At 52.7% G+C, this 43,056-nt stretch carries 40 protein-coding genes; 22 read left to right on the forward strand and 18 right to left on the reverse strand.

Annotation, left to right across the window (positions count from 1 at the left end; all coding sequences use genetic code 11):
* The 3 genes from B3F49_RS07740 to B3F49_RS07750 form a co-directional block, all read right to left on the reverse strand.
* On the reverse strand, nt 1-749 hold a 749-nt coding region (locus tag B3F49_RS07740), incomplete at its 3' end, for an aminoacetone oxidase family FAD-binding enzyme (protein WP_293910205.1).
* 121 nt (nt 750-870) lie between these two features.
* Nucleotides 871-1,875: an NAD-dependent epimerase gene (locus B3F49_RS07745; protein WP_293910207.1), complete on the reverse strand. Its 1,005-nt coding sequence runs from the start codon at nt 1,873-1,875 to the stop codon at nt 871-873.
* Nucleotides 1,876-1,983: 108 nt separating this feature from the next.
* On the reverse strand, nt 1,984-3,270 hold the full coding sequence (locus tag B3F49_RS07750; RefSeq protein ID WP_293890961.1) for an NCS2 family permease: 1,287 nt from the start codon (nt 3,268-3,270) through the stop codon (nt 1,984-1,986).
* Between the two features lie 276 nt (nt 3,271-3,546).
* On the opposite strand from B3F49_RS07750, the gene ade reads away from it, so the two are divergent.
* Nucleotides 3,547-5,292 carry an adenine deaminase gene (gene ade, locus B3F49_RS07755; RefSeq protein ID WP_293910209.1) on the forward strand — a complete coding sequence of 582 codons (1,746 nt, stop codon included), beginning with the start codon at nt 3,547-3,549 and terminating at the stop codon, nt 5,290-5,292.
* Here ade and B3F49_RS07760 read toward each other — a convergent pair.
* Genes B3F49_RS07760 through B3F49_RS07770 form a run of 3 tightly spaced genes read right to left on the reverse strand, consistent with a single transcriptional unit; the run spans nt 5,282 to nt 8,150 of the window.
* Nucleotides 5,282-6,037, reverse strand: a complete 756-nt coding sequence (locus B3F49_RS07760) for an ABC transporter ATP-binding protein (protein WP_293890955.1) — start codon at nt 6,035-6,037, stop codon at nt 5,282-5,284. The genes ade and B3F49_RS07760 overlap by 11 nt on opposite strands.
* A complete protein-coding gene (locus B3F49_RS07765) occupies nt 6,034-7,050 on the reverse strand; it encodes a FecCD family ABC transporter permease (RefSeq protein WP_293890952.1) in 1,017 nt (338 codons plus the stop codon). Before B3F49_RS07765 ends, B3F49_RS07760 begins: the two co-directional genes overlap by 4 nt.
* On the reverse strand, nt 7,047-8,150 hold the full coding sequence (locus tag B3F49_RS07770) for an ABC transporter substrate-binding protein (protein WP_293910211.1): 1,104 nt from the start codon (nt 8,148-8,150) through the stop codon (nt 7,047-7,049). Before B3F49_RS07770 ends, B3F49_RS07765 begins: the two co-directional genes overlap by 4 nt.
* A gap of 152 nt (nt 8,151-8,302) precedes the next feature.
* Between B3F49_RS07770 and B3F49_RS07775 the strand changes: the two genes are divergently transcribed.
* Genes B3F49_RS07775 through B3F49_RS07795 form a run of 5 tightly spaced genes read left to right on the forward strand, consistent with a single transcriptional unit; the run spans nt 8,303 to nt 13,012 of the window.
* On the forward strand, nt 8,303-9,631 hold the full coding sequence (locus tag B3F49_RS07775) for a glutamate-5-semialdehyde dehydrogenase (protein ID WP_293910213.1): 1,329 nt from the start codon (nt 8,303-8,305) through the stop codon (nt 9,629-9,631).
* Nucleotides 9,628-10,752: a glutamate 5-kinase gene (gene proB / locus B3F49_RS07780; protein ID WP_293910215.1), complete on the forward strand. Its 1,125-nt coding sequence runs from the start codon at nt 9,628-9,630 to the stop codon at nt 10,750-10,752. The genes B3F49_RS07775 and proB overlap by 4 nt, the downstream gene beginning before the upstream one ends.
* Nucleotides 10,742-11,662: a hypothetical protein gene (locus B3F49_RS07785; protein ID WP_293910217.1), complete on the forward strand. Its 921-nt coding sequence runs from the start codon at nt 10,742-10,744 to the stop codon at nt 11,660-11,662. The genes proB and B3F49_RS07785 overlap by 11 nt, the downstream gene beginning before the upstream one ends.
* Nucleotides 11,659-12,402: an N-acetylmuramoyl-L-alanine amidase family protein gene (locus B3F49_RS07790; protein WP_293890937.1), complete on the forward strand. Its 744-nt coding sequence runs from the start codon at nt 11,659-11,661 to the stop codon at nt 12,400-12,402. Before B3F49_RS07785 ends, B3F49_RS07790 begins: the two co-directional genes overlap by 4 nt.
* A gap of 13 nt (nt 12,403-12,415) precedes the next feature.
* The gene (locus B3F49_RS07795; RefSeq protein ID WP_293910219.1) at nt 12,416-13,012 is read left to right on the forward strand and encodes a GyrI-like domain-containing protein; all 597 of its coding nucleotides are present in this window, start codon (nt 12,416-12,418) and stop codon (nt 13,010-13,012) included.
* Between the two features lies 1 nt (nt 13,013).
* Here B3F49_RS07795 and B3F49_RS07800 read toward each other — a convergent pair whose 3' ends face one another.
* From B3F49_RS07800 to B3F49_RS07815, 4 genes are read right to left on the reverse strand one after another with little or no spacing between them, the layout of a single operon-like run.
* Entirely contained in the window at nt 13,014-14,465 is a 1,452-nt protein-coding gene (locus B3F49_RS07800) for a nicotinate phosphoribosyltransferase (protein ID WP_293910221.1), read from the reverse strand.
* A gap of 12 nt (nt 14,466-14,477) precedes the next feature.
* Nucleotides 14,478-15,758 (reverse strand): serine--tRNA ligase, encoded by a 1,281-nt coding sequence (gene serS / locus B3F49_RS07805; RefSeq protein WP_293910223.1) that lies wholly within the window; start codon nt 15,756-15,758, stop codon nt 14,478-14,480.
* Nucleotides 15,759-15,768: 10 nt separating this feature from the next.
* A complete protein-coding gene (gene proC / locus B3F49_RS07810; RefSeq protein WP_293890639.1) occupies nt 15,769-16,584 on the reverse strand; it encodes a pyrroline-5-carboxylate reductase in 816 nt (271 codons plus the stop codon).
* Nucleotides 16,585-16,586: 2 nt separating this feature from the next.
* Complete coding sequence (locus B3F49_RS07815; protein WP_293910225.1) at nt 16,587-17,087, reverse strand: tRNA (cytidine(34)-2'-O)-methyltransferase; 501 nt, start codon at nt 17,085-17,087, stop codon at nt 16,587-16,589.
* A gap of 134 nt (nt 17,088-17,221) precedes the next feature.
* Between B3F49_RS07815 and B3F49_RS07820 the strand changes: the two genes are divergently transcribed.
* Entirely contained in the window at nt 17,222-18,046 is an 825-nt protein-coding gene (locus B3F49_RS07820) for an undecaprenyl-diphosphate phosphatase (RefSeq protein ID WP_293910227.1), read from the forward strand.
* Nucleotide 18,047: 1 nt separating this feature from the next.
* Nucleotides 18,048-19,196: an MFS transporter gene (locus tag B3F49_RS07825; RefSeq protein WP_293910229.1), complete on the forward strand. Its 1,149-nt coding sequence runs from the start codon at nt 18,048-18,050 to the stop codon at nt 19,194-19,196.
* Between the two features lie 251 nt (nt 19,197-19,447).
* On the opposite strand, the gene dinB is transcribed toward B3F49_RS07825, so the two are convergent.
* From dinB to B3F49_RS07840, 3 genes are read right to left on the reverse strand one after another with little or no spacing between them, the layout of a single operon-like run.
* Nucleotides 19,448-20,644 carry a DNA polymerase IV gene (dinB, locus tag B3F49_RS07830; RefSeq protein ID WP_293910231.1) on the reverse strand — a complete coding sequence of 399 codons (1,197 nt, stop codon included), beginning with the start codon at nt 20,642-20,644 and terminating at the stop codon, nt 19,448-19,450.
* A 5-nt stretch (nt 20,645-20,649) separates the two neighbouring features.
* Entirely contained in the window at nt 20,650-21,732 is a 1,083-nt protein-coding gene (locus B3F49_RS07835; protein WP_293910233.1) for a D-alanine--D-alanine ligase, read from the reverse strand.
* Nucleotides 21,729-23,210, reverse strand: coding sequence for a Mur ligase family protein (locus B3F49_RS07840; RefSeq protein WP_293890621.1), 1,482 nt, complete (start codon nt 23,208-23,210; stop codon nt 21,729-21,731). Before B3F49_RS07840 ends, B3F49_RS07835 begins: the two co-directional genes overlap by 4 nt.
* A 93-nt stretch (nt 23,211-23,303) precedes the next feature.
* Between B3F49_RS07840 and B3F49_RS07845 the strand changes: the two genes are divergently transcribed.
* The 8 genes from B3F49_RS07845 to miaA all read left to right on the forward strand — a co-directional run bounded on the left by B3F49_RS07845 (nt 23,304) and on the right by miaA (nt 29,233).
* On the forward strand, nt 23,304-24,380 hold the full coding sequence (locus tag B3F49_RS07845; RefSeq protein WP_293910235.1) for a hypothetical protein: 1,077 nt from the start codon (nt 23,304-23,306) through the stop codon (nt 24,378-24,380).
* A 79-nt stretch (nt 24,381-24,459) separates the two neighbouring features.
* On the forward strand, nt 24,460-24,636 hold the full coding sequence (locus B3F49_RS07850) for a hypothetical protein (protein ID WP_293890615.1): 177 nt from the start codon (nt 24,460-24,462) through the stop codon (nt 24,634-24,636).
* Between the two features lie 69 nt (nt 24,637-24,705).
* A complete protein-coding gene (locus B3F49_RS07855; protein ID WP_293910237.1) occupies nt 24,706-26,166 on the forward strand; it encodes a glutamate ligase domain-containing protein in 1,461 nt (486 codons plus the stop codon).
* On the forward strand, nt 26,163-27,032 hold the full coding sequence (locus B3F49_RS07860) for a YicC/YloC family endoribonuclease (protein ID WP_293890609.1): 870 nt from the start codon (nt 26,163-26,165) through the stop codon (nt 27,030-27,032). Before B3F49_RS07855 ends, B3F49_RS07860 begins: the two co-directional genes overlap by 4 nt.
* 11 nt (nt 27,033-27,043) lie before the next feature.
* Entirely contained in the window at nt 27,044-27,568 is a 525-nt protein-coding gene (gene cmk / locus B3F49_RS07865) for a (d)CMP kinase (RefSeq protein WP_293890606.1), read from the forward strand.
* On the forward strand, nt 27,555-28,025 hold the full coding sequence (locus tag B3F49_RS07870) for a hypothetical protein (protein ID WP_293910239.1): 471 nt from the start codon (nt 27,555-27,557) through the stop codon (nt 28,023-28,025). Before cmk ends, B3F49_RS07870 begins: the two co-directional genes overlap by 14 nt.
* Before the next feature lie 79 nt (nt 28,026-28,104).
* Nucleotides 28,105-28,308, forward strand: a complete 204-nt coding sequence (locus B3F49_RS07875; RefSeq protein WP_244771257.1) for a hypothetical protein — start codon at nt 28,105-28,107, stop codon at nt 28,306-28,308.
* Nucleotides 28,274-29,233 (forward strand): tRNA (adenosine(37)-N6)-dimethylallyltransferase MiaA, encoded by a 960-nt coding sequence (gene miaA, locus B3F49_RS07880; protein ID WP_293910241.1) that lies wholly within the window; start codon nt 28,274-28,276, stop codon nt 29,231-29,233. Before B3F49_RS07875 ends, miaA begins: the two co-directional genes overlap by 35 nt.
* Here miaA and B3F49_RS07885 read toward each other — a convergent pair.
* The 4 genes from B3F49_RS07885 to B3F49_RS07900 are packed head-to-tail and all read right to left on the reverse strand — an operon-like array spanning nt 29,193 to nt 34,277.
* On the reverse strand, nt 29,193-30,668 hold the full coding sequence (locus B3F49_RS07885) for a hypothetical protein (RefSeq protein ID WP_293890591.1): 1,476 nt from the start codon (nt 30,666-30,668) through the stop codon (nt 29,193-29,195). The two genes, miaA and B3F49_RS07885, sit on opposite strands and share 41 nt — an antisense overlap.
* Complete coding sequence (amrB, locus tag B3F49_RS07890) at nt 30,655-31,509, reverse strand: AmmeMemoRadiSam system protein B (protein ID WP_293910243.1); 855 nt, start codon at nt 31,507-31,509, stop codon at nt 30,655-30,657. Before amrB ends, B3F49_RS07885 begins: the two co-directional genes overlap by 14 nt.
* Nucleotides 31,496-32,929 (reverse strand): NFACT family protein, encoded by a 1,434-nt coding sequence (locus tag B3F49_RS07895; RefSeq protein ID WP_293890584.1) that lies wholly within the window; start codon nt 32,927-32,929, stop codon nt 31,496-31,498. Before B3F49_RS07895 ends, amrB begins: the two co-directional genes overlap by 14 nt.
* Nucleotides 32,910-34,277: a bifunctional folylpolyglutamate synthase/dihydrofolate synthase gene (locus tag B3F49_RS07900; RefSeq protein ID WP_293910245.1), complete on the reverse strand. Its 1,368-nt coding sequence runs from the start codon at nt 34,275-34,277 to the stop codon at nt 32,910-32,912. The genes B3F49_RS07895 and B3F49_RS07900 overlap by 20 nt, the downstream gene beginning before the upstream one ends.
* Before the next feature lie 328 nt (nt 34,278-34,605).
* Here B3F49_RS07900 and B3F49_RS07905 point away from each other — a divergent pair, with 328 nt between their 5' ends.
* Nucleotides 34,606-36,345 (forward strand): AMP-dependent synthetase/ligase, encoded by a 1,740-nt coding sequence (locus B3F49_RS07905; RefSeq protein ID WP_293910247.1) that lies wholly within the window; start codon nt 34,606-34,608, stop codon nt 36,343-36,345.
* A 14-nt stretch (nt 36,346-36,359) separates the two neighbouring features.
* Nucleotides 36,360-36,665 (forward strand): YhbY family RNA-binding protein, encoded by a 306-nt coding sequence (locus B3F49_RS07910; protein WP_293890577.1) that lies wholly within the window; start codon nt 36,360-36,362, stop codon nt 36,663-36,665.
* Nucleotides 36,666-36,835: 170 nt separating this feature from the next.
* Here the strand turns inward: B3F49_RS07910 and B3F49_RS07915 are convergent, their stop codons facing one another.
* A complete protein-coding gene (locus B3F49_RS07915; protein WP_293910249.1) occupies nt 36,836-38,311 on the reverse strand; it encodes a beta-N-acetylhexosaminidase in 1,476 nt (491 codons plus the stop codon).
* A gap of 182 nt (nt 38,312-38,493) precedes the next feature.
* Between B3F49_RS07915 and B3F49_RS07920 the strand changes: the two genes are divergently transcribed.
* The 4 genes from B3F49_RS07920 (at nt 38,494) to B3F49_RS07935 (ending at nt 42,978) form a co-directional block, all read left to right on the forward strand.
* On the forward strand, nt 38,494-39,702 hold the full coding sequence (locus B3F49_RS07920; RefSeq protein ID WP_293890573.1) for an ROK family transcriptional regulator: 1,209 nt from the start codon (nt 38,494-38,496) through the stop codon (nt 39,700-39,702).
* Nucleotides 39,695-40,603 (forward strand): carbohydrate ABC transporter permease, encoded by a 909-nt coding sequence (locus B3F49_RS07925; protein ID WP_293890571.1) that lies wholly within the window; start codon nt 39,695-39,697, stop codon nt 40,601-40,603. The genes B3F49_RS07920 and B3F49_RS07925 overlap by 8 nt, the downstream gene beginning before the upstream one ends.
* Nucleotides 40,604-40,606: 3 nt before the next feature.
* Nucleotides 40,607-41,458: a carbohydrate ABC transporter permease gene (locus B3F49_RS07930; protein WP_293890569.1), complete on the forward strand. Its 852-nt coding sequence runs from the start codon at nt 40,607-40,609 to the stop codon at nt 41,456-41,458.
* Nucleotides 41,459-41,619: 161 nt separating this feature from the next.
* Nucleotides 41,620-42,978, forward strand: coding sequence for an ABC transporter substrate-binding protein (locus B3F49_RS07935; protein WP_293910251.1), 1,359 nt, complete (start codon nt 41,620-41,622; stop codon nt 42,976-42,978).
* The last annotated feature ends 78 nt before the right edge of the window (nt 42,979-43,056 follow it).

Raw genomic sequence — 43,056 nt, forward strand, 5'->3', positions numbered from 1 at the left:
CTGACGAGCCGGGAGCTGCTGAGAATCGCCGGTCCGGAGAGACCGTCATGCGTGAATAGGACATCGCCTCGTCTCTGCTCGTACGCAGCATTTTCGCCGCTGTGGTAGAAGGATACGAAGGCATCGCGTACAGCGTTTCCTGCCAGATGCCTGAAGGGATGGTCGGTGATGCTGATCGCAGTCAGGCCTGGTTTCAAAGGCACAATGCTGTGTCCGAGTGCTTTGGCCAATTCATAGCCGCTTCCATCGCTGCCGGTTCTCGGGTAACTCATGCCGCCGGTGGCAAGAATGAGGTTTCTTGTCTCATACGCTGCGTTCGCTGTTGCAATCAGAAACCCTTGCTCCAAGGGTGTGATGGATGTGATGTGTGCATTGGTAATGATTTGCACCTTGGAGAGCCGAATCAGAAAAGAGCGTACATCGCGGGCGTCCAGGCTCTTGGGAAACACCTTGCCGTCCTCGCGGACGAGAAGAGGCAGTCCTTGTTGTTCAAACCAATCGTACAGGTTTTTGGTGGTGAAGTTCTGCAGTGCCGGCAACAGGAAGTTGCGTTGCTGCTTGCTGCCAAAATGGGTGAGAAAAGAGTCGGTAGGCAGGGTGTTGGTGAGATTGCACTGACCGCTGCCGGTTATCAGCAGTTTTCTGCCCACTTCGGGACAATGGTCGAGTACCAAGCCGTTGTGTGTCTTGAGGTTCGCGGCAGCAAAGAGACCGGCTGCTCCACCTCCAATGATGATGACATCGTACATATGAACAGTTTAGCAGAGTCGCTCTCTTGTGTCTTGGTCACTGTGGTGGTATGCAGCAAACTATGAAAAGAATGTTGCTGTTTTTCTTTTCTTGAGTGTAGTCCTTTTCTGGGGTGCTGTATCAGAGCTGGTAGTAGCTCTTGAACCAATTCACGAACGATGCAAGCCCTTGTTCAAGAGGAGTATCCGGCTTGAAATCGAAATCCTCCATGAGGTCGGAGACATCGGCATAGGTTTGGTACACATCCCCGCTTTGCATGGGCAGGTATTCCTTGACGGCTTCCCTGCCCAGGCAGGACTCGAGAATCTCAATGAACGTATTCAACCTGACCGGTTTGTTGTTGCCGATATTGTACACTTTGTAGCGGTCTTTCGCCTCATTTTCCTCGGGAGGATTGGGGATGATTCGCTCGATGGCGGTGATGATGTCATCGACATAGGTGAAATCACGCCACATGTCCCCGTGATTGAAGACCTTGATGCTCTTGCCTTCCATGATTCGTTTGGCAAAGGAGAAGTAGGCCATGTCAGGTCTTCCAAAGGGACCGTAGACGGTGAAGAAGCGCAGCCCCGTGGAAGGAATCCGGTAGAGATGCGTATAGGCGTGGGCCATCAGCTCATTCGATTTTTTCGTCGCTGCATAGAGGCTCACCGGATGGTCCACCTTGTCTTTGGTCGAGTAGGGAATCTTGCTGTTAAGTCCATATACCGAGGAGGAGGAGGCATAGACAAGGTGCTTGACCTGAGAGTGGCGGCAGGCCTCCAAAATGTTGAGAAAACCAACCAGGTTCGACTGGAGGTATGCATAGGGATTGTCGATGCTGTACCTTACTCCAGCCTGTGCCGCCAGATTGATGACATAATCGATAGTGTGCGTCGCAAAGATGTCGTCGAGCGCCTTCTTGTCGGCAAGATCTGCCTTGTAAAAGTAGAAGTTGTCGCAGGCAAGCAGCCTCAACCGCTCCTCTTTGAGACTCACTTCATAGTAGTCGTTCAGATTGTCAAGGCCGATGACCGAACAGCCTCGGTCCAATAACCTGCGGGTCAGGTGAAACCCGATGAAACCGGCTGCTCCGGTGACCAGGTATGTCTTGCTTGTATCGAGAGAAAAAAGGTTGGTACGCATCCATTGCTCCTTGGCCTTGTTATTGTAGCGTAGAAGATTCGCGATGGGTAGATGCAAAAGTAAGGACCTCCCATGCAGGAGGTCCGATAAGAACAGAGCTAAAAGCTTTTAGAGAGCGCCAAAGACAATCTTGAGCACGAACAAGCCAAATACAACCCAAGTCATCTTGGATATCTCGCCGGTCTTCTTGGTCAATAGCTTGAGCAGCACGTAGGAGACGATACCGAACATGATACCATCGGCGATGCTGTAGGCAACGATCATGAAAATCATGGTGAGGAAGGCGGGGATTGCTTCGGTCATCTCGCTCCATTCGATATCCTTGACCGGGCTCATCATCATGACACCGACGATGATCAAAGCAGGAGCGGTGGCAGCACTGGGAATCGAGCCGAACAACGGTTCGAGGAACAGCGAGAGAGCAAACAGAATTGCCACAACCAGTGCGGTAAGACCGGTGCGGCCGCCCTCGACGACGCCGGCTGAAGACTCTACGAATGTTGTTACCGTGGAAGTGCCAAGCATAGCACCAACGGTTGTTCCGACTGCGTCTGCAAACAAGGCTTCCTTGCAGTTGGGAATCGAGCCGTCTTTCTGGATCATGTCAGCCTTGGTTGCGCAGCCGATCAGGGTTCCAACGGTGTCGAACATGTCAACAAAGAGGAAGGTGAACATGATGACGACAAAGTCGATGCTCAGGATGTTGGAGAATTCAAAGGGGAAGAAGTAGGGGGCGGGAGGTACAAAAGAACCGCCGGCGTACTTGGTGATTCCAAAAGGAATGCCGATAATCGTGGTGATGATGATACCGATCAAGAGAGCGCCGTTTACCTTGTAGGCGAGCAGGACGCCGGTGATCAGAAGACCGATCATGGCAAGACCGGGGGCTCCCTTGAACCAGTCGGCATTGAGGGAAACCAAGGTGGCGCCGTCAACGATGATACCTGCATTCTGCATGCCGATGAAGGCGATGAAGAGGCCGATACCAACACCGATTGCTCTCTTCAGGTTTGCAGGGATGCTGTTGACGATGGCTTCGCGGATGTTTGCTGCAGTAAGAATCAGGAAGATGATACCTTCCACGAATACTGCGGTAAGCGCGAACTGCCAGCTGTATCCCATGCCCAACACGACGGTATAGGCGAGGAAGGCGTTCAGTCCCATGCCTGGGGCGAGGGCGAACGGCAGGTTGGCCAAAAGGGCCATGACCAAGGTGGCAATTGCAGAGGCAATGGCGGTTGCTGCAAATACCTTTGAGAAATCCATTCCGGCGTCGGAAAGGATGCCAGGGTTGACGGCAAGAATGTAAGCCATGGTGAGGAACGTGGTAATCCCTGCCATAACTTCAGTCTTGACGGTCGTTTTTCGTTCCTTGAGCTTGAAAAACTTTTCCATCGATGCACTCCTTGCAGATGTTTTGAATATGAACATTCTATCCCAAATGCTGCATCTCGTACAGAAAAATCGTCGGATTTGTTATTTAACCCAATTTACCAGTGCATTGTCAGCAATGTGGATAAATATATTTCGATAATTTTGCTATATACTTAAAAATCTCTAGGATTATCTAAAAAGAGGAGCAGGAAAACGTCACTTTTTTCCTTGAAGATTCCTGTCGAGATGGTACACTAAGAAAAATACGTTGCAATATGTTGCCAAAAAGGAGAGCTTATGGATTCTTTGGATGTGCTGAGCGAGGTGATTGCGACCGCCTCACTACGAAAAGAAGCCCAACTCTGCATTACCAATGCCCGTGTCTTGGATGTGTATAATAAAGAGTGGTTTGAAGCGGATGTGCTGATAAGCGAAGGATATTTTACCGGGTATGCCCAACCGGGGGAGGGAAGGGCCCGCTTGATAGTGGATGCCCGGCGATGCTATTTGATTCCCGGCTTGATCGACAGTCATGTCCATATAGAGTCCAGTCATGCAACGCCTGCAGAGTTCAGCAACCTTGTCGTTCCCTGCGGGACGACGACAGTCATCGCCGATCCGCACGAAATTTGCAACGTCTGCGGGCTTGACGGGCTTTCCTACATGCTCGATGCCTCAGAAAACATCGCTTTGCAGGCCTTTTTCATGGTCCCTTCCTGTGTTCCTGCAACCACCTTCGAACACAGCGGAGCCGTAATGCACGCTGCCGATCTGGTTGCACCTTTGCAGCATGAGCGGGTGCTCGGACTGGGGGAGATGATGGATTATCCGGGGGTCGTCAACGGTTCCTCGCTGGTGCTGGACAAGATCCGGGAAGCAAAAAAAGCGAAAAAAATCATTGACGGTCATAGTCCTGCCATTCATGGTTCTGCTTTGGATGCCTATTGCGCCGCCGGAATCAGAACCGATCATGAGTGCGAAACGACCGAGGAGCTCAAGGAGAGAGTTCGACGCGGCATGTATGTGATGCTTCGGGAAGGCTCGGCATGCAACAATGTGCTTGGACTGCTTGGCGGGGTGAACGAGTGCAACAGCAGACGGTGCATGTTCTGCACCGACGATCGACAACCCAAGAGCATCCTCAGTGAAGGCCATATCAACAACAATGTCCGGCTTGCTGTAGGTGCGGGCCTGGATCCGATCGAAGCCATCTGCATGGCCACGATCAATAGCTGTGATTGCTATCATCTCAGTGACAGGGGGGCGATTGCGCCCGGGCTTCGAGCTGATTTCTGCCTGTGCAACGATTTGACGGAGTTTACGATGCACCAGGTCTATATCGGAGGCAAATTGGTCGCCCAGGATGGAGGAATGCTCAAGCCTGATGCAAACACACCCGATGACCGGGTGCTTGGACGGATGGATGTAAAGGGTTTCAGCACTGAGCGATTGAAACTCAAGCTGTCGGACACCCACGTCCGGGTCATCGATATTGTTCCCGGCGGCGTGGTCACCGAAGCTGGTGAGGCCACGGTTTCCGTAGTGGATGGAATGTGGGTGCATGATTCCAATCAGGATATTGTGAAGCTGGCGGTGATAGAGCGCCACAAGGGGACCGGAAACGTTGCACTTGCCTTGCTTCGGGGCTATGGTCTGAAAGGCGGGGCGATGGCAACCTCCGTCGCCCACGATTCGCACAACATCATCGTAGCAGGAGACAACGATGATGACATGAGTTTGTGTGTATCGCACCTGGTCGGCAGCGGCGGCGGTATGGTGATTGCGAAGCAGGGGAGAATCCTTGCATTTTTCGCCCAACCCGTCGCAGGATTGATGAGCACCGGAAACGGACCTGAAATAGCCCGGAATCTGGATACCCTGCACCGAATCGCCACCAGTGAGCTTCATGTCAGCAAGGACATCGATCCCTTCATGACCTTGTGCTTCATGTCGCTTCCGGTGATACCCACCTACAAACTCACCGATATGGGGCTCTTTGATGTCCGATCGTTTTCATTTGTACCCCTTGAGCTCAATAAATAAGCGTCCTGCCCTCTATTGACCCGACTTTCAAAGGTATTCCGTAGAGGGTGGTGAGCATCTCTGATGTCACCGTCTCCTCCTTGGGTCCATAGCAGAGCAGTCGACCTTTTTTGAGCATGGCGACGTGGGTGGCCAGCTCATAGGCCAAATTTGCATCGTGCGTGGTGAAGAGCAGGGTTTTTCCTTTCTCAAAGAGATTCTTGAGGATCGAGATGACGCGCATCCGGTTTGCAGGGTCGAGGGCGCTGGTCGGTTCGTCCAACAGCAGAATCCGGCTTTGCTGGGCAATTGCGCGGGCCAGTAGCAGCAGCTGGTGCTCCCCACCGGAGAGGCTGGTGATCGGACGGTCCTGATAGGCCTCCAGTCCTACTTCCCCCAATGCTTCCACGGCGATTGCGGCATCCTCCTCTGTCGGTGTGCCCATCTGGGAAAGGTAGGGACTGCGTCCGAAGAGTGTGTATTCAAGCAGGGTGAAGGAGAAGTTGTAGTGCTCGCTTTGGGGTACCAAGGCGAGATTTCTTCCCAGTTCCTTGCGTCCGTATTCGGTAAGCTCCTTGCCGAAAAGGGAGATGCCTCTGGCTTTGTTCCACCCGAGCAGCAGGTCGAGCAGTGTCGATTTGCCGGCTCCGTTGGAACCAAGAATCGCCACCGACTGCCCTTGTTCTACAGTGAAGGAGACAGAATCCAGGGCTTGGGTCCCCCCTGGATACGTATAGCTGATCTGATCCAGCTCAAGAACTTTCATGCTTTCCCCTCCTGATGCTTGAGCGAGAGGATGATGATGAAGACGAAGGCTCCCAAAAAGCTGGTCAGAAGGCCGATGGGAATTTCGGTAGGCAGCAGCGTCCTGCCTATGGTATCACAGAGCAGTAAAAAGAGGGAGCCGAGAATCATGGATGCGGGGAAGCTGTAGGAGCTGTCCGAGCCAAAAAGTTTGCGACCCAGATGGGGGGTGATCAAGCCGACCCAGCCGATCAGGCCGGTAATCGAGATGGTCAGCGTGGTTCCCACTGTGGCAACGATCAGCAGGATGAGCCTGTCGCGCTTGGGGTTGAGCCCTACGCTGAAGGAGGTTTTCTCCTGCAGTGAAAGCAGATTGAGCTTCCAGCGATAGCAAAACAGGATGACCAGGCAGGCTACCACAATGCTGAGAATCGAGAAGATCTGGTTCCAGGTTGCATTCCATAGTCCTCCCATCATCCAAAACGTGATGTCCTGCAGGTCTTTTGTCGGTTCCGCTACAATCTTGACCACGCCCAAGGCGCTGGAGTAGATGGCCGAGACTGCGATACCGCTGAGTACCAGACGCAGCAGTGCACCTCCGAAGCGAAAACGCTTGGACAAGAGATAGGAAGCCAATAAGGCGGTAAGGCCGAAGAATGTGGCGCTGAGCTGGACAAGAACGCTGCTGCCCGTACCCAGCACAATCATCAGGGCGGCACCGAAAGCGGAGCCTTGGCTGACCCCTAGAAAACCAGGTTCGACCAACGGATTTGAGAACAGCATCTGGAAGGTGAATCCGCTGGCACTGAGCATGGCTCCTGCCAGCAGGGCCAGCAGGATCCTGGGAAGGCGGACCTGAAGCACTATGGTGTTGACCATCGGATCGGTCCAATCCGAGGGAAAGGTAAAGCCGGGTTTAGGATATCGGCCGGCAAAGAGAAAGAGGACGGAGAGGGCGATGGTTGCCACCAACAAGAGCGACAGCCGGATGCCCCGCCGTTTTTGCTCGACTCTGTAGAAGGGGGCGGCATTCATAACGTGTTGATTGCCACCGACGATCGGTACAGGTCAAGCAGTACATCAAGCTTCCCCTCGTCTGTTATATTGTAGAAATCCTGATAGAAGCGCCTTACTTGTGCTTCCATATCCAAGTCGGCAAACAAAGCAGGATATGCCTCCTTTGCCAACCACTGCAGACCCAATATCCAGGAAGCGACAGGCTGGATGTAGTTCATCATATCGTGAGGACTTGCTTTTACCCGGCCGTTTTTCACTGCGTCCAGATTGGCCCAGACCCCTGATTCCTGCACAGCCTTCACGTACTTGTAGCTGGCATCCTTGTAGCTGACGAGAATGACCAGCTCGGGGTTCCAGGCAGCAATTTGTTCGAAGCTGACCGTCGACCAGCCGTTGGCTGCCTTGTTGGCACCCTTGTAGACAGGAATTGCACCGACGGTCTCCACCATCCATGTCTGCATCCAGGAATCGGGAGCGATTTTATAGGCATAGGTTGCATCGGAACGTTCAGCCTGCAACAGCAGGATTCTTACTTTCTCTTCCTCTTTCAAGCCTTTGACCCTGTCGGTGATGAATCGGACCTGCGTCTCGTAGAGATTGATCAGCTGTTCGGCTCGGACGGTGTTCTTCAGCAGCTTTCCCAGCTCTCTGAGTTCGTTCTTCCAGTCCTCATAACTCTCAAGGTTCATGGTGTAGTTGGGAATGCCCAGCTGGTCGAGTTTTTTTGCAGTGGATTCATAGTGGGTGGCTTTCATGAGTACCAAATCACTGTTTTTGCTGGCAATCTCCTCAGCACTTGCCGTCTGGCTGATGCGCGGCTTCTGGTCCAGTCCGGGTCTGATGAAGGCAAAGAAATCGCCCAACCCTTGGTCGGTTTTGGGCAGGGTAATGTCCATGCTTTCCACTTCTTCGAATAAAAACAACGCATTGGCAGGCATATTGCCGGCTTTGCCGGCGATCAGGATATGAGAAGGCTTTTGTGCAAGCTTGAGCGTGCGGTTATTTGCATCGGTGGCCGTGTAGTAGTCGGAATTGTCCATGGCAGACTCTGATGAAGCTTGGGCAAAGAGGAGGGCCGGCAGCAAAAGAAAGCATATAAGCAGCGAACGAATCTTCATAGGAAAGCTCCTTGGTGTTGCGAATGGTTGCAGTTTACCATTGTATTTTTAAAAGTGCAATCGGATTTTGCCCATTTGGCCATCTCTTTTCACCTTGATACCTTTGCCCATTCAGTTTACTGTTATAGTTAGTACGATAAAGGACCTGAAGAATGGATAAACATGCATTACACCAGCGGATTCGTGATCTGAGGGCGAGTTCCAAGCGCTTGGCCGCCAGCAGGCAGGAAGAGAGAAACGCCCTTTTGCTTGCGATGGCAGAGAATCTGCGAACAGCATATCCCGTCATTGCATCTGCAAACCAGGAAGATGTCCGTTCTGCGCGGGAAAATGGACAGAAAGAATCATTGATCAAGCGCCTGGTTTTCTCACAGGAGAAGCTTGAAGCCTCCCTTGCCGGCCTGAGGCAAGTGGCCCAACTTGACGATCCGATCGGCAAGGTCAAGCAGCGCAGGCTGCTCGATACCGGCCTGCTCCTTGAGCAGGTTACGTTCCCCATCGGGGTGATCGGCATGATATTCGAAGCACGGCCCGATGCTCTCATCCAGATAGTCTCCTTGTGCTTGAAAAGCGGCAATGGAATCATCCTGAAAGGGGGGAGGGAGGCACAGCGAACCAATACTGCGCTGGTGGAGGTCATCAAGCAAAGCTGCGCATCATCCACACTCGGTGATGCTTGGTTGACCCTCCTGGAAAGCCACGGCGATGTGGATCAGATTCTGGGTATGGAGGATGAGATCGACCTGCTCATTCCCCGCGGCAGCAATCAATTTGTCAAGTATGTGATGGAGCACACATCGATTCCCGTGCTCGGCCATGCAGATGGGATCTGTCATCTCTATATCGATGAGAAAGCCGATTTGGACAAGGCTGTTGAAATTGCCTTTGACTCCAAGACACAGTATCCTGCCGCCTGCAATGCCGTGGAAACCATACTTGTGCATCAGAAGATGGCAAAACAAGTGCTCCAGCCTCTGGCCAGGAGACTGGCTGAGGGAAATGTTGTCATCCATGGGGACAGCGTCGTCTGTTCCTGCATCCAGGCCATACCCTACGAGCAAGGCGATTGGGAGCGGGAGTATTTGCAGAACGAGGTGAATATTCATGTCGTGGACTCACTACAGCAGGCGATCGAGCATATTGAGGAGTATGGGTCGCACCATACCGATGCCATTGTCAGTGAGGATTCCCAGGCGGTTAGAACATTCTTTACACAAGTCGACAGTGCCGATGTCTTTGCGAACTGCTCGACCAGGTTTTCAGACGGGTATCGATTCGGTCTCGGAGCGGAGGTAGGTATCAGTACGGCAAAAATTCATGCCCGCGGTCCGGTAGGCTTGGAAGGTTTGATGAGTACCAAGTATCTGGTACGCGGAACCGGCCAGGTGGTTTCTACCTATGCAGGGGCGGTTCCCAAGCCGTTTCTGCATCAAGAGCTTGCCTGCGACGGCCACTCAATGCTTTCAGGAGAAGAGGTATGAGTCGTGATTTGGCGGATGTGAAACGTATCGTGCTGAAGGTGGGAACCAATCTGCTCAGCTGCAAGGATGGAATCGACGAGACCCGCATCGACTCCATCGTTGAACAGATTGCTTGTTTGATGAAAAAGAATTACCAAGTCCTCCTGGTTTCCAGCGGGGCCATCGGCATGGGGGCGAAAGAGCTGCACCTGAAGGGACCGGTCAAGCAGGTTGCAATGCGTCAGGCGTGTGCTTCGATCGGACAACCGCTGTTGATGTCCAGTTACCGCAGGGCATTCAAGAAGCATGGCCTGGTTTGCTCGCAGATCCTGCTGACCCGCAAGGATTTGAACAACCGTCTTACCTACGTAAACCTCCGCAATAGTGTTTTCACCCTGCTGGATTTGGGCGTGGTGCCTGTTTTCAATGAGAATGACGTGGTGAGCACAGCCGAAATTGGTTCTGCTTTCGGGGACAACGACCGCATGAGTGCCATGGTCGCCAGCAAGATCGACGCTGATTTGTTGATCATCCTCACCGATATCACCGGGCTGTATACTGCAGACCCTAAAAAGGACACCAATGCACAGCTGCTCAGTGAGATCGAGTTGTTGGATGAGAAAATTCTTGCATATGCTGGTGGAGCAGGATCGACCTATTCAACCGGTGGAATGAAGACCAAGCTCCTGGCTGCCAAAATTGCAGCAGTTGCCGGGTGTGCAACCATCATTGCCAGCGGCTACGAGGAGAATGCCTTGCCGAGGCTTTTGGAATCAGAAGCGCTGGGAACCTACATCCATCCGACCAAACGGCTCAGTCAGCGGGAGCGGTGGATTCTCAACAACTCCCATCAGGGATCCATCGAGGTGGATGATGGAGCAAAACAAGCACTGCTCTCCAAAAAAAGCCTGCTTCCCAAAGGGGTGGTTCGGGTGCATGGGGTTTTCTCCGAGGGAGATGTCATTCAGGTTTGTTCAACGGATGGAAAGCCGTTTGCCAAGGCTGTTCCCTATTTGAACAGTACCGATATTGCCAGTGTTGCCGGACATAGCAGCAAGGATATCCAACGGATTCTAGGAACAGGCTACAAGGACATGATTTTCCGTCCAGAGGATTTGGTGTTGCTCGACGATGTTGAATAACTATCGAATATACCGTAGAAAGCAAGAGCTCGGCAGCAGGGTCACTCGGTTGCACAATACCGAACAGCTTGCCATCGGTATTCTCGATACTGGAAACCTCGAACAGCTGACCAACTGCCTGGATTGGTATACCCGTGAGATGAATTACAGCCTGCATGTAGTAACCCAGGAAGGACGTTTTGATCTGGGGCTCATGCAGGAAGCATACAAGGATGTGACCTTCCTGGTTTTCACCAGTCATACCTTTACCGGAGAAAAAGTGAATGCGGTTGCAAACGAGTGCAGGACCAATCTGTTTCTCATTGTTCGTTCCGACTTGTTGCTGGTAACCTTCGATGGCCCGACTCTCTTGGATGCCATGACCCAAAGCGACCATCCGGCAGCCTTCTCAGCCGTGGTTGCCAACGCCTACCGCGAAATCATCCCCTGTCGAAGGATGCCGCGCATGTGTGGCCGGCATTTGGATCCCGATTCCGGTTTTCCCAGTCTGGATAGGGCTGTCAGTCTTCCTTCCCTCTATCCTTTCATGTGCCTGGGCTTGTATGACCGCGCCTTGTTTCAACGGCTCAGGGGTTTTGATGAGGCTATCCACAGCGAGTATTGGCAGGCTTTGGATTGGGGAATTCGTTGCCACCTGCTCGGATATACCGTCTCGATCAACAGTGCGTTGATGGTGCAGTTTCCCGACCGAGAAAGCGTCATTGAAGACCGCAGCGAGGCAGAGGGGTACCTCAGGTGCTATACCAAGGCGCTCTCGGTGCAGAAGATCAATGCAAAGAATGTTGCAAGAAAATACAAAGGGTTTTTCGACAAGGAAGTCTATCAGACGGAAGTGAAGAAACGCATGCTTTGGCTGCAAAAACTTGATTTTGCAGAGCTCTGCGCCCGTTGGCCCAAGGAGGATGCGTGAAGAAGGTACTTTTTCTGATGGTATTGCTTGTGGTGTGTTCTCCTCTTTCTGCCGCTGCCGACCCTTTTTCCTATCCGGTGAAAACCATTATCCTGGATGCCGGACACGGAGGTCACGACCCTGGAGCCTCCTATGCATGGAGTTTCGCCGGGGGGACTGTGTATGAGCGGGATTTGACGCTGGACATAACCAAGCGCCTGCATGCACTGCTGGCGGTCTCCCACCCGGATTTGCAGTTGGTCATGACCCGTAGCGACGATACCTACCTAACGCTAGAACAACGTTGCGAGGTGGCATACTCACAGAGCCTCAAAGCCCAAAGCAGTGCGCTCTTTGTCTCCATCCATGTCAATAGTGCACAGACCAAGGAAGCTTCAGGATTTGAGATCCTGACCAAGCAACAGAACAAGCGGGTGACATTTCTCGATGAGAAAACCCCGATTGAGAACATCAGCCTGTTTTCTTCGCATTCGCTTCTTTCACTCAATCGATTGCTCAACCATCGAAACCTTGTAGTGGCTTCCAACTTTGAGAAGACATTGTCCGAGAGACTGGTCACCAGCCGCAACAGGGGCGTGAAGGAGCGTGATATCTATGTCCTGAATGCCAGCAGGATGCCGTCCGTGCTGGTGGAGGTCGGGTTTCTAACCAATGAAGAGGATGCACGCAACCTGGTATCACCGCAATATCGACAGCGTGTAGCCCAGGCTTTGGCAACAGCCATCGAGCTTTGCCTCTGACAAGGAGGTCCGCTTGATTGAGTATGATGTAAGAAAAGCTCTCAAAGAACTCTACAATCCCAAAAAAGAACCCTCGTTGGTCTACGCTCCTCAACAGGTCTACTGCATCGTTGACGGGGAGGGTAAGGCCGAGGACGAAGCCTATGAACTGGCGGTCCAGATGCTCTATGCCATCAGCACTACCTTGCAGGCTGAGTTCGGCAGGCATCGTCTCTATCAAAGCTTTGCCGTCTCCCCGCTCGAGTGCCTGTGGGTGCCCTTGGAAACAGAGAACCGGAGGACCTGGCAGTGGTCGGCAATGATCGCCCAACCTGACTGGCTGAACGAGGAGCTTTTCCTGCAGGTGCGCGACCAAGTAGCATTCAAGCAAGGACTTTCCACTGCTTCCGTCCACCTTGGATTGCTCGAAGAGGGATTGTGTGTCACTGCTCTGCATACCGGTTCCTATAAGGATGAAGTTGCAAGTATGGCAAGAATGCAAGCCTTTTGTGACGAACACGGCCTGAGAAGAGTGGGGACGGCGCACAGGGAGATTTATCTGGACAATTGCAGGAACACAAGAGCCGCCCTGTTGAGGACGGCTCTGCGGTTTGCTGTCGAGCGAATGTGAGTTACTGCTCGTCCTTCGCCTTCCTGCGCTGGGCGACCAAGAGGTCCATCTTCAACTTTTTAAGCTTGGAGGAGAGACTGACTTTGTAGATATGCGGATTGATTTGCCGCAAATAGCTCTTGTGAAATGTTTCAAGGCTTTTTTGTGCATATGCTTGAATCTGCTGCAGGGAGGGTTTCTCCGTCACACGTCTGCCTTCCAGCATGATTGTTTTGAGAAGCGGCTCACAGCGGGTATAGCGGTCGCTTTGCATCTCAAAGAAATCAGCCTCGGCGAAGGGATGGTAGAACGTATACTTTTTACCGGTGACTATCTGCTCGTGATGCAGTGTCACAAGGTCGGCTATCGCTCCGCCTTCAGCATCATAAAACCGATAGACCTGCTTGATGCCCGGATTGGTGGTCTTCTCAAAGCTGTTGGAGATTTTCATGGTGGGAACGATTGTTCCATCGGCATTCTGCTTTGCAGCGAGTTTATACACCCCGTTGAGCGAAGCTTGGCTTCCTCCGGTCACCAGGTGCGTTCCGATTCCCCAGCTGTTGATGGGAACCTCGTCGTGCACCAATGTCTGCACAATTTCCTCCGTCAAATCGTTGGAGACTACGATTTTTGCATCCGTAAGGCCGGCATCGTCGAGTTTCTTGCGAATAACCCGGGGAAGGTAGGAAAGGTCGCCGCTGTCGATGCGCACCCCGATGGATTTCCCTTTCTTTTGCTGTTCAAGCCCGACGATGATGGCATTGTCGATACCCGATCCCAAGGTGTCATAGGTATCGATGAGCAGTACGGTGTTGTCAGGGTAGAGCTTTGCATAGGCACGAAATGATTCCAATTCGCTGGGATAACTCATGATCCAGGAGTGGGCCATGGTTCCAGCCACCGGAATATGGAAAACCTTTCCAGCCAGTGTGTTGCTGGTGACCTGGCAACCTCCGATGAATGCTGCCCTGCTTGCCGACAGTGCGCCATCGCCTCCCTGAGCCCTTCTCAGTCCGAATTCCATCAAGGTGCCGCGATTGCTGGCCAAGGCCATGCGGGAAGCCTTGGTTGCTATCAGGCTCTGGAAGTTCAGGGTATTGAGCAGAAGCCCTTCGATAAGCTGGGCCTCAATGAGGTTTGTATGCACCCGCAGCAAAGGTTCTGAGGGGAATACCACAGTCCCTTCCTCGACGGCGAAGATGTCCCCTTCGAACCGGTATGTTCTCAGATACTCGAGGAACGAGGAGTCAAACATGCCCAAGCTGCCAAGATACTCGATATCCGTATCACTGAATTGCAAAGCCTCAAGTTTATCCACCAGGTCGTGCAGGCCGGCAAATACCACATACCCTCCTTCGAAGGGGTTTGTGCGGTAGAACATATCAAAGACGACCTCGGGGTTGTGCTTGTTCAAATAGTACCCTTGCATCATGGTCAATTCATAGAAATCGGTTACCAAGGCGCTTGTAAGCATTGTTTTCCTTCCTTAGGCTTTCGCCTCGATCTTGGTGAAGCCGGTGTACGGCACCAAGGATTGGGGAATGAGCACCGACCCATCCTCGGTTTGGTAGTTCTCAAGGATGGCCACCATGGCACGACTGAGGGCGATGGCGGTTCCGTTGAGCATATGTACAAATTGGGTTTTCCCGTTTTCATCGCGGTATCGAATGGACAGGGAGCGCGCCTGGTAGTCGGTGCAGTTGCTGGTGGATGTCACCTCGCCATACTCACCGTTCTCACCCCGGCCGGGCATCCAGGCTTCAATGTCGAACTTGCGATAGGCGGGAGCCCCAAGATCTCCTGTGCAGGTATCGACAACACGGTAGGCAAGACCCAGACCGCTGAAAATCTCTTCCTCGATCGACAACAGCTGCTGGTGGTATGCATCCGATTGCTCGGGCAGGCAGTAGATGAACATCTCCAGCTTGGAGAACTGGTGTACGCGGTACAGACCCTTGGAATACTGTCCTGCACCTCCTGCTTCACGACGGAAACAGTGGGACAGCCCGGCCATCTTTATCGGTAGTTGTTCGCGCTCGAGAATCTGATCGGCATAGTAGCCGCCCAAGGTAATCTCCGCTGTTCCAACCAGGCAAGCTCCGGTACCCTCGATGGTGTAGATGTTGCTCTCCTCTCCACGAGGATTGAACCCGATGCCCGAAAGGATCTCTTCCTTGGCGATATCGGGGGTGATGAAAGGGGTGAACCCATGCTTGATCACGATATCCATTGCATATCGCTCAAGAGCCATCTGCAGGATCACCGCTTCTCGCTTGAGGTAATAAAACTTTGGACCCGAAACCCTGGTTGCGGTATCGAAATCGATGAGATCCAGCGATTCCCCAAGCTGCACATGGTCCTTGGCCTTGAAGGTGAAATGAGGGATGTCTCCCACAAACTTGATTGCGGTGTTGTCCTTGTCCTCTTTTCCCACTGGAGCATCGGGATGGGCGTAGTTTGGAATGGTTCCAGCCTGCTCACTGAAGGCTTTGTCGATTGCATTCAGCTGCTCTTCGACCGAGGCGATGCTCTCCTTCAGGCTTTTGCCTTCGGCGATCAAGGTTGTCCTGGCCTGGGAGTCGAGCTTGCCTTTCATTTTCTGTGCATTCTCATTGCGTTGTGCTCTCAGGTTTTCTACTTCCTGCATCAAAGCTGAACGCTTTTCCTGCAATTCAATGATTGCATCGATATCAACGCTCATATTTCGTACGCGAATGTTCTGAGCAATCTCATCGCGCCTGGCTTTCAACTCTTTCAAATCAATCATGCTGTTTCTTTCACCTCTTCCCTGTAATTTCTCGACCAAGCAATGCCCGTTCTTCCATCGCTTTTGATTTGCTGCAACTAGCCTCGACTGCTTGCATCACCACCGCATCAAAGGCCCCTTCACAGAGGGCCTGCATTCCCTCGATGGTGGTCCCTCCCGCTGAACACACCATGGTGGCCAGTGCGACCGGGTGTTGTTTGGAAGTGGAAAGCAAGGCGTTCGTGCTGTTCATTGTTGCGCTGACTATCTCAAGAGCCTGTGGATAGGGAATGCCCTCCCTGACCCCTCCCATGCTGAGCGCATGGCAGAATTGCAGCATGAAAGCGATGGCCGACCCGCTGATGCCGATGAATGCGGAGAACTGACTCTCATTCAGATGAAAGGCCTGTCCGAAAGACTGAGCGATGTCCCTTGCATAGGCAAGGTTTTCCGCCCAGCAGTTGGGATGTGCTGCATAGGCTGTCACTGCCGCCTTTTGTGATGCAGCGATATTGGGCATGAAGCGTACCACCTGGTCACTTCCAAGCTCCTCTGCCAAAACCGCAAGAGGAACTCCTGCAGCTATCGATATCCAAGCTTTTTCACTGCTGTTGTGCTTTCTGAGTATCGGATAGAGGGAGGGGAGTATCTGCGGTTTTACGGCAAGCAGGACACGCTGTGATCGGTCGAGCAGATCCTCAAGACTGGAGGCCGCTTCGATACCGGGAAACCGGGTAAGGACTTCCATTTTCTGTTGGTCGCTGTCATAGACGACCGCCCCGTCGGGAAGGCTTTGTGCTATGGCCCCTCCCATGTTGCCGCATCCAATGATTCCGAGCTTCTGCATGCTCACTCCTTCCAAGCTAGGCGATGCAGTGTTCCCGTTCTGCCAAGGTCGGGAAACTGAGCCTGCCTGAGATATTCGTAGGTAGCGATGGCCACACTGTTGGAAAGGTTCAAACTGCGCGCTTGGCTGCGCATGGGTATGCGTACACAGCTGTTTTGATGGTCTACGAGGATGGTCTCGGGAATTCCCTCACTCTCCTTGCCGAATACAAGGTAGGTTTCCTCCGGGTATGAGACCTCGGCATATATCCGTTGGGCTTTGGTGGTGAAAAAGTAGAGGTTTTCTGTCCCTTTCTGTTCCATGAATTCCTCGATGCCCGAATATTCGCGAAGCGTCAGCAACGGCCAGTAATCGAGGCCGGCACGCTTCAGATGCTTTTCAGAGAGGCTGAAACCCAGTGGATGAACCAGATGCAACGTCGCCCCGACCGCTGCACAGGTACGGGCGATGTTTCCGGTATTTTGCGGAATTTCTGGTTCAAACAGGACAATATGCAGAGCCATGGTCCTCCCCCTAAGGCAAATCTACCACTTGCAGGGAATCAGTACAAGGTGGTCTGACTGAGAGCTGCGGCATTTATCAACCTTGTAAACCGTTGAAGATTGCTCTAGACTTGCTTCAGTTTGGAGGGTTATGTATGGTCGAGATTCTGAAGGCTTTGGTTTTGGGTGTTGTACAGGGAATCACCGAATGGCTGCCCATCAGCTCGACAGGGCACCTGCTGCTTTTGGACGAGGTGCTTCACATCAACCTTGGCGAGCATGCCAGAGAGCTGTTCATGGTCATCATCCAACTGGCCTCCATTTTGGCTGTTGTCGTACTTTACTTTTCCACGCTCAATCCTTTCTCCTTTCGAAAGAGCAAGCAGCAGCGGACGGCAACCTATCTGCTTTGGGTCAAAGTCCTGATAGCAACCATTCCCGCCGGTATTGCAGGGGTTCTGCTCGATGACTACATGGATGCGCATCTGTATCGCTGGCCGGTCATCGCCCTTGCCCTCTTTGTCTACGGGGTGCTCTATCTGTTTTTGGAGAAAAGCAGCATTGGAAGAGCACCGAAGCGGGTGAAGGACCTCGATTCCCTCACCTATACGGATGCCCTGCTGCTCGGCTTTTTCCAGATGCTTGCCCTTGTTCCGGGAACCAGCCGTTCAGGCTCGACAATCCTGGGAGGCATCGTCATCGGCCTGGAGCGGCAGGTAGCCGCCAGGTTCTCTTTTTTCATGGCAATCCCAATCATGGCAGGGGCGTCCCTGTTGAAGCTCCTCAAGCTTGGCTTCTCCTACTCGGCAGAGGAGTATCTCTTGCTTGGAGTCGGGTTTGTCAGCTCCTTTCTCGTCTCCCTGGCCTGCATCAAAGCCCTCATCGCCTATGTTAGGAGCCATGACTTCTCAGCTTTCGGCATCTATCGCATCGTGCTTTCGGTCGTGGTCGTCATGTATTTCTCTACGATAGGAGCCTGACATGCTGCTGCTTATTCTCATCTATCTGGCCTTCATCAGCCTTGGTCTTCCCGACGGGGTGTTGGGCAGCGTATGGCCTGTCATGCGCCTGGAGCTCGGGCTTCCTTTGGCAAGCGCAGGCTTGTTGGGCGCTGCAGGCTCCATAGGCACGGTAGCTTCAGCACTGCTCAGTTATCGATTGATCAACCGGTTTGGAACAGGCAAAGTAACGTTGGTGAGCGTACTGATGACATCGTTGGCCCTCTTCGGCTACTCAATCTCATCGACACTGCCCTCTCTCCTGCTCTGTGCCATCCCGCTCGGGCTGGGAGCCGGTTCGGTCGATTCTGCTCTGAACAACTACGTTGCACTGCACTATGAGGCAAGGCACATGAATTGGCTTCACTCGTTCTGGGGGTTGGGAGCGACTGCAGGACCGGCTGTGATGGGCCTGGTTCTCTCCTTGCAACTAAGCTATAGGGCGGGGTATCGCACCCTGGCTGCTTTGCAAATGCTGTTGGTTCTAGCCCTGCTTGCCTCGATTCCCTTGTTTGAGCGACCTGCCAAGCAAGTTGCACATTCGCATGAGAGCTGCAAGACCAAGCGCACCAGGCACAAGGCACTTCCCTTCGCCCTGCTGGGTTTCTTCCTGTATTGTGCCTTGGAGGTGTCCACCGGACTGTGGGCGGTCAGCTATCTTGTAGAAGTGAAGGGCTTGGCCGCAACGCGGGCCGCCCTGTACGGCTCACTCTTCTTTTTCGGGATAACAAGCGGAAGAATGATAAGCGGATTCGTATCGATGCGGCTCTCCAATACCAAGTTGATTTATATCGGCTTGGCATTGTGTCTGTTCGCCTTGGCGTTTCTCTTCATATCGCCGCTTCCGTTTGCCGGATACTCGCTCTTGATGTTGGGCTTGGGATGTGCTCCTGTTTTTCCCAGCATGATCCACGAGACCCCTCGAAGGTTCTCCATCGAGGATAGTCAGCGCATCATCGGTTTGCAGATGGCTAGTGCATACGTAGGAAGTACAATCACCCCGCCTCTTTTCGGCGTACTCGGATCTGCAGTGGGCCTGCAGTGGATGCCGCTGATGCAGCTCTGCATCTTGTTGTTGCTCTTTCTGTGCATGGTCACTCTCAGCCGCCTTGCCAAGGTACATACGCTCTGACCGGGTTTTCAAAAGCAGAAGATGGGTGGCGGGCGGCATTGGAAGCAGGATGTCTGCAAAACCCAGTCCAACACAGATCAGTCAGCGTGCTGCACGCACGATGCGTAGCACTTTTGATCGGCCAGGTGGTTTACTCAGAATTTTACCTAGTTGTGTTATAGAAATAACAAAAAATAGTAAAGTACTAAGATATAAAGGAACAAGCATGCGTGATGGCCGTCGTTTCGTGATGTCGACAGCTGCCCTTTCCCCTATTCCTGCACTTTTTCATTGCCGCCGGTCATCTTGCCTTTTCGTTCCAGATTGGTTGCCTTGACGACTTGCTTCCCCTCTTTCTGCAACTTCAACACCACTTGCTCCAATCGCCTCTTCTTCTCGTATGGATCTTCAAAGAGCTCTTCCTGCAGAGGTCGTTCACCACTGTACAACTGATAGAGCCCGAGGCCGATGAGCCTGACCGGCCTGCCTTCGCTCCATTTTTGCTGCAAGAGCATTTTCGCATGCTGGTATATCTGTTCTGCGCTGTAAATGGTCGACTGCGGGGTGACCTGCACCGTGAAGGTGGTAAAGTCGGGAAAACGTAGTTTCAGACCGACGGTGCGTCCCATTTGTTTCTCATCCAGCGAACGGAACATGACTTCGTGGCTCATCCACAGAAGTGTCTGCTCGAGCACTTCAGAGGTGGTTACATCCTCGATGAAGGTTGTCTCGGTGGAGATGGAGTGGCTTTTGGCTTCCTCCTTGAAAATGCCGGGGTCGATGCCGCGGCAGGCAAGATACAGAAAATGCCCCATGCTCCGTCCGAACAAGCTCTGCAGGGTTTGTTCGCTGTATGTCCTGAGTTCCGCTGTGGATGTTATGTGATGCTTTGCCAGCTGTTGCTGGGTGACTTTTCCTACTCCCCACAACTTTTTGAGCCCCACTGCATCAATGAAGGCTATCTCCTTGCCCATCGAGACCCTGCATAGTCCATCGGGTTTGTCGTAATCACTGGCCATTTTGGCTATGAACCTGCTGGGTCCTATTCCTACCGAGATGTTCAGCCCTGTCTCCTGTTTCACCCGCTCCTTGAGCAATCTTCCCGCCTCACGGGGGAGCCCGAACAGTCGAAAGGTTCCGCTCATATCCAAAAATGCCTCATCGATGGAAATCTGGTGCACATCACTGGAAAAGGATTTGAGGATTTCCATGACCTGCCTGCTCACCTGGCTGTAGCGCTCCATGCGGGGTTCCACCACGATGGCCTGGGGGCAGAGCCGCAAGGCTTGGGCCATCGGCATCGCCGAGTGCACCCCGTATGCGCGGGCGGCATAACTGGCGGTGGCTACAACCGAGCGTTTTCCCAGGCCTCCGATGAGCAGGCACGTATCCCGGTAGTCAGGGTTGTCCAATACTTCAACGGCGGCATAGAAAGCATCCATGTCAACGTGGAAAATAACGGTTTCCATAGGCCTTACCGCCTCGGAGGAGTATAGATTCGTTGCCGTTCCTCGGCATTGCGCTTGAGGGCGTCGGCAACCAAGTGCCTGCAAATGGTGGGAAGGTCATACCCGATGCTTGCCATCAGGGCGGGGTAGTGGCTTGTGCCGGTCATACCGGGAGAGGTATTGATTTCATTGAGATAGATTCGATTTCCACTTACAAAGAAGTCGATGCGGGCGTACCCGTCCCCCTTGATTGCAAGAAAGGCTTTTCTGGCATACTCGATGATGGTGCATTCAATGCCCGCATCCAAACCGCTGGGTATTCTGATATGTGCAGGGTCAACCTGTCCGTATTTGTGCTCATAGCTGAGATATCCGACGTTCTGTTTGGCAGGATCCACAACCAAACCGGGTCCCGCAATGACCAGACCCCGGTCAGATGTCTGTAACACCGCCGTCTCCACTTCCAGCAAAGGATGGATGAGCTGCTGTACAAGAACACGTTCGCTGTATACCCCTGCCAGTTTCACAGCATCCTGAAACGATTGGAGATCGCTCTTCATCAAGGCGCTGACGCCTACTGATGATCCACTGTTTTCTGGCTTCACGAACAAATCGGGGCCGAGTTTGCTTTGCGATTGCACAAGCAGTTGGTCGAATGGCCCGTCTTGCACCTGTTCTTTGGTCAGCACCAAGGTGGGTACGGTTGGGATGTGCTCGCTTTCAAATACTACTGCGGCCAGGTATTTGTGCATCCCAAGAGCACTACAGACGGTGTCGCAGCCGCACAATGGCAGCCTCGAGAGCATGCAGAGACCTTGCAGGTTGCCGTCCTCGCCTCCATATCCGTGGGTGGTGGCGAATACCGCGTCGATGGCAAGCTTTGCATCGCCGACAAAAAAACCGAGGCCGGCGGCTGCAAAAACAGGCTTGTCTGTTGAGATGTGTTTGCTCACCTCGGCTTGTTGGAGGTACCATCGGCCTTCGAGGGTGATGGCGATGAGAAGCACCGAAAAGCCTGCCTGCCTGAGTGCTTGATGCATGGTTTTTGCGCTACAGATGGAGACATCGTGTTCGGCTGACCTTCCTCCATAGACGAGGGCTATGGTCATAGTCTCTTCTCCTCTTGTAGACGCAGGGCGGCCTGTACTTCTGCGACTTCGTCCCAGCTGATTTTTGCGTCCATCCGCTCTATGGTCTTTTCATGACCCTTTCCTAAAAAGAGAAGGGTGTCGCCGGACTGTGCAATCGAGATTGCCTTTCGGATAGCCTCCCGACGACTCTCAATCTCCCACACTGTGCAGGCAGGATTGTTCATGTGAAAGCGGAGGTCGGAGAAAATCGCCTGATTACCCTCCCTGCGGGGGTCTTCCTCGGTGAGGATGATTGTTGAGCAGTACTTGTTCGCAATCCTGCCCATCGGGGATCGCTTTGAGGCGTCCCTTTCCCCTGCGCAACCAAAGACGGCAATGATGTCTCCTCCCTCGCTCGTCCGCTTTGCAAAGAAGAAAATTCCTTCGTAGGCATCGGCGGTGTGGGCAAAGTCGATGATGACCCGCAAGCCCAGTGAGTTCTCGATCAGGTGCATTCGGCCCTTGACCGGCTGGAGGGTTTTGATAAGGGGAAGCAGGGTCTCTTCCTTGATGCCGGTCAGATGGCTTGCACAAAAAATTGCCAAAAGTGCGTTGGTGGCCAAGCTGGGCAAGAGCAGCGGTGTCTGGATGCGTTGTCCCAGAATGTCAACCAATACGCCCTGGTACCCCATGAACTCGATGCGAAAGGGCACATCCTTGCCCAGGATGAGTGCTTTGGTGGTGCTCCTCAGAGCGGCGGTGAAGTATTCCAGTTTGGCGTTGTCGGTGCTTGATATAAACAAGCCTCCATCCTTGAGGGCTCGTACCAGGTTGACTTTAGCCTGGGTGTACTCCTCAAGACTGTGGTGAAACTCCAGGTGTTCGCTGGTTACTTTGGTAACGATGGCAGCATCGAACTCGATGCCCGCCAACCGGTCGAAGGTGCTGCTCAAGGCGTGGCTGGTGCATTCCAGAACGACCTTTTCAACCTTGTTTTCAACACAACGATGCAAAAAGGCGTGCAACTGGTCGGGCTCGGGCGTGCTTTGCCGATAGGGAGAGTCGACCTTGGTCGACCCATCGTCGATGCTTACGGTGGTGAGCAAACCTGCTTTTACGCCGTTCTTTTGCAGCAGCTGGTAGAGATAGTCGCAGGTGGTGCTCTTTCCGTCGGTGCCGCTCACCCCGATGATTCCCAGCTTGTCCTGCGGTCGGTCGTAGAAAGCGGAACACATACGTGCAAAGGCGGTATGGGGCTTCTTGACTTGGTACCAACGGATGTGTGCGGGAATCGGCAGCAGGGAGAGGTCCCGTTCACTGATAATGCAGACAGCCCCTTGTTCGATCGCCTCTTGGATATAGAGAATCCCATCGGTTCTCAGTCCATGAAAGGCGAAAAACACGGAGTTGGGTTTGCATTGCTTCGAGTGCTGGCTTATGGTTTGGATGAGTATGGAATCGTCTTGCATCGCATCTTCGATGCCTATCGACTGTAGGAGTGCTGCTAGGGTTTTCATACGTGTATGGTACTTCACATCCAGAAGGTTTGCAAACAACTGGTGGCGTGTTGTTTCATTTTTTGCTATGCTTGGTCTGAGTGAGGTATGACGATGTCCAAAAAGGTGATGCTGGTCCTGCTTGTCTCGATTCTCTGCATGACGAACGCGTTTTCGCTCCCTTTGGACTTGGCTTCCGGCTCTGCCTGGGGTATGGCCGACGCCGGGCTTTCCCTTGACTATGAAAGCGATTCCTTTTTGGCAAACCCGGCCTTGCTTGGTTTGGAGAAGGACAAGGATACTTCATTTTTGGCCTCCGCCCGTTTCCAGGATGCATTGGATGCTTCGAATTTCACGCTCTCTCCGTTTGCTGCACGATTGGAAGAGCCTGTAGCCGATTGGGCGATTTCCTTTATTTCCGGAAGCCTTGCCTTCTCGATCCAGAACAGGAACACCTTGGAGAATCGCCAACTGTTTTCCGATGCCTCCGAATATGTGGGGAAGAGAACCACACTCTTTCAGTTCGACTGGGCCACATCGCGTTCCGTTTTCTCGTTCGGTGTAACTGCACGTGCTTCGGCAGTCAGTGAACGGAGCTTGGTAAAAATCCAGGACGATCGAATTTTGCTCGATTACTTTGTCGAGACCACCGTCGGCCGGTATGAAGCGGTGGACGATCTGTCCAGCGTAACATTCGGCGTCGGGATCCTGTTGGATTATCGTTGGTTCAAGATGGGGGTGGTCAGCGACCAGCTTGCCTACGGCAGTGCAGAGCAATCACTGGTGGTCAGTATGGATTCCTTGCTGAAGACCCTCGATTGGGGTTTCTCTTTCAGCTCTCCAACCTATGATGATGCCAATCAGCTGCATCTGTTGAAATTCCAGGGGGCGTTGGACTTTGTAAATCTGGGGTCCGATACCGATAGGGAGCTGAAATTGGGAATTTCGGCCAAGTTGCAGTTGCTTCCTACCTGGTCGGTCAGCCTGCAATTGGGATATCGCGAGTATAAGCCGGAGAGCACGGACCTTTTGAAATTCTCCCTTGCCCGAGGCAGGCAGACCCTTGCATTGAACGCCCAACTCGACACGTTCCAGGTAACCTTGGCTTGTGGTTGGCCCACTGCGTGGTACTCCAAGACTGCGACAAGCCAGCAAGCGGTTTTGCTAGTCGGGGTAGCCTTGATTCTCTAAATTGGGTCCACTTGACACACACGTTTGCCCACTATATAGTCAAACGGTAGAACGTTTGAACCTGTAAGGAGTAGAGTATATGTCCAAAGCACATAGAGGCAGTGGGATCAGGAGCGAAGTGAACCATGGACGTGGTCAGTGCCCCGTTTGCAAGAGAACCGAAGTCAAGGTTATGTATGAAGTGACCATCGACGGTCAGAAAGCCAAGGTCTGCAAGCCTTGCAATGCCCACATCAAGGCAACTGCATCCAACTAAAAACATAGTTGTTGGAACCGAGACTGTCCTGTGTGGCAGTCTTTTTTTTCGTTTGAAGAGGGAGCTGGTATGGATCTGCAGTCACAGCATTGCTATCTGGTAGGAATGAAGGGTACAGGCATGGCCAGTCTGGCCGTCCTGCTTAAGCGGATGGGCTGCCAAGTACGCGGATGCGACCGTGACGAAGTGTTCTTCACCGATGCCTTGCTCGAACAGGAAGGCTTGGCCTGTGATATCGGTTTTTCCGAACATCTGCTGGCCAGCGACATCTCCCTGGTCATTTACAGCAGCGCCTATCCCCTGCAAACACCAATTCTCCAGGCTGCTGCCCGGCGCGGGCTCGCCCTCTACTCATATCCAGCTTTCATCGCCCTGCTTACCAGGCGCCAGGACAGCTATGCAGTTGCAGGCACCCATGGCAAGAGTACGACCTGTTCGGTGGCCTCCCATCTGTTGCGGGAAGCCTCGGACGCTGAGTTTCCGTTCTATGCAGTCTACGGTTCATCCCAAACCGGCCTCAAGCACTATCCCTATTACGGTGGTGAGTGCGCGCTTTTCGAGGCCTGCGAGTACCAAGACCATTTTCTCTCCTATGATCTGCGGGCGGTGCTGATAACCTCCATTGAATTCGACCATCCTGACTACTTCCACTCCTTGGAGGATGTGAAGCGCAGTTTTGAGTCCTTGGTCTCCAAGCTCAAGAGCGGAGGAATCCTGATATACTGCGCCGATGATGCCGGGGCCTGTGAAGCAGCGGCGTATGCCGCTGTCAATCGGCCCGACCTGACAATCCTGTCGTACGGCTTTTCGGCAAAGCCGCCGTTCAGAATCATGCAAAGCGGTCCTGACAGCTATACGCTTGCAGTACTGCCTGAAAATCCCTTCACCGTCCAAGCGAAAGCGAGGGCCTTGGTGTGCGACCACATCGGCGCATTGGTTCTCTCGGTTGCAATGTTGCTCGACCGTCCACGGCCGAAGCTCTACCTCCAGGACCAGGCTTTGCTCTCCGATGAAGTGCTTCTTACGTTGGTATCCAATCTTTCGCGTCATTTGGGCTCCTACACAGCTTGTACCGGCAGAACCGAAGTACTGTTTGAACAGAATGGTGTGGTGTATGTCGACGACTACGCCCATCACCCTTCGGAAATCCGAACAAGCTTGGAAGAACTCAACGAACGGTATCCCCGACACAAGATCCTGGTGATTTTCTGCCCCCATACTGCGAGCCGGACACGGGCTTTCTCCGAGGATTTTGCCCGGGAGCTGTCCAAGTGCGATGCGCTTATCGTGCAGGCCACCTATGCATCGGCAAGAGGGGACGGCCCCTCGGGTCCTGATCCAGCACAACATCTTGCCCGGCAGGTATCGAGCCTGACTTCAACCACATGCGCCTTTGCTCAAGACGAAGATACCGCCCTCGCTCTCGCCAGCCTCTGGTTGCAAGAGCGATGGTTGTGTATTACGATGGGTGCGGGCAACAACCGCAGCCTTTGCGAGCGTATTGCGCACCAGAGAAGGAGTCTTTCATGAAGAGCATGACCGGGTACGGATACAGCGAATCCGTAGGCGAGCAATTCCAGCTTGCCGTGGAGTTGAAGTCGTACAATAATCGCTATTTGGATATCAATCACAATATTCCCTATATGCTGGCCCCCTATGAGATGGAGATCGACAAATATATCGCAAAGGTGGCAAGTCGTGGCCATGTGGAGGTCAACATCAGGGTCAAGAATTTGGCCAGTGATGTGGAGTTGTATGTAGACGCAGAAGCTGTAAAGAATTATACACACGCATTTGCTTCGATTGCCGCACTCTCCGGCAAAGCCCTGAAGCCTCGGTTATCTGATTACCTGGGCAGCGAGGGTGTGTTGGTGAGCTTGAAAGGCAACGACAGCGAACGCTACCGCCAGGTTCTCTTTGAGACACTGGAATCGGCTTTGGTGCAGTTTTCACAGAGCAAGACGCGGGAGGGTGAATCCACCAAGCGGGACTTGGTTCGCTTGGGAGGTCTTGTCGCCGAAGGCTTGGATGTGGTCAAGAGCCATGCCAATGAATTGGAGCAGATGGTAAAGGACACATTGCGGTCTCGTTTCAACGAGATGCTCGGTGATCAGAACTATGATGAGAATAGGATTTTGCAGGAAGTGGCGGTCATGCTCGTCAAATACTCGGTGCATGAGGAGATCAAGCGTCTGGGAGTGCACCTGAAAGAGTATTTCTCCTTGCTGGAAAAAGATGAGCCGACCGGCAAGCGCCTTGACTTTCTCTGCCAGGAGATGAATCGGGAGATCAATACCATCGGCAGCAAGAGCCAGATGGTCGAGCTGAACATTCAGGTGGTCAAGATGAAGGACGGTCTGGAGAATATTCGTGAACAAATTCGGAACATCGAGTAACGGGGGATTGCGTGCGTATTGCTATTAGTGGAAAGAGCGGTTGTGGAAATACCACGGTCTCTCAGTTGGTTGCAGATGAACTGGGGTATCCCATGATAAATTTCACCTTCCGTACCCTCAGCGAAGAGAAGGGCATTGAATTCTGGACGTTCTGCAAAATGGCGGAGGAGAGTGATGAATTCGACCTTGAGGTGGACCGAAGGCAGGTTGAGATGGCCCTATCCCAGCCGGATTGCGTACTTGGCAGCCGCCTGGCGATCTGGATGCTCAAGCAGGCCGATCTGAAGGTATATCTTTCCGCAAGCTCGCTCGAACGTGCCCGAAGGATCATGCAACGCGAAGGGGGGACGCTGGAAGAACGTCTTGAGCAGACTCGACGCCGCGATGCAAACGATAGTGCACGGTACAAACGATTATACAACATCGACAACAGCGATACCTCGGTTGCGGACCTGGTCATCGATACTTCCGAGTTGGGGCCGGAGGATGTAGCACGAATTATCATCAAGGAGGCCAAGGCCCGTGAAATACGCTAAGCCAATGCTTGTCATCATCCTTCTGCTCTCGTGTTTCACCTTGGCTGCGAGACCATATGCAGGTATTTCCCAGTCGTTGATGTCAACGGGCTTGGAGGTGGGAATGCTCAACAGGACATTCGAGCAGAACCTTGCGCTAAGCCTGCCGATGCGTGCACCTTCGCTTCAGGCTGCGGGCATCGAGACTACCATGCTGTACCGGTTGCCTCATCTTTCCCCGGTGATGGCGGGCTTGGGCTTGAAGGCCCGCCTGGGTTGGGAGCAAGGGGTGGGATATGAACTGGGAGCGGGGTTTGCCCTTTCGCTCTCCTATGAGTTTCTTTTCTCACGGGGCATTGTTTTTGTCGAGGGTTCGTACCTGCCTTGGATTACAGCGCAAGGTTCTGCAATCGATGCTGTAATTCAGGACATCGTCAGGCGGCAGTACATCCGCTTCGGTTACCGCCATGTTTTCTAAGGTCTGTACATTTTCCAAGTAAATCTCTATAATAAAAGAGTTGTATCATTACCGTCTTTTAGGGACAAGGAGTTGAACGGTGAGCATTCCATTGAACAGCCTTATTGATTATGAGGGCAATATCTACCAGATTACTTGCGTGGCGATCAAAGAGGCGAATATCCTGAGCAATCCCGGATGCGGCGGAAAAGAAATCGAGGAGAACAATGGCAAGATTGTCAGCGAAGTCCTCACGAGAGCTCTGAAAGGTGAAATCCATTTCGAAACACCCGACGAAGAGTAACGCATTCGAACACAGTATTTTCATCTTCGGCCCTACCGGGGTCGGAAAGACAGAACTTCTGCTGGATCTTGATCCGCAGAGGTTTTCTGTTATCAACGCCGACTCGATTCAAGTCTATCGCTACCTCGATGTAGGTTCTGCAAAGGCTTCTGCTGCGGTTCGCTTGGCAATTGAGCACCATCTGATCGACATCCGCGATCCATGGGAACAGTTTTCGGTGGGCAATTTCATCGAGGAAGCCGACAAAGCCTGTCTCTTGATTCACGAACAAGGAAAAATTCCGGTGATCAGCGGGGGGACGGCTTATTATTTCAAGCATTTTCTCTATGGGCTCAGCGAAGCCCCTCCCAGCGACGAAGCCATCCGTGAGTCAATTGCCCGGCGTATTGAAACCGAAGGCAGGCAGTGGGCCTTCCAATATTTGCAACGAGTCGATCCGGTGAGCGCCGGACGCATCCACCCCAGCGACATGTACCGCGTCAGCCGGGCCCTGGAGGTCTGGGAGACCTGCAACAAGCCCTTGAGCAGCTTTTCACTTCCATCCGAGCCGAGAAACGGCATGCATCCCTTGGTCATAGGACTGCAGCGCCAAAGTGAGATGTTGAGGCGCAGGCTGGCAGCCCGGGTGCAGGCAATGTTTGAAGCGGGGCTGGTGGATGAGATCCGAGGCCTTCTCAGGATGGGAGCCCAGTCCTGGTGGCCGGGTCTGCAGGGCATAGGGTACCGTGAGTTTTTCCAGGCCATGGAACACGGTGAGTGGTCGCATTCCATCATAGCCAACCAGATTGAACGAAACAGCCGCTTCTATGCGAAGCGGCAGATGACGTTTTTCAAGAGTTTTGCTGATGCCAAGTGGTTTGATCCCGAAGACAAAGCTTCCATTCTCAACGAGATAGAGGAATACCTGAAGGCCTCGGATAGGTAGGAACCACAATTTTCTCCAGCAGCTGAACCCCGACCGAGCTGATATCGGTGATCTCATACCAACCGCGCTCGCCCATCTCAACGGTAAATTGCTGTTCCAGCCGGTAGGTGTAAATCGGTACTCCCGTTGCCGGCTGCTCGGCAGTCTCACTCTCTTGTTCATAGGAGTACGGGGTATACAGTACCCCTGATGCAAGATAGGTATCCCCCCCCAGCGGTTTGACAACAAGGTCGGTGACCCCATAGAGGAAGGTGCCCTCAGGTATTGCAGGCCTGCCGTCTTCAATCCATTGATTCGGATCGATTTGGGTGTTTATTCCCTCATACGCCTGTCTGGTCTGCCGGGTGACAAAGAGGTTGGTCACCTCCATGCTTGCCGGATTTTTTGTTTTCTTGGCAAGTGAGGCTTCCATTTTCTGCAGGTCCAAGGCATTCTGGCCGGCATAGAACTCCTCGATTATGGTGATTGGCGGCATTCCTGCTGTATACGGGGGAGCGAGGGCTGTGCGGATGCGGCTGGTGGTGAAGTAGGCCAGAATGAAGACGCTCACCGTGACGGTGATGACGATCCATCCCTTCTTTCTCCAGAAAATCTTCCTTTTAGCCCGTTTTTCTTGTGCGTATAAAAATGAGGCGCATTCGCTCATCTCATAGAGGGACTCCCTCTTCAGGGGCTGTTCAAGTGCGCTCAGGTTCCACACAAGGCCCTCGGTTTGCTCCAGGAAGTAGGAAAGGGCTTTTTGGCTCTCCTTGTTCCCGCTGATATCCCGCATTTTGGTCAGGCTCAAGCTCAAGGTCTTGTCGATGAATGTAGTGGTCGCCTTATCCAGATTGACAGCACAGAGGCTGAGGGGAACTGCCTTGAAAGCATCTTCCCGGGTGTTCTTGTCGGCAAAGGGAGGGAATCCCGCTGCGGCAAAATAGAGGAAGGATGCCAGTTGATCGATCAGGGAGAACGGTGCGTGAATGCCGTGATGAACCCATGCCCCCAGGTGATAAAACCGTGTCTGCTCGTCTGCACAGGATGCCAGAAGGTCTGCAACATCCTGGGGGAGGATGAGGATGCTTCCATCCTCGACACCCCAGATTCTCCACAGCGGAAGGATGCCGTTGCTCAAATCCAGGAAAGAGGAGGGCAAAAGCATCAGGGCTTTTGCCAGACTCCGCACCAGATGCAGTGCCTGATCGCGTTTGGTGCTGGCAATCTGCTCGAAGGCGAAGATGTCCAACGGATCGAAATAGAGGCAGCGCTTTCCATCGACGACAGTCAAACCCTTCCAAAACCAGCTTTCCAGAGTGCCGTCCTTGTACAGATAGCCTTGTGCCTTTTCACCTTGCAATAGATAGGTGGGCAGTTCCACGCTCTGTGGGCCGATGACAATCAGGCGCATGGGTTTTCCATCGATGATGTGCTCAAAGGTTTCATTGGTTCGCATGGGCATCTCCTAAGACGGCACTGATGTGCCAGACGCGTTTTTCATTCTCATCCGATTCTGCATGGATGTCCTGCCGCTGTATGCCGGCTAGATACATTCCAACGATATTCCATCTCCCTGCTCCCCATTGCTGTCTGCCGACCGCCTCCAAAGCGGCCGTGTTGCAGCTGCTGATGGTATGCATGCGAAGGCCTTCGCTCAGACTGGTTCCTTGGGATAATGCATCTGCAAAAGCGGTTGCATGCTTCGCAGCCTCGAAAGCGGGAAGCAGTGCGTTTGCATTGGCTGAGATGATGAACAGCACCTTGTCATCGATATCGGTGATATGCTTGATCACCTGGGTGTAGATGGCAAGCTGTGACTTGTCGCAGCTTTTGCAAAGCAGGGGAAGCACCACTGTCCCGGGAAAATAGCTTTGGATGAACGGGAGGGTCAGCTCCAAAGCCGGCTCCTCGATGAAATAGCTGTCCTCGCGCATCACATGGGCCTTGAATCGGGTGCAAAGCTCGGTGGCCAGTGCCGTATCGAATACATGCTCATTTTCGGCCACCCTGATGCCCTCGGCTTGGGGTGTGAACAGGAAAGCCGGTTCATGCTCGCCAAGCACCTCCTGATGCAAGGGGCCGAGGAAGACCACCTTCGAGGGCTTTTGCATCGCCACGTGCTCGAATGACCGGTGCAGAGCCTCACAAACCATGTCGTAGGAAGCATGAGGGACTACAATGGCGGTGGGCAGCGAACAGGGTTCTCCTGTGGCAGGCCTTCTTCTTGTACACTCGTCTAGTTTTGTCCTATCTTCTGGATAGAAAATCAAATGGTGTTGGGATTCAAGCATTGTCATCTTCTAAAAGTAACCGTGCAAGCCTTGTCTCGTCCAGTGCTACACGCAAGTTTTTTTCCTGGGTGGGGAGAACCAAACCGGTTTTTCCTCCCTTAGCCCTTCTTAAATGCTTGACCTGGGTGTAGTAGAGGTCTGCCTTGCCCTCTTTCTTTGCCTTGCTGAACACGATGGCCAAGTTTGCGGCATCCAAGAGGACGTCAAGGGGGATGGTCTTGTTCTTGATGAACTTGATGAAGACATACCCGCCGGGAACATCGCGGGTGTGCATCCAGTAATCATTGCCCCTGACATAGCGGCGAAGCAGCTCATCGTTTTCCTTCGCATTGCGTCCGACCAACAGGGTGAACTGCCCGCTCTGGATTGTCAGACCCGGAGTCTGGAGCTTTTCCTGCTGCTTGGCTGAAGAGCCGGCAAGCTCGCGTTTCATCGCCCGTATGGCGGTTTGCTGGTCAATCAAAGGATCCAGCAATCGGTTGTAGTGCGCCTCGCACGCTTGGAGCTGTGCTGTTACCTTCTCAACCTCGGCCAGTGCATTCTCATAGGACCCTTTCGCTTTCTGATACTTATCGTAGTAGAGAAGGATGTTCTCCCTTCCCTTGAGCTTGGGTTCGAGCTCGATGACCCGCTTGCTCCCTGACTCCCAATCCTCCAGAACGATGCTGCTCTGGTTGTCCTCCAACAAGTGTTGGTAGGCACTGAGCAGATCTGCGGTCAGTTTGTACCGCTCATACCCTTCGGTGGCTTTCAGTGTATGCGTTTGGCTTGCCAGGGTTGTTCTCAGCGTTTTCAGCTCACGATCCCGCTTGGATTCGACCTTGCGCTGAAGCTCTTGGAAGGTAAGCTCATTGCTTTGGTTGCCGTACTCCTGTTCTATCTGGCGGTTGAAGGAGCTGTCGGTGCGGCTTCGAATGACAAACCGATCGTCCTCTTCAGCCTTCGGCTGGGGCAGGATGAGGGGCAGGCCGCTCTGTTCCCCTCTGCCGGGTCGGCGGTACAGCAGTTCAAGGATGATGTTCTGTTCATCGGTGATGATGATGTTGGCACCAGGGCCGCTGTAGAAACGCAGGTACACATAAAAAGTCGTGCCATGATTGTCCAGCTTGAGTCGAACCAAGCGGTCATGGCTTATCTGGGAGGCCTCCAGTACTTTGGATCCTTCTACATTGGCCCTGAGAAATTGGATGAAGCGCTGCAGCTTTGCTGTTTTCCCTTGTTGGACGACACTCAGGGCTCCGCTTGCCAGATGAAGACGGGAGAAAGGGGTTCCAAGTTCTGTATACAGCGTCCAGCGTCCGGCTTGAGGATGGTAGAAGTTCCAGCTCATCGAGTGAAAATCATGCTGGACGGTTTGCTGCAAGGAACTTCCGACCAAGGGAAGTTCCTCAAGGATGAGTGCTATTTCACGCCAGTTGAGACTCATAGGCACTCCGTATCTGCTCAAAGGCAGCTTTCACCCCGCCGGCGAGATAGAATGATCCGCACACAAGAATGGCATCGGAATCAGCTGTCATGCTGTATGCAGTCTTGAGAGCTTCCCTGTTGTCTTCAATCAAAAGAATCCGATAGGGTTGCGTCCGTTCCCGGGCAAGGGCATTGAACAACGCAAAAAGGCTCGAGATATCACTCTTTTTATAGGTGCCCGGCCGGCTGATGATGATCTGCTGGAAATGGTCGAGCACGAGATTGGCCATATGCTGGTGGTCCTTGTCCTCCAGTGCTCCATAGATGATGGTGTTCTTCTTGGAAGAACCGTGCAACAATGTGAAACTCTGAAGCAGAGCTTGCAATGAGTGGGTGGTGTGGGCTCCATCGACATAGAGGCAGGGATTGGTGGACAGCTGCTGGAACCGCCCGGGAATCTGGTTCTTTTCGATTGCTGGAAGAACGTTCTCATTATAGAGCCCCAGACTTCTCAGAACGAGCAGGGCGAGGGCGCTGTTCTGGGCTTGTACGCTGCCGCGCATCGCAAGCAGCAACTGTTCTTCGTTCCCATTTTTCCATCGATACCGGACAAGCTCACCCTCTGTGGTGGTTCTGCTGGTAAGTGAAGCAATAGCATCCTCGAGTAGATAGGTTGCACTCTTTTGCGCTTGCGCCTCGGCCAGGAATACCGACAGGGCTTCCTTCTCTTCGAAGCCGATGAAGGTGGGGACTCCCATCTTTATGATCTTGCTTTTTTCTGTAGCGATTTTTTCAATGGTATCGCCAAGAATTTTCGTATGCTCAAGTTCGATGGGGCAGAGCACGCACGCCTCGGGGACAATGGTGTTGGTTGCATCCAGTCGTCCACCCAGACCTGTTTCGATGACCGCCCATTCACAGCCGCTGTTCTTGAAGAGCAGGTAGGCATAGGATGTATACAACTCGAAGGTCGTTGGATCTGTTTCGCCCCACTGGTCGCTGAAGTGGAAGCCTTCCAATTGGGTCTGGAGTTGTTTTCCGGTCTGGACCAGCAACTCATCGCTGAAGAATGTTCCGCTGAGGCTGAAACGTTCGCGGTAGTCGATCAGATGAGGGGAGAGATAGAGGCCGGTCTTATACCCCAGGGCGGTGAGTGCACTGGCTATATAACTGGCGGTAGAACCCTTGCCCTTTGAGCCGGCCAGATGAATTTTCCTGAATGACAGCTCGGGATTGCCCAGATAGGCAAGCAACGCCTTCATCCGGTCCAAGCGGTACGTTCTGGTTGTATAATGTGTTGTCTGCTTCTCAAGATTGGTGAAACTCTCCATGAAGCGGACTACATCGTCAAAGCACGAAATTACCATGTAGTAGATACCTCGTCGTAAACTGTAGACGCAACGCCTGTTTTGGTCAACGCAACACTTGCTCGATTTGCATGCTCTCCAGCATCCTGCCGATATCGCCGTCAGCGATGCGCTTGAGCGGTATACTATTTGCAGCATGGGTATGTGCGAAAGATTACTCAATGTGGGATGGATGCGTTTCTTTTGGAAGGATATACAGATGCAATTTGCAGGCGAGTTGAGCATTACACAATGACGCATAGTGACTTTTTGTCATGATAATCTTGATTTCTCTGATTCTTCTGCTTATAGTGGAATAAGCTGGATTGTAATAGCGAGGAGATGGAATATGGCACAGCAAAAACATGCACCCAAACCGTGGGATTTTCTGGATGAATATCGCGGTACGGCTTTCCAGGGCGAATGGCCTACTATCGTAGAGATGTTTGAGATATCGGTACGTCGCTATCCGGATAATAAGTGCTTCACCGCCTTTGTTCCCAAAAAGGTGACCTTCACCTATACCGAGGTGCATCAGCAGGTGCTGAAGGTGGCAAACTACCTCGCATCAAAAAAAGTCGGCAAGGGCACCAAGGTTGCCGTTTCCGGCAAGAACAGTCCTGAGTGGGCGATTGCATATCTGGGGATTCTTTTTAGCGGAGCCATCGTGGTCCCGCTCGACAATACCTTGAGCAATAAGGACATGGTCAAGCTGATGGATTTTGCCGGGGCGAAAATCCTGTTCGCCGATCCTGAGAGACTTGAGAATTTCGACACCGAAAACAAGCTTGGGTTGACTGATAGGATCAGTCTGGAGCCTGCAAAAGAGTATCCGTTTGTTATGGACCTGGACGGCAAGGAAGTGAAGCGGCACAAGGCGCAGAGTGAAGATACCGCGGCTATTTTATTTACCAGTGGAACAACCGGCACGCCCAAGGGTGTCATGCTCAGCCACCGCAACATGGTCAGCGACTGTTATCTGGCCCAGGGCAATATGAGCTTGTCTCCCAACGATGTATTCTATGCCATTCTTCCCATTCATCATTCCTATACCATGATGGCGGTTTTCTTTGAGGCAATCAGCGTGGGAGCTTCCATCGTCTTCGGCAAGAAATTGATCATCAGCCAGATTCTCAAGGAGCTGAAGGAAGGAGAGGTCACGATGTTCCTCGCCGTTCCCATGCTTTTCAACAAGATGATTGCGGCCCTGATGAACGGGGTGCGGGAGAAAGGTATTGTCCTGTATGGCCTCATCCGGTTTTTGATGAGTGTTTCCGGTCTGCTGAAGAAGGTATTCAAAGTCAACGTGGGAAAGAAGATGTTCGGCTTCCTGCTTAAGAAACTTTCGCTGGACAAGAACCGCATCTGCATCAGCGGCGGCGGTCCGCTGCCGGCAAGCACGTTCAAGATGTTCAATCAGCTGGGAATCGACTTCGTGCAGGGCTACGGCCTGACCGAGACCAGCCCCATCACCCACCTCAATCCGGTGGAGGCGTACATCGAGACATCGGTCGGCAAGAAAATCCCGCAGGTCGAGGTCAAGATTGTGAATCCCGATAGTGATGGGAACGGTATTATCTATATCAAGGGACCCATGGTCATGCAGGGCTACTACAACAATCCAGAGGCAACTGCGGAGGTGCTCGAGGATGGATGGCTCAATACCGGTGATGTCGGGCATCAGGATGCCCGGGGCTACCTGTATCTGACCGGTCGTGCCAAGAACATCATTGTTACCGAAGGCGGCAAGAATGTGTTCCCCGAGGAGATCGAGGACCACTTCCAGCTGTATAATGAAATCGATACCATCTGTGTACTCGGGTATTTGACTGACAAGAAGACAAAGAGCGAAGGCATTCGAGCCTTGGTCTATCCTGATCAGAAGTGGGCCGACGAGATGGCCAAGCAGTACGGCGATAAGGCAAAGCAGAAGATTGAGGAGCGCATCAACCAGATCATCGGCGAGGTGAACAAGGAGTTGCAGTCCTACAAGAAAATCACCCGTGTGACCGTCGTCGATGAGCCGCTTGAAATGACGAGTACCAAAAAAGTAAAGCGCTTCGTAGTTGCTCAAAAGTACAAGGACTGAGTATAGTACCACCTATGAACAGCAGCGTACGAAGTTTTCTGAAGGCTCAGGCACACTCTCTCAAACCAATCGTCATGGTCGGCAAGAATGGGTTGGAAGAGCGGGTGATAGCAGCCATGGACGATGCCTTGGGCAGTCATGAGTTGGTCAAAGTAAAGTTTCAAGCCTTCAAGGATGAGATTCGTCCCCTTGCAGAGGAGCTGGCGGTGAAGACCGGAAGTGAACTGGTCGGCATCATAGGTTTCATTGCCACCTTGTATCGTGAGAGTGAGGACCATTTGATTCATATTCCCAAGGATTTGCTGAAAAAAGGCGAGTAGGGAAGGCTTTGCAACAACATGAGGCATCAGGGTGGAAGCTCTGGTGCTTTTCTTTGCTTGATGCAACGCAGGCCCGCCGTCCAACGGAGGCAGGGCCTGCAGAGAGAAAATCCACCAGAAGGTGTACTCAATTCATAGCACACTCGTTGGATTCTCACAATATATGTTCGTTATTCTCCGCGATAACAAGCAAGGTCGAGTGCATCGCACAGCTGTGTCAGTGTGCTCTTGCTTTGCAGGACTTTCTCTGCATCCTCCGGTTTCCACAGTTGTTGTGCCAGCATCATGAGCCGGGGAAACAACAGATACTCGGCTTGGCGGGAGGTCGTTACCTTCTCGGTCCACAGATTTCCCTGTGAGCCCAGTACATGGGCTTTTGCCTGCGCTTGTAGAGAATCGGGGACGCATGAGAAATGAGCCACCTGATTGAGCGTGCTGACGCCCAGTGTTCCCATTTCCTCCTCACTGTCCAAGTGCTTGTAGTCAAAGTAACAACCAGCTGTGTTGGGGCACATGATCACCTGGTGGCCTCTTCTGGTCGCCTCCAGGCCGCCCTGTACGCCTCTCCATGACATGACGATCAAATCCTTGGGCAGGCCGAGCTGTTCGGTTCCCTCCAAGACCTCGTCCCAGCCTATCGGCTGTTTTCCTGCATTGTGCACCATTTCACACACCTTGCTCGTCATCCAGCTCTGCAAGTAGCGAGCATCGGTCAAGCCCAACTGTCTCATGCGCTCTTGGCAGCGGGGGCACTGCTGCCAGGCTGCATGGGGACATTCATCGCCTCCGATATGGATGTAAGGGGAGCTGAAAAGCTCGGCAATTTGGGTGATGGCATCGCCGAGAAAGCCGATAAGCTCATCGCTTCCTGCACACATGACCTCCTCGAAAATACCCCAACGGTCTTGGGTCTCATACGGACCGCCGGTGCATCCGAACTCAGGATAGGCAGCAAGCAGGGCAGAGGCATGACCGGGTGTCTCGATTTCGGGCACCACCAGCACATGCCTTGCATGGGCATATGCTTGAAGGTCGAGGATTTCCTCTTTGCTGTACAGTCGGCCGTAGGTTCTTCCGTCGGTGTATTGCAATTCCGTACGCTTGCTGGCTATGCTTTCAAGCTTCGGCCATCCGTCAAGCGGAATGCGCCACCCCTGGTCATCGGTGAGATGCCAATGAAAGCGGTTGAGGTGAAACAAGGATGCAACATCGATGAGTTTTTTCAAAAAGGTGATGGAAAACTGGTGCCTGCTGCAGTCGACCATGTATCCGCGCCATGCAAATGTCGGGCTGTCCTCCACCTTGCAGCAGGGCAGCTGGTTGTCCGTAAGCAGGGCAAGTTTGCGGATGGTACTCAAGCCTCTGAAAGCCCCTTCGTCGGTACCGGCCTTGATGACAATCTGAACCTTGCTGATGGTCAGGATGTAGGCTTCCTGCTCCATGCCCGCCTGATATTTGAAGAGTATGTCCTCCCCGCCTGCCTTGCAGCCGAATAGCTCAAGTGCCAGTTGGTGTACTGCTTCGAAGCCTTTTTCAGCTGCGATGGCGATGCGCGGATGAAGGCGGAAGGTGCCCTCCCAATCTTCTATGCTTTTGGGAATCGGGACGATAAGGTCGCTTGCTTTGCGGCTATGATGTGTATGCATGGATTCTTGGTAGCACGGCTTTGCCTGCAAGTCAAGTTCAAACGTTGTACAAACTGCTTGATAAAATATTCTTGACAGGTGGCCCGGTGGATGGTAGGCTTTGTTTGTACAGAGAGCGAACAAACCAATGGAAGAGCTTTTCACACCATGACCGAGGTCCTAGACCAAGTATACCGAGGCTTATGAGAATCAACAACAACAATTTCCAGAAGAATGCCAATACCTCGCTGGTTGCCCAGCTTATCTGGAAGAGTCCGGGGATCAGCAGGGTTGACATCGCACGGGAGCTCAATCTCTACCGTTCGACGGTAACCAATATCATTTCCGCCCTCATAGACGATGAAGTTGTCTATGAAGGGGAGGAAGGAAGCGGTATGAGCCGGGGAGGCCGGAAGCCGATCATCCTCAGGCTCAACGATAAGTTCGGGTGTGTGGCTGGCTTCGATATCCAGCCGTCCCACTATCGTGCCGTCATTCTCGATATCACCGGAAGCCTTCTTTTTCAGGACAAGGGAAAACTGCCTGAAGTGGATTTTGACGGTATCATCAACTTTTTGATGGATATCATCCTGAAGCAGGTCGACAAGCTGGGCATCGCCCTGTTGGCGGTGGTGGCGGGCATTCCCGGCATCGTGGACGCAGAGAACGGGGTGATCATCTATGCAGAGCCGTTTGATCTGAGAAACTATGATTTCTACTCCTTCTTTACAAAGAATTACGATGTATTGGTTTTTGTTGAAAATGATGCCAACTGCACTGCATGGCTGGAGATGACCATCAACCGCAATGTGAATCTGGGTGATTTCATGTGCATGATCGCCGATTATCATGAAGGAAGCTATCAATTCGGAGACCGGGCCGGTATCGGTGTGGGCATCGGTCTCTCAATTGGCGGCAAGGTGTATCATGGGTCCCACCACAGCAGCGGTGAAATTTGCACCTTGAGTTGGCGGGGGCACAATATCGGCCAGACTGGATTGCCCGAGGACTTGCTGATCCGGTCCGTGCATGACGAAGAGGCTTGGAGGACATGGATGATAGATCTCTTCAGCTCCCTTGTTCCGGTTGTTTCCGTCTTCGATCCCAGGGTCTTCTTCATTCATGGCAAGCCGTTTTCGGACGAACAGAAGATCAGGGACTTGCTCGGTGATGCCTGCCCGCAGTTTTTGGATGTCTTGAAAAAGGTCAATTGCAAGTTGATTTTCGACACCCAGGACGAGTCCGTGGTTGCAAAAGGTGCTGCCATGATGTTCCTGCAAAAACTCTTTGCAGTCCCCGAGCTGTCTGAAATCGAATGCCGCACCCATTTTGACTGGGAGGATGTGATCGCCCAAGCCTATCCGATGAAAAAGTCGTACAGGAAGCCCCATTTGGAGGTTACACATGTCTAAAGTGCATACGCTTGCCGATGCGAAAAGAGAGCAGAGGAGAGCCTACTGGACCCTGGTCCTTCCCGGTTTTTTGGTCTATATCTCGGTTATGGCTTTCCCTACGGTTTTTTCCGTGATTCTCAGCTTGACCGACTACAACGGCGGCAGGCTCTTTGGTGGCAAGCCCGTCTCATTTGTGGGATTCAAGTGGTACGGCCGGTTGTTTGTGGATGAGTATTTCTACCTTGCACTAAAGAACAACCTGTGGATAGTCCTGGTCTCGTTGTTCGGCCAAATTCCTTTGGGCTTTTTCCTTGCCTATGTGCTGCACAGGGGATTGGTAAGAAACGGTGATTTTTTCCAGACGATGATCTATCTTCCCACGGTAATCTCCACGGTCGTCATCGGTATCTTGTGGAAGTCATTCTTTGCCCCGTATGGAGCCTTCCCGGAGTTGATGCGCCTGTTCATCCCTTCCTATGAGTATGGGATCAGCAGCAATCCGCTCCTTCCCGTCCTCTTTGTCATTCTCTGGATGTATACCGGCATGTATATGATCATATTCATCGCCAACCTGCAAAAGATCGACGGTTCGGTCATCGAGGCAGCCCGCATCGATGGGGCTTCCGAAGGCCAGACGCTGCGGTATATCATTCTTCCAGCCCTCACGGGGGTACTGGTCGTCTCGGCGATACTGGCGATCAGCGGGTCGTTGAAAAGCTTCGACCTGATTTATGTGATGACCGGCGGAGGCCCGGCGAACCGGACCACCGTCCTGTCCATCTATATGTTCGACAAAGCATTCAAGGGTGCTCCCAACTATCCGTTGGCCAACGCAATCAGCACGGTCATGGTAATCATCAGCTTCTCCCTCATCGGTCTTACCAAGTGGGTTGAACACAAGTTCGGCGGGAGGGAATAGGCGATGAATGACATCAAGGATACGAAATCGGTTGGAGCGAGAATCAATACGGTGCTCACGTATGCGGTCATGATTTTCTTCACGGTGATGGCTATCTATCCTCTCTTGTGGCTGGTCATGAACTCTTTCAAGACAACCACCGAGTTTCAGATGAACAAGCTGGGATTCCCCAAAGAGTGGGTGCTGGTCAACTACAAGGATGCCTGGGTGCGCGGCAAGTTCCCCCGCTTGATCCTCAACAGTTTCATCTATACCGGTGTTACAACGGTCGTCACCTTGGTTTTCTCGTTTATGGCCGGGTTTGCCTTTGCAAAGATTCCTAACCGGGCAACCAAGTACCTGCATGGATCGTTTGTCATCGGATTGCTGTTGACGCTGCAATCGATCATGGTTCCGCTCTTTCTCATCATCAACTGGGTGGGATTGTACAACACGTTCCTGGGAGTCCTCATTCCCTATATCGGCATAGCCATGCCCATGGGCATTTATCTCGGAACGGAGTTCATCAAATCCATTCCCGATGCACTGGTGGAGTCGGCCCGCATCGATGGGGCGACCTATTTGAAGATATTCATCTCGATCATTGTTCCTATGGCAGCCCCGGTGGCTGTTACGGTGGCCATCATGACGGTAACCGGGACCTGGAATGAGTTCATGCTGATCAATATCCTGACCAGCAGTGATGCGTTGAAGAGCCTGCCTGTGGGAGTGCAAAAGTTTGCAGGTGCACTTTCCAGTGACTTTGGAAAACAGTTTGCAGCCTTGGTCATCGGCCTGGTTCCCATGCTTGTTTTCTATCTGTCATTTCGCAAGGAGATTACCAAAGGAGTTGCCGCAGGTGCGGTGAAGGGCTGACAAATGTTTTTTATTTGACAGCCTGCATAGGGCATGGTAACATTAGTTTGTACAAAGTATGAACTAAAGAAATCAGGTACTTCACCCCGTATGGGGTGGAACATAGAGAGAGCGCGAGGATTCTTCCAAGCGCAGTGTATGCAAGTCATCAGGAGGTAGAAATGACTGGATTCAAGAGAATTTCCGTATTGGCTCTTGCAGTGCTGATGGTCGTGACATCGGTATTTGCACAGGGAGCAAAGGAGGATGCAGCAGCTGGAAAGCAGATTGAGCTGACTGTGCTGAACTACATCGACATGTCTGAACCAAACAGCGCAAATGATATTACGATGGTTTGGGACAAATTCGAGGCAGAGAACCCCGATATCAAGATCGTCCGTGAGGACCTGTTCAATGAACCGTTCCACCAGAAGACGGAAGCCTACGTCGCCAGCGGTCAGGTGCCCGATGTTCTGTATATGTGGCCCAGCGGTCGTTCGACCAGTCTTCACACCACCAAGAGTGTGAAGGACCTCAAACCGTTCCTTGAGAAGGACGGCTTGTTGGACCAGTACAACCCTGCTACGGTAGCTCCGCAGTTTGCCGGGTATCTGGCCATGCTGCCCAATGGTGTAACCACCACCCATATGCTCTATGTCAACACCAAAGTCCTTCGAGACAATGGTCTTTCCATACCAAAGAGCTATGCTGATATGAAGGCCATGGTTGCTCCCCTCAAGGCAAAAGGCATCGATCTCATCGCCATGGACAACATGGACGCATGGGTGATGCAGAGCTGCTTGTTCTCCATGGTTGCCGGCCGCTACGGCGGAGTTGATTGGTATGAGAGGCTTGCTGCCGGCCAGATTTCCTTCACCGATGAGTGGTTCGTCAAATCCTTGGACCTGATCGATGACATGTACAAGTCCGGTATGATCAACCGCAACAGCCTGACCAGCCCCTACGGTTCATCCCGTGGCAGATTCGCCGCCGGAAAGGCAGCATTCTACATCGATGGTGACTGGTCGACCGGAGCCTTCCAGACCGACATCACCACCGGCAAGGCTTTGATCAGTCCTGCATTGCAGCAGAGTGATTTCGAGTTGATGGTCATTCCCAATCTTCCCGGCGAAGTCATCCACAATTCAAACAGTGGTGTAGTCGGAACCGGTTGGGGCATGAGTGCCAACATTCCTGCCGGCTCGGCCAAGGAAGCTGCAGCTTGGAGATTGATCAAGTACCTGCAGGGTGAGTATGTCCAGACCTACCGCCTCACCACCGGTGCTTCCTTCCCCTCCAATCTCAATGTGGATGTGGAAAAAGTTGTAAAAGAGCGGAATCTTGAGCCGTTCATCGCAAAGAGAGCTGCATACTATGCCGCCTACACCCCGATCACCCCGGTTATCGATGGTGTTCTGCACAGTGATGTGTACAACGTGATCAACGTAGGGTTGCAGGAAATCGGTCTCGGCTCGAAAGCGCCGAAGCAGGTAGCATCCGAAGTCCAGAAAGCTTGGGAGACCTGGAAAAAGAACCAGTAATCACTGACTAAGATTGCAAGGCAGGAAGGCTGTATCGGTCTTCCTGCTTTTTTTAGTTTGCAGAGGGAAACCCTGTCG

Origin of the sequence: Sphaerochaeta sp. UBA5836 (assembly GCF_002432845.1) — a bacterium.
Classification (GTDB): Bacteria; Spirochaetota; Spirochaetia; order Sphaerochaetales; family Sphaerochaetaceae; genus Sphaerochaeta.

What these genes read in the sequence shown, in the direction of transcription:
- B3F49_RS07745 (WP_293910207.1), bottom strand. Translation starts at nt 1,875, where the DNA reads ATGCGTACCAACCTTTTTTCTCTCGATACAAGCAAGACATACCTGGTC.
- B3F49_RS07750 (WP_293890961.1), bottom strand. Translation starts at nt 3,270, where the DNA reads ATGGAAAAGTTTTTCAAGCTCAAGGAACGAAAAACGACCGTCAAGACT.
- ade (WP_293910209.1), top strand. Translation starts at nt 3,547, where the DNA reads ATGGATTCTTTGGATGTGCTGAGCGAGGTGATTGCGACCGCCTCACTA.
- B3F49_RS07760 (WP_293890955.1), bottom strand. Translation starts at nt 6,037, where the DNA reads ATGAAAGTTCTTGAGCTGGATCAGATCAGCTATACGTATCCAGGGGGG.
- B3F49_RS07765 (WP_293890952.1), bottom strand. Translation starts at nt 7,050, where the DNA reads ATGAATGCCGCCCCCTTCTACAGAGTCGAGCAAAAACGGCGGGGCATC.
- B3F49_RS07770 (WP_293910211.1), bottom strand. Translation starts at nt 8,150, where the DNA reads ATGAAGATTCGTTCGCTGCTTATATGCTTTCTTTTGCTGCCGGCCCTC.
- B3F49_RS07775 (WP_293910213.1), top strand. Translation starts at nt 8,303, where the DNA reads ATGGATAAACATGCATTACACCAGCGGATTCGTGATCTGAGGGCGAGT.
- proB (WP_293910215.1), top strand. Translation starts at nt 9,628, where the DNA reads ATGAGTCGTGATTTGGCGGATGTGAAACGTATCGTGCTGAAGGTGGGA.
- B3F49_RS07785 (WP_293910217.1), top strand. Translation starts at nt 10,742, where the DNA reads ATGTTGAATAACTATCGAATATACCGTAGAAAGCAAGAGCTCGGCAGC.
- B3F49_RS07800 (WP_293910221.1), bottom strand. Translation starts at nt 14,465, where the DNA reads ATGCTTACAAGCGCCTTGGTAACCGATTTCTATGAATTGACCATGATG.
- serS (WP_293910223.1), bottom strand. Translation starts at nt 15,758, where the DNA reads ATGATTGATTTGAAAGAGTTGAAAGCCAGGCGCGATGAGATTGCTCAG.
- proC (WP_293890639.1), bottom strand. Translation starts at nt 16,584, where the DNA reads ATGCAGAAGCTCGGAATCATTGGATGCGGCAACATGGGAGGGGCCATA.
- B3F49_RS07815 (WP_293910225.1), bottom strand. Translation starts at nt 17,087, where the DNA reads ATGGCTCTGCATATTGTCCTGTTTGAACCAGAAATTCCGCAAAATACC.
- B3F49_RS07820 (WP_293910227.1), top strand. Translation starts at nt 17,222, where the DNA reads ATGGTCGAGATTCTGAAGGCTTTGGTTTTGGGTGTTGTACAGGGAATC.
- B3F49_RS07825 (WP_293910229.1), top strand. Translation starts at nt 18,048, where the DNA reads ATGCTGCTGCTTATTCTCATCTATCTGGCCTTCATCAGCCTTGGTCTT.
- dinB (WP_293910231.1), bottom strand. Translation starts at nt 20,644, where the DNA reads ATGGAAACCGTTATTTTCCACGTTGACATGGATGCTTTCTATGCCGCC.
- B3F49_RS07835 (WP_293910233.1), bottom strand. Translation starts at nt 21,732, where the DNA reads ATGACCATAGCCCTCGTCTATGGAGGAAGGTCAGCCGAACACGATGTC.
- B3F49_RS07840 (WP_293890621.1), bottom strand. Translation starts at nt 23,210, where the DNA reads ATGAAAACCCTAGCAGCACTCCTACAGTCGATAGGCATCGAAGATGCG.
- B3F49_RS07845 (WP_293910235.1), top strand. Translation starts at nt 23,304, where the DNA reads ATGTCCAAAAAGGTGATGCTGGTCCTGCTTGTCTCGATTCTCTGCATG.
- B3F49_RS07850 (WP_293890615.1), top strand. Translation starts at nt 24,460, where the DNA reads ATGTCCAAAGCACATAGAGGCAGTGGGATCAGGAGCGAAGTGAACCAT.
- B3F49_RS07855 (WP_293910237.1), top strand. Translation starts at nt 24,706, where the DNA reads ATGGATCTGCAGTCACAGCATTGCTATCTGGTAGGAATGAAGGGTACA.
- B3F49_RS07860 (WP_293890609.1), top strand. Translation starts at nt 26,163, where the DNA reads ATGAAGAGCATGACCGGGTACGGATACAGCGAATCCGTAGGCGAGCAA.
- B3F49_RS07885 (WP_293890591.1), bottom strand. Translation starts at nt 30,668, where the DNA reads ATGCGAACCAATGAAACCTTTGAGCACATCATCGATGGAAAACCCATG.
- amrB (WP_293910243.1), bottom strand. Translation starts at nt 31,509, where the DNA reads ATGACAATGCTTGAATCCCAACACCATTTGATTTTCTATCCAGAAGAT.
- B3F49_RS07895 (WP_293890584.1), bottom strand. Translation starts at nt 32,929, where the DNA reads ATGAGTCTCAACTGGCGTGAAATAGCACTCATCCTTGAGGAACTTCCC.
- B3F49_RS07900 (WP_293910245.1), bottom strand. Translation starts at nt 34,277, where the DNA reads ATGGTAATTTCGTGCTTTGACGATGTAGTCCGCTTCATGGAGAGTTTC.
- B3F49_RS07905 (WP_293910247.1), top strand. Translation starts at nt 34,606, where the DNA reads ATGGCACAGCAAAAACATGCACCCAAACCGTGGGATTTTCTGGATGAA.
- B3F49_RS07910 (WP_293890577.1), top strand. Translation starts at nt 36,360, where the DNA reads ATGAACAGCAGCGTACGAAGTTTTCTGAAGGCTCAGGCACACTCTCTC.
- B3F49_RS07915 (WP_293910249.1), bottom strand. Translation starts at nt 38,311, where the DNA reads ATGCATACACATCATAGCCGCAAAGCAAGCGACCTTATCGTCCCGATT.
- B3F49_RS07920 (WP_293890573.1), top strand. Translation starts at nt 38,494, where the DNA reads ATGAGAATCAACAACAACAATTTCCAGAAGAATGCCAATACCTCGCTG.
- B3F49_RS07925 (WP_293890571.1), top strand. Translation starts at nt 39,695, where the DNA reads ATGTCTAAAGTGCATACGCTTGCCGATGCGAAAAGAGAGCAGAGGAGA.
- B3F49_RS07930 (WP_293890569.1), top strand. Translation starts at nt 40,607, where the DNA reads ATGAATGACATCAAGGATACGAAATCGGTTGGAGCGAGAATCAATACG.
- B3F49_RS07935 (WP_293910251.1), top strand. Translation starts at nt 41,620, where the DNA reads ATGACTGGATTCAAGAGAATTTCCGTATTGGCTCTTGCAGTGCTGATG.